The 57671-nt window shown below is 63.1% G+C and carries 46 protein-coding genes and 1 tRNA gene (1 of these 47 running past the window's edge); 26 read left to right on the top strand and 21 right to left on the bottom strand.

Annotated features, from left to right (window positions below; all coding sequences use genetic code 11):
* A protein-coding gene (gene mscL, locus ABWO90_RS18265) for a large conductance mechanosensitive channel protein MscL (RefSeq protein WP_353192651.1) crosses the window boundary here: on the bottom strand, window positions 1-267 show its 5' portion. Its footprint begins 180 nt before the window's first position; the window shows 267 of its 447 coding nt (coding positions 1-267); its start codon is at window positions 265-267; the stop codon falls past the left edge of the window.
* A 419-nt stretch (window positions 268-686) separates the two neighbouring features.
* Here mscL and petA point away from each other — a divergent pair, with 419 nt between their 5' ends.
* The 6 genes from petA (at window position 687) to ABWO90_RS18235 (ending at window position 4869) form a co-directional block, all read left to right on the top strand.
* On the top strand, window positions 687-1301 hold the full coding sequence (gene petA, locus ABWO90_RS18260; RefSeq protein WP_353192688.1) for a ubiquinol-cytochrome c reductase iron-sulfur subunit: 615 nt from the start codon (window positions 687-689) through the stop codon (window positions 1299-1301).
* 2 nt (window positions 1302-1303) lie between these two features.
* A complete protein-coding gene (locus ABWO90_RS18255; RefSeq protein WP_353192650.1) occupies window positions 1304-2689 on the top strand; it encodes a cytochrome b in 1386 nt (461 codons plus the stop codon).
* Between the two features lie 31 nt (window positions 2690-2720).
* Window positions 2721-3440 carry a cytochrome c1 gene (locus tag ABWO90_RS18250; RefSeq protein WP_353192649.1) on the top strand — a complete coding sequence of 240 codons (720 nt, stop codon included), beginning with the start codon at window positions 2721-2723 and terminating at the stop codon, window positions 3438-3440.
* 83 nt (window positions 3441-3523) lie between these two features.
* Window positions 3524-4135 carry a glutathione S-transferase N-terminal domain-containing protein gene (locus tag ABWO90_RS18245; RefSeq protein WP_353192648.1) on the top strand — a complete coding sequence of 204 codons (612 nt, stop codon included), beginning with the start codon at window positions 3524-3526 and terminating at the stop codon, window positions 4133-4135.
* Between the two features lie 76 nt (window positions 4136-4211).
* Complete coding sequence (locus tag ABWO90_RS18240; RefSeq protein WP_353192647.1) at window positions 4212-4670, top strand: ClpXP protease specificity-enhancing factor; 459 nt, start codon at window positions 4212-4214, stop codon at window positions 4668-4670.
* A 123-nt stretch (window positions 4671-4793) separates the two neighbouring features.
* Window positions 4794-4869: transfer RNA gene (locus ABWO90_RS18235), tRNA-Thr, on the top strand.
* A gap of 143 nt (window positions 4870-5012) precedes the next feature.
* Here the strand turns inward: ABWO90_RS18235 and ABWO90_RS18230 are convergent.
* The 7 genes from ABWO90_RS18230 to ABWO90_RS18200 all read right to left on the bottom strand — a co-directional run bounded on the left by ABWO90_RS18230 (window position 5013) and on the right by ABWO90_RS18200 (window position 12277).
* Entirely contained in the window at window positions 5013-5798 is a 786-nt protein-coding gene (locus tag ABWO90_RS18230; protein ID WP_353192646.1) for a hypothetical protein, read from the bottom strand.
* Window positions 5799-6015: 217 nt separating this feature from the next.
* Complete coding sequence (locus ABWO90_RS18225; RefSeq protein WP_353192645.1) at window positions 6016-6432, bottom strand: hypothetical protein; 417 nt, start codon at window positions 6430-6432, stop codon at window positions 6016-6018.
* Window positions 6433-6462: 30 nt separating this feature from the next.
* Window positions 6463-7182, bottom strand: coding sequence for a hypothetical protein (locus tag ABWO90_RS18220; protein WP_353192644.1), 720 nt, complete (start codon window positions 7180-7182; stop codon window positions 6463-6465).
* A 247-nt stretch (window positions 7183-7429) separates the two neighbouring features.
* Window positions 7430-8782, bottom strand: a complete 1353-nt coding sequence (locus ABWO90_RS18215) for an acetyl-CoA carboxylase biotin carboxylase subunit (RefSeq protein WP_353192643.1) — start codon at window positions 8780-8782, stop codon at window positions 7430-7432.
* 65 nt (window positions 8783-8847) lie between these two features.
* Window positions 8848-9765, bottom strand: coding sequence for an IclR family transcriptional regulator (locus ABWO90_RS18210; RefSeq protein WP_353192642.1), 918 nt, complete (start codon window positions 9763-9765; stop codon window positions 8848-8850).
* 139 nt (window positions 9766-9904) lie between these two features.
* Window positions 9905-10693 carry an enoyl-CoA hydratase/isomerase family protein gene (locus ABWO90_RS18205; RefSeq protein WP_353192641.1) on the bottom strand — a complete coding sequence of 263 codons (789 nt, stop codon included), beginning with the start codon at window positions 10691-10693 and terminating at the stop codon, window positions 9905-9907.
* Between the two features lie 45 nt (window positions 10694-10738).
* Complete coding sequence (locus tag ABWO90_RS18200) at window positions 10739-12277, bottom strand: acyl-CoA carboxylase subunit beta (RefSeq protein ID WP_353192640.1); 1539 nt, start codon at window positions 12275-12277, stop codon at window positions 10739-10741.
* 257 nt (window positions 12278-12534) lie between these two features.
* Between ABWO90_RS18200 and ABWO90_RS18195 the strand changes: the two genes are divergently transcribed.
* Window positions 12535-14133, top strand: a complete 1599-nt coding sequence (locus ABWO90_RS18195) for an ABC transporter substrate-binding protein (RefSeq protein ID WP_353192639.1) — start codon at window positions 12535-12537, stop codon at window positions 14131-14133.
* Between the two features lie 61 nt (window positions 14134-14194).
* On the opposite strand, the gene ABWO90_RS18190 is transcribed toward ABWO90_RS18195, so the two are convergent.
* Window positions 14195-14416, bottom strand: a complete 222-nt coding sequence (locus ABWO90_RS18190) for an acyl-CoA carboxylase biotin carboxyl carrier protein subunit (protein WP_353192638.1) — start codon at window positions 14414-14416, stop codon at window positions 14195-14197.
* Window positions 14417-14487: 71 nt separating this feature from the next.
* On the opposite strand from ABWO90_RS18190, the gene ABWO90_RS18185 reads away from it, so the two are divergent.
* From ABWO90_RS18185 to ABWO90_RS18120, 14 genes are all read left to right on the top strand, one after another.
* Entirely contained in the window at window positions 14488-16089 is a 1602-nt protein-coding gene (locus ABWO90_RS18185; protein ID WP_353192637.1) for an FAD-dependent oxidoreductase, read from the top strand.
* A 359-nt stretch (window positions 16090-16448) separates the two neighbouring features.
* The gene (locus ABWO90_RS18180; protein ID WP_353192636.1) at window positions 16449-17222 is read left to right on the top strand and encodes an SDR family NAD(P)-dependent oxidoreductase; all 774 of its coding nucleotides are present in this window, start codon (window positions 16449-16451) and stop codon (window positions 17220-17222) included.
* A gap of 33 nt (window positions 17223-17255) precedes the next feature.
* Entirely contained in the window at window positions 17256-18821 is a 1566-nt protein-coding gene (locus tag ABWO90_RS18175; protein WP_353192635.1) for an ABC transporter substrate-binding protein, read from the top strand.
* Window positions 18822-18859: 38 nt separating this feature from the next.
* On the top strand, window positions 18860-20617 hold the full coding sequence (locus tag ABWO90_RS18170; RefSeq protein ID WP_353192634.1) for an AMP-binding protein: 1758 nt from the start codon (window positions 18860-18862) through the stop codon (window positions 20615-20617).
* Window positions 20614-21531 (top strand): ABC transporter permease, encoded by a 918-nt coding sequence (locus ABWO90_RS18165; protein WP_353192633.1) that lies wholly within the window; start codon window positions 20614-20616, stop codon window positions 21529-21531. Before ABWO90_RS18170 ends, ABWO90_RS18165 begins: the two co-directional genes overlap by 4 nt.
* Window positions 21524-22423 (top strand): ABC transporter permease, encoded by a 900-nt coding sequence (locus ABWO90_RS18160; RefSeq protein WP_353192632.1) that lies wholly within the window; start codon window positions 21524-21526, stop codon window positions 22421-22423. Before ABWO90_RS18165 ends, ABWO90_RS18160 begins: the two co-directional genes overlap by 8 nt.
* Window positions 22423-23538 (top strand): ABC transporter ATP-binding protein, encoded by a 1116-nt coding sequence (locus tag ABWO90_RS18155; protein ID WP_353192631.1) that lies wholly within the window; start codon window positions 22423-22425, stop codon window positions 23536-23538. The genes ABWO90_RS18160 and ABWO90_RS18155 overlap by 1 nt, the downstream gene beginning before the upstream one ends.
* The gene (locus ABWO90_RS18150) at window positions 23538-24608 is read left to right on the top strand and encodes an ABC transporter ATP-binding protein (RefSeq protein ID WP_353192630.1); all 1071 of its coding nucleotides are present in this window, start codon (window positions 23538-23540) and stop codon (window positions 24606-24608) included. Before ABWO90_RS18155 ends, ABWO90_RS18150 begins: the two co-directional genes overlap by 1 nt.
* Window positions 24605-25783, top strand: coding sequence for an acyl-CoA dehydrogenase family protein (locus ABWO90_RS18145; protein ID WP_353192629.1), 1179 nt, complete (start codon window positions 24605-24607; stop codon window positions 25781-25783). Before ABWO90_RS18150 ends, ABWO90_RS18145 begins: the two co-directional genes overlap by 4 nt.
* Before the next feature lie 42 nt (window positions 25784-25825).
* Complete coding sequence (locus ABWO90_RS18140; protein ID WP_353192628.1) at window positions 25826-27013, top strand: acyl-CoA dehydrogenase family protein; 1188 nt, start codon at window positions 25826-25828, stop codon at window positions 27011-27013.
* On the top strand, window positions 27010-28176 hold the full coding sequence (locus ABWO90_RS18135; RefSeq protein ID WP_353192627.1) for a thiolase family protein: 1167 nt from the start codon (window positions 27010-27012) through the stop codon (window positions 28174-28176). The genes ABWO90_RS18140 and ABWO90_RS18135 overlap by 4 nt, the downstream gene beginning before the upstream one ends.
* A gap of 54 nt (window positions 28177-28230) precedes the next feature.
* Window positions 28231-28716, top strand: coding sequence for an FAS1-like dehydratase domain-containing protein (locus tag ABWO90_RS18130; RefSeq protein WP_353192626.1), 486 nt, complete (start codon window positions 28231-28233; stop codon window positions 28714-28716).
* Window positions 28713-29141: a MaoC/PaaZ C-terminal domain-containing protein gene (locus tag ABWO90_RS18125; RefSeq protein WP_353192625.1), complete on the top strand. Its 429-nt coding sequence runs from the start codon at window positions 28713-28715 to the stop codon at window positions 29139-29141. Before ABWO90_RS18130 ends, ABWO90_RS18125 begins: the two co-directional genes overlap by 4 nt.
* Window positions 29142-29234: 93 nt before the next feature.
* Window positions 29235-29738 (top strand): flavin reductase family protein, encoded by a 504-nt coding sequence (locus ABWO90_RS18120; RefSeq protein WP_353192624.1) that lies wholly within the window; start codon window positions 29235-29237, stop codon window positions 29736-29738.
* A gap of 16 nt (window positions 29739-29754) precedes the next feature.
* On the opposite strand, the gene ABWO90_RS18115 is transcribed toward ABWO90_RS18120, so the two are convergent.
* The 4 genes from ABWO90_RS18115 to ABWO90_RS18100 all read right to left on the bottom strand — a co-directional run bounded on the left by ABWO90_RS18115 (window position 29755) and on the right by ABWO90_RS18100 (window position 34669).
* Window positions 29755-30636 (bottom strand): IclR family transcriptional regulator, encoded by an 882-nt coding sequence (locus tag ABWO90_RS18115; protein ID WP_353192623.1) that lies wholly within the window; start codon window positions 30634-30636, stop codon window positions 29755-29757.
* Between the two features lie 216 nt (window positions 30637-30852).
* Window positions 30853-32361 carry a class I adenylate-forming enzyme family protein gene (locus tag ABWO90_RS18110; protein WP_353192622.1) on the bottom strand — a complete coding sequence of 503 codons (1509 nt, stop codon included), beginning with the start codon at window positions 32359-32361 and terminating at the stop codon, window positions 30853-30855.
* The gene (locus tag ABWO90_RS18105; protein WP_353192621.1) at window positions 32358-33755 is read right to left on the bottom strand and encodes an MFS transporter; all 1398 of its coding nucleotides are present in this window, start codon (window positions 33753-33755) and stop codon (window positions 32358-32360) included. The genes ABWO90_RS18110 and ABWO90_RS18105 overlap by 4 nt, the downstream gene beginning before the upstream one ends.
* Window positions 33756-33871: 116 nt before the next feature.
* On the bottom strand, window positions 33872-34669 hold the full coding sequence (locus ABWO90_RS18100) for a class II aldolase/adducin family protein (protein WP_353192620.1): 798 nt from the start codon (window positions 34667-34669) through the stop codon (window positions 33872-33874).
* Window positions 34670-34782: 113 nt separating this feature from the next.
* On the opposite strand from ABWO90_RS18100, the gene ABWO90_RS18095 reads away from it, so the two are divergent.
* Window positions 34783-35481 carry a TetR/AcrR family transcriptional regulator gene (locus tag ABWO90_RS18095; protein ID WP_353192619.1) on the top strand — a complete coding sequence of 233 codons (699 nt, stop codon included), beginning with the start codon at window positions 34783-34785 and terminating at the stop codon, window positions 35479-35481.
* 81 nt (window positions 35482-35562) lie between these two features.
* Window positions 35563-36396 carry an SDR family NAD(P)-dependent oxidoreductase gene (locus ABWO90_RS18090; protein ID WP_353192618.1) on the top strand — a complete coding sequence of 278 codons (834 nt, stop codon included), beginning with the start codon at window positions 35563-35565 and terminating at the stop codon, window positions 36394-36396.
* 126 nt (window positions 36397-36522) lie between these two features.
* Here ABWO90_RS18090 and ABWO90_RS18085 read toward each other — a convergent pair whose 3' ends face one another.
* A complete protein-coding gene (locus ABWO90_RS18085; protein ID WP_353192617.1) occupies window positions 36523-40236 on the bottom strand; it encodes an ATP-binding protein in 3714 nt (1237 codons plus the stop codon).
* Window positions 40237-40491: 255 nt separating this feature from the next.
* Here ABWO90_RS18085 and ABWO90_RS18080 point away from each other — a divergent pair, with 255 nt between their 5' ends.
* Entirely contained in the window at window positions 40492-41121 is a 630-nt protein-coding gene (locus tag ABWO90_RS18080; RefSeq protein WP_353192616.1) for a response regulator, read from the top strand.
* 64 nt (window positions 41122-41185) lie between these two features.
* On the top strand, window positions 41186-41533 hold the full coding sequence (locus ABWO90_RS18075) for an Hpt domain-containing protein (protein ID WP_353192615.1): 348 nt from the start codon (window positions 41186-41188) through the stop codon (window positions 41531-41533).
* Here the strand turns inward: ABWO90_RS18075 and ABWO90_RS18070 are convergent.
* The 5 genes from ABWO90_RS18070 to exaC all read right to left on the bottom strand — a co-directional run bounded on the left by ABWO90_RS18070 (window position 41521) and on the right by exaC (window position 52381).
* Complete coding sequence (locus ABWO90_RS18070) at window positions 41521-44925, bottom strand: autotransporter outer membrane beta-barrel domain-containing protein (protein WP_353192614.1); 3405 nt, start codon at window positions 44923-44925, stop codon at window positions 41521-41523. The genes ABWO90_RS18075 and ABWO90_RS18070 overlap by 13 nt on opposite strands.
* Before the next feature lie 93 nt (window positions 44926-45018).
* Window positions 45019-48438, bottom strand: coding sequence for an autotransporter outer membrane beta-barrel domain-containing protein (locus ABWO90_RS18065; RefSeq protein ID WP_353192613.1), 3420 nt, complete (start codon window positions 48436-48438; stop codon window positions 45019-45021).
* 245 nt (window positions 48439-48683) lie between these two features.
* On the bottom strand, window positions 48684-49130 hold the full coding sequence (locus tag ABWO90_RS25065; protein WP_502922654.1) for a hypothetical protein: 447 nt from the start codon (window positions 49128-49130) through the stop codon (window positions 48684-48686).
* Window positions 49131-49525: 395 nt separating this feature from the next.
* Entirely contained in the window at window positions 49526-50674 is a 1149-nt protein-coding gene (gene yiaY / locus ABWO90_RS18055) for an L-threonine dehydrogenase (RefSeq protein WP_353192612.1), read from the bottom strand.
* Between the two features lie 186 nt (window positions 50675-50860).
* Complete coding sequence (exaC, locus tag ABWO90_RS18050) at window positions 50861-52381, bottom strand: acetaldehyde dehydrogenase ExaC (RefSeq protein WP_353192611.1); 1521 nt, start codon at window positions 52379-52381, stop codon at window positions 50861-50863.
* A gap of 302 nt (window positions 52382-52683) precedes the next feature.
* Between exaC and ABWO90_RS18045 the strand changes: the two genes are divergently transcribed.
* A complete protein-coding gene (locus ABWO90_RS18045) occupies window positions 52684-54597 on the top strand; it encodes a sigma-54-dependent Fis family transcriptional regulator (RefSeq protein ID WP_353192610.1) in 1914 nt (637 codons plus the stop codon).
* 78 nt (window positions 54598-54675) lie between these two features.
* Here the strand turns inward: ABWO90_RS18045 and ABWO90_RS18040 are convergent, their stop codons facing one another.
* Window positions 54676-55140 (bottom strand): CreA family protein, encoded by a 465-nt coding sequence (locus ABWO90_RS18040; protein ID WP_353192609.1) that lies wholly within the window; start codon window positions 55138-55140, stop codon window positions 54676-54678.
* Between the two features lie 73 nt (window positions 55141-55213).
* Window positions 55214-57376, bottom strand: a complete 2163-nt coding sequence (locus ABWO90_RS18035) for a UvrD-helicase domain-containing protein (RefSeq protein WP_353192608.1) — start codon at window positions 57374-57376, stop codon at window positions 55214-55216.
* Window positions 57377-57671: the final 295 nt, after the last annotated feature.

Raw genomic sequence — 57671 nt, 5'->3', positions numbered from 1 at the left:
GCCGTAACCGAACACGGCGACACCGGCCTTCGTGAGGTCGGCATAGGACGTCGGGTTGCCCTGGAAACTGGGCGGAATGCTGCCGAGCACGATGAACTTGCTCGAGAAGTCGAGGCCGCCGAAGATGGCGCCGACGATCGGCATGATGAGGTCCCTGACGACCGAGTCGACGATCTTGCCGAACGCACCGCCGATGATCACACCGACCGCCAGATCGATCACGTTGCCTTTGACGGCAAATTCCTTGAATTCCGACATGAAGCTCATGCCATTCCTCCGCTGTTTTGATGAGTGGCCGGGGGGAAGCATTGCTGCGCCGACCCTCACGAATTGGCATTGATTGACCGGTAAAGTCCCGCGACCTGTACGGCGACGGCAGGGTTCGCGTCGGTCATTGTCACGCGAATGCCTCAGGTCGTGCGCCCCGATGTTATCAGGGCGCGACAATGAAAATGTTACTAAATGTCGTGCGCACGTCAACGAAAGCGGCGATCATAGCGGGTCTCGTGCAGCATCCCAGAAGCGAAACCCCGGGTGGTCGCAAATCACCCGCAGGGTACGTTAATCCTTTGAAAATACGCGAAAACCACTAGGAGACTGGGGCGTTTTGCCGTTGTTTCAGGCATTTACGCTCGCGTATGATTTAAGGTTGACGGAAATACAAATTCAACCGTGTGGGGCTTGTGATGAGTGACAATCAAGAAAAGGCCGTCGACAGTAATCGCCGGAATCTGCTGATTGCAACGTCCGTAGCTGGAGGCGTGGGCGGCGTTGTAACTCTCGTTCCTTTCGTCAGTTCCCTTCAACCATCGGAGCGCGCCAAGGCAGGCGGGGCGCCGGTCGAAGCGGATATCAGCGGCCTCAAGGCGGGCCAGATGATGACGGTTTCCTGGCGTGGGCTGCCTGTGTGGATCGTATATCGCACACCGGAGCAATTGGCTTCGCTGTCCAAAGTGACGTCGGAGCTGGCCGATCCGGACTCGAAAGAGACGTTTTCCTACCCGATGCCCGACTATGCCAAGAACGAGTTCCGTGCGCGCGAATCGCGCAAGGAAATGCTCGTCGTGGTCGGTATCTGTACGCACCTCGGTTGCATCCCGTCCGGGCCTTACGCGGCGGACACTCTGCCTGCGCTGGGCCATGATCCCGGCTTCCTCTGCCCGTGCCACGGCTCGACCTACGACATGTCGGGTCGCGTGTTCAAGAACAAGCCGGCACCGAAGAATCTCGACGTTCCTCGTTTCATGTTCGTGAACGACAACAAGATCGTGATCGGTAAAGACGAAAAAGGAGAAGCGTAAACATGGCCGCCGACAAACAGGTCGACACGACGGGCTTGCTGGGCTGGATCGATCGCCGGTTTCCGCTCACGCAGCTCTGGAAAGACCACGCTTCCGAGTATTACGCCCCAAAAAACTTCAACTTCTGGTATTTCTTCGGATCGCTGGCCATGCTGGTGCTGGTGATCCAGATCCTCACCGGCATTTTCCTGGTGATGAACTACAAGCCCGACGGCAACCTGGCGTTCGCGTCGGTCGAGTACATCATGCGCGAAGTGCCGTGGGGATGGCTCATCCGCTACATGCACTCGACGGGCGCCTCGATGTTCTTCGTCGTGGTGTATCTGCACATGTTCCGCGGACTGCTGTACGGCTCGTACCGTAAGCCGCGCGAGCTGGTGTGGGTGTTCGGCTGCCTGATCTTCCTGTGCCTGATGGCCGAGGCGTTCATGGGCTATCTGCTGCCCTGGGGCCAGATGTCGTACTGGGGCGCGCAGGTGATCGTGAACCTGTTCTCGGCGATTCCGTTCATCGGCCCGGATCTGTCGCTGTGGATTCGTGGCGATTACGTCGTCTCGGACGCCACGCTCAACCGCTTCTTCGCGTTCCACGTGATCGCGATTCCGCTGGTGCTCATCGGCCTGATCGTCGCGCACATCATCGCGCTGCATGAAGTGGGCTCGAACAACCCGGACGGCGTGGAGATCAAGGACAAGAAGGACGCCAATGGCCGCCCGCTCGACGGCATTCCGTTCCATCCGTACTACACGGTGCACGACATCATGGGCGTGGGCGTGTTCCTGATGGTGTTCTCGGCGATCGTGTTCTTCGCGCCGACGATGGGCGGATACTTCCTTGAGGCGAACAACTTCATCCCGTCCGACCCGCTCAAGACGCCGCCGCATATCGCTCCGGTCTGGTATTTCACGCCGTTCTACTCGATGCTGCGTGCCACGACCGACGATTTCAAGCACATCCTGATGGGGCTGGCGGTGCTCATTACGGCGGTCTGGTGGATCAAGGGCAAGGCGGCGGCGACCACCAAGGTTGCGGCGTCTGGCGGCGTAGTGTTGTTGCTGCTTGCGATGTACCTGACCGAAGCCAAGTTCTGGGGGGTGGTGGTGATGGGCGGTGCGGTGGTGACGCTCTTCTTCCTGCCGTGGCTGGACCACAGCCCGGTCAAGTCGATTCGCTATCGTCCGGGCTTCCACAAAGTGCTGCTGGGTATTCTCGTCGTTGTTTTCGCGGTGCTGGGGTATCTGGGGATCCAGGAACCCACGCCGGTGAAGACCGCCATTTCGCAGGTCGGCGCGCTGTATTACTTCGGATTTTTCTGGCTGATGCCGCTGTGGAGCAAGCGCGGCACCTTCAAGCCGGTGCCGGATCGCGTGACCTTCGCGGCGCATTGAGCGCAAGCCAACGACGACTAGGGATATCAAGATGAGAAAACTGTTGCTTATCCTGGCGCTCTTGAGTGGCTTTGCGGCGCCGGCCATGGCTGAAGAAGGGGCGGCGCTCGACACGGCGCCGAACCGGATCGACGATCTGGCTTCGCTCCAGCGCGGGGCGAAACTGTTCGTGAACTACTGTTTGAACTGTCACTCGGCGGCGTCGATGCGGTTCTCGCGCCTGAAGGATCTGGGCCTGTCGGACGTGGAGATCAAGAACAATCTGCTTTTCACGACGGACAGGATCGGCGACACGATGACGGTCGCCATGCGCGCGGCGGACGCCAAGTCGTGGTTTGGCGCTGCGCCGCCCGACCTGTCGGTGGAGGCGCGGGCCCGGGGGACGGACTGGCTGTACACCTATCTGCGTACGTTCTATCGAGATGACACCCGCCCGACGGGCTGGAACAACGTGGCGTACCCCAATGTGGCCATGCCGAACCCGTTCTGGCAGTTGCAGGGACAGCGGGGGGTGAAGCATGTCGAGGGGGCGGAGCACGGTCCGGTGCAGTTCGTGCAGATCACCCAGGGGACGATGAAACCTGTGGAATTTGATTCTGCCATGGCGGATTTGGTATCTTATCTGGATTGGATGTCGGAACCGGCTCAGCGGACACGCCGGCAGTTGGGTGTCTGGGTTCTGTTGTTCCTGGGACTCTTTACGGTACTGGCCTGGCGCCTGAATGCGGCCTATTGGAAGGACGTGAAGTAAAATAACGTCTGTACGACGGGGCCAGGGTATGGGGAGCGCCGATTTCCCGCCCCGGCCCCGTTGGTTTTTAAGGAAGACGCGCTATGATGGTTTTGTACTCGGGCACGACGTGCCCCTTCTCCCAGCGTTGCCGGCTGGTTTTGTTCGAAAAAGGCATGGATTTCGAAATCCGTGACGTTGACCTGTTCAACAAGCCGGAAGACATTGCGGTGATGAACCCGTACGGTCAGGTGCCGATTCTTGTCGAGCGTGATCTGATTCTGTACGAATCGAACATCATCAACGAGTACATCGACGAACGTTTCCCGCACCCGCAGCTGATGCCGGCCGATCCGGTGCAGCGTGCTCGCGCGCGATTGTTCCTGTTCAATTTCGAGAAAGAGCTGTTTGTGCATGTGAGCTCGCTCGAGAACGAGAAGGGCAAGGCGGCGGAGAAGACGCACGAGAAGGCCCGTGCATCGATTCGCGATCGTCTGACGCAGCTTGCGCCGATTTTCGTGAAGAACAAGTACATGTTGGGTGAAGAGTTCTCGATGCTGGACGTGGCGATTGCCCCGTTGCTGTGGCGTCTGGATCACTACGGCATTGAGTTGTCGAAGAATGCTGCCCCGTTGATGAAGTATGCCGAGCGGATTTTCAGCCGTCCGGCGTACATTGAAGCGCTGACGCCGTCCGAAAAGGTCATGCGTCGCTGATGCGTTGATTTGCCCGCTGCCGAGGCTGGCCTGTGGAAGATGACGGGCGGGTTTCGCGGCGGGACGAGTTGGTTATATGCCAGAAACGTCTACCAAGCCTTATCTTCTGCGCGCGCTGTACGAGTGGTGTACCGACAACGGGTACACGCCGTATTTGGCCGTGCATGTCGATGCCAAGACGCGAGTGCCGCGAGAGTTTGTGAAAGATGGCGAGATCGTGCTGAACATCAGCTTCGACGCCACGAGCGGATTGCAGATGGGCAACGACTGGATTGAATTCAGCGCCCGCTTCGGCGGCATCTCACAGAAGGTTGAAGTGCAGGTGCCGAACGTGCTGGCGATTTACGCTCGCGAGAACGGACAGGGGATGGCTTTCCCGGTCGACAAGCAGGCGTCTGCGGACGAGGGTACCGAGCTGGAAGCGGTGCCGTCGTCGCAGGAGCCGATTGACGACGATCCGGACCCGACGCGTCCCGGCGGTAACGGCGCGGCTGGCGGCAACGCCGGACGTGCACACCTGAAGGTGGTGAAGTAATTCGCGAAGAGGGACGTTTGGGAGGGCGGTAGCAAGTGCTTTCCCAGGCGTTCCGGATGGCGAAGGAAATTGCACCGACAGGTAGTCGCAGTGACCAGTGAATCGGTTACAATACACGACTTCGCCGGCTTAGCTCATCTGGTAGAGCAGTTGATTTGTAATCATCAGGTGGCGGGTTCGAGTCCTGCAGCCGGCACCAAATACAGCAAGGGGTTACGTGATCTTCACGTAACCCTTTTGCGTTTCCAACCCCGCATCGCGGAACATCGTGTGTCCCGTTCGATAATTGGGGGCAGTTTCCGACCCTCATCGGTCACTGAAGTCGGAAAGCAGACACCTCGATCAGTACCGGCACAACCCTTCGCAGCTTGGCTCCGCGAGCGCGTCTGCGATTTTCTCAATGTAGCCTTTCAGATTTTCCGGTGCTGTACTGATTGCCTCTTTTGCCGCCGACAAGAGTTTCTCTCGCTCGTCTGGATTCATGGCGGAAACAAACTGGGGCGCGGTTTCCGCAACTGCCATGAGCGTGTTCGTCCGGTAGCGATCTTTCAGCGAAAGGTCGCTTGCAGAGACCAACGTTCCAAGAACGGCAGAATCCATCCCCTTGCGCATCTTATCGAGTCCCGCGCGGCGCACGGATGTGATTTCCTCCGGCTTCATGCGGTCGAAAAGCGGCGAAATTGACGATACCAACCTTCCCATGCACCGCGTCGCAAACGGCTGCAGTTCTGCCAATTCGTTCTGGTAAGTGTGGGCGTTCTGCAGCATCCGTTTGATGATGACCTGCTGGGCAGCTTCAAGGGGCATGCTCTCGTCGAACTCTTTGTCCAGATCGAACATTAGGTAAACAATGCCTTTGCGGTTCGCCTTGTCGCACAGATCCAGCAGCGCGGGAAGCTGTGCTTCGTCGAATGTATTTCCGTCCAGAAAGCGCTGACTGTCAGAAAGCGTGGCAAGGAACGTGGCCGCCCGTTCGTCTGAAAGACGCGGCATGGCGCCGGTTTTCTCTATCCATGCATCGAACTGTCGACTCGCTTCAAAGTAGCCGTCCAACTGAGCTGCGAAGACGGTGCTGGTCGAACCGAAATACACGCAGGCAAACATAAACAAAAGCTTGAGACGGCGCACACTTTCCCCTCTTCTAAACATATCGGATATCCGTTCGACGCTTCGGAAGCGCCGAGCCTGACCAAGTACCGGACGGAGGCGGATAATCACAAAAGCGCTGCAATCATCCGGTCGTGGTGGAGTTACCCCTGTAGCTTCGCAGACGTTTGACGAGCTTCGAAAACCCCGAGAAAACGACAGTTTCCCGGGGTTTTTCTGTCTGGGATCCCCCAGCCAATCATTCAAAACTCAGTCGCGCGTCCTTCAGCACATCGACATCACCCCATTTGAACGAGCAGACCCGAGCCACTTCTATGCCGATCATTTTCCCGCCGAGGGGCTTCTTTTCGCTGACAGGCACGCAGCCGCCGGTGATGCGAACGACCGTCCCGGCAGCAAGGCTGGCCGAAGCCGGGAATTCAATGGCGGCGTCTTCCGGAACACGATGGGTCAGTACGATGTCTTCAACATAATCGTCGGGAAGGGTGAACAAAACGCTCTTGTCCACGACGAGCGTGTAGTAATCGTGTGAGAACTTACCCGAATTCACGCAGATATTGGTGCTATGACCGTTGAGGTTCTGCGTCTCGCACTTGACCGAGGCCATTGCGGGGACGGCGACACAGCACAGAAGCGTCAGCAAATGTTTATGCATTGAAAATCTCCGATAGATGAGGGATGGGGATCAGTGTTCGGCATCCGGCCCCGTCTTGACTGCCTCCACCACCTTGCTCGGGGTGCAATAGGGTGCGCGACTTGCTGCAACGGGAATGTCGTGGCCGCGTGCATCGATCTCACGGATTTCGATCCAGCATCTCCCGCCGCCGCCCTCTTCGAATGCCTCGTAGTCCTTACCGGGTTGCGGCGTGAACTGAGTGGGGGGCGGCGTGCACGTCTGGGCTTGCCTCGATCCGCCGTAATTGATGGCACGATTGCCGCTGAGCAACACGATGGTGGGCGCATCCGCAGGGACGACGTACTCCATGATGTATTCCTTGAACTTGAGCCCATCGGCGCGCATCCACTTTCGGGGGCTCTCCGGCATGCCGATCAGCACGCTCGTCGACGAATACTTGTACTGGGTAAAAAAGCCGCGGCCCTGCCCGAGAACCGTCTTTCCGTCGTCTTCGTACGCGGGCGGGTAGCAAGCTTGCCCGAAACGCAATGCTACTTGCCCCCCGGCATTGGAGCCTTGCACTCGCAGCCGCGCCGATGTGGCCGGATCATAGGTGGGGTTCTGCGTGAGGATATGGCGAGTCGGTTCAAGTGCCGAACATGCGCTAAGGATGCTCGCTGATGCTGACAACGTGACAATGCGTCTGATCGATTTATTCATGTCGCGTGGCGTGATGTAGTTGTCGGCTTTCGCGAAATTGGTACGCCGAAAGCCGAGATTCATACCCATAGAATGGCGAGGGTGCCCATTGATCTGAATGGCGGCGTACTTAAATATCGGCAGGCGATGGCGTTATCTTTAACGATTCGGGATACAAAATATCTACGGAAGTATTAGTACAGCGAAGGTGCCAGCGCGCAATGGCATAGCTGACGCAAAAAATAGGCCACGTGAGAATCACGTGGCCTATCGTCATTTCTACCGCCTGAACGCCTGAACGCCCGAACAACACGGCATCACGCCGTGCCGCATCCCCTCAATGCCGCGCCGCCGCCAGAATATCCGTCCCCAAGCCGGTATGAATGTGTCCGAGCTGAAACAGCTCATCATCGAGTACCTGAACCGCGAACGGGATGTTCGTCTTCACGCCGCGCACCTGCGTTGCAAGCAGCGCCTCTTTCATCTGCCGGATCGCCGCCGCACGATCCACCGCGTGAACGATAATCTTCGCGAGCATTGGATCGTAATACGGCGTGACGGTATTTCCCTGCATGTACCCGGTCTCCACGCGAATCCCTTCTCCTTGTGGCAGCTCGAAGGTCTCCAGCTTCCCCGGTGACGGAAAGAATCGCACCGGGTCCTCCGCATACACGCGCACTTCAATGGCGTGCCCATTCACACGCGGCGCATCGGGAATCACCGACGCCAGTCCTTCCCCCGCCGCAAGCCGAATCTGCGACGTCACCAGATCTACGCCGGTAATCGCTTCCGTCACCGCGTGCTCGACCTGCAATCGCGTATTCATTTCCAGGAAATTGCACGTCCCGTCGGCGCCGAAAAGCGTCTCCGCCGTGCCGATGACGTCGTAGCCCATGTCCTGCAGCAGCCCGGCGATCCGCTCTGCGGTCTTCTCCATGTCGCGACGCGGCAACAGCGGTGCCGGCGATTCCTCGATCACCTTCTGATGCCGACGCTGAACCGAGCAGTCCCGCTCGAACAGATGGCAGGCGTTCCCCGCCTTGTCCGCCAGAATCTGAAACTCGATATGACGCGGCCGCTCGATCAGCTTTTCCAGATAGAGGTCGCCATTGCCGAAGCTCTTCTGCGACACTGAACGCGCCTGCGCAATCGCGGCGAGCAGCGAGACTTCGTCGCGTGCCGGCACCATGCCGATACCACCACCGCCTGCAGCCGGTTTGATGAGCACCGGATAGCCGATAGCCCGCGCGGCGGCGCTGATCGATTCCGTGTGGTCGTCGAGCAGCCCCGAACTCGGCGACATCGGCATGCCGTGACGCGCCATCAACTCCCTGGCGCGTGTCTTGTGTCCCATGGCCTCGATCCAACGCGGCGACGGTCCGATGAATGCCGCACCCGCCTCGATCACACGCCGTGCGAAGGCGGCATTCTCCGAGAGAAACCCGTAACCCGGATGCACGGCGTCCGCCTTTGAGCGCGCCAGCACATCCAACAGGCGATCCTGATCGAGGTAGCTCGACATTGCAGGCGCCGGGCCAATGGCATAAACCTCGTCGGCTTGCGCGAGATACGGCAGCGTCGCGTCGGCCTCGGAACACACGGCGACGGAACGGATGTTCATCTGACGCAGCGCGCGAATGATGCGCGCCGCAACAGCGCCGCGATTCGCGACGAGGACCTTCGTAAACATGTCTCCTACCTCCTGCGTTGTCATGGTCGGGAACGCTCCCGAAACTGTGTCGATACCGTCACCCGCTAGCGGGAAGCGTCGTCGGTCATGCCGCCCCACTTCACGCGCGCGTCGTCGAGCAATAGACCCAGCGCGTCGGTCTCGTGCCTGAGCGCGTGCCGCGCTTCGTCGAGATGCGCACCCGTCATGCGCGAAGTGATCGACGCGATACTGATCGAAACGAATGCCGGGCCATCGCGGCGCGGCAGCGTCATGCCGATGGCGCTCACGTCCGCAATCACCGTCTGCAAATTGGTGGCGTAACCGTCCTGTCGTGTCTTCGCGACAAGCTCGCGCAACCGCTCGGGCGAGATGTCGCGATAGCGCGGCAAGTGCATGGCGTTCGCCGCGATGGCCGTTTCGACGTCATGGTCCGGCAGTGCGGCAAGCAGCGCCATCGCTCCGGCGCCCGCACCGAGCGCCCGGCGAGCGCCGATCTTCAGGCTGTGCGTGCGAATGGGGTAGCTGCCCTGCACGTGGTCGAAACACACGGCCTCGAAGCCGCTTCGTACCATCAGGAAGACCGAATCTCCGGTGGCGTCGGCCAGTCGCCGCAACGTCGGCTGGCATCGCTCCTTCAGGTCGAACGCTGGCGATGCACTCAGGCCGAGCAGATACGCCATGTGGCCGAGCGTGTAGCGTCGCGTCTGCGCGTCGAGTTGCAGCATGTTGCTGAACGCCAGTCCCTTGACGATCCGATGCGCCGTAATGCGCTCCAGCGCCAGGCCCTCGGCAATTTCATGCAGCCGCAACCCCTGTGGGCCGCGCATGGCAATGAGGCGCAGCACGGCGATGGCGCGCTGTATGCTCTGCGTCCCCTCGTTCGCGCGGCGCGGAGCAGACGCATGCGTCGCGTCGCCATTCGATGCACTGCCCGGTGGCGATGGCGGGGCGTCGACAAGGCCGTCGTCGAAGCCACTGGCGGATCGTGGAGGCAGGTTCATGGAAAACGGTCCGTAGTGCCGTATGGCGCCTGTGCTGCGCAGGCGCTTCGGCTTATCAATGATGGGAGTGCGAAGTATGCCGCAGGCATCGCCGCGTCATAAGATCAGACCCACGCGAATCCGGCTTTACCTCACCACTTCAACGTCCCCGATACACGGGTGGGCGCTTCTGTACGAATGCCTCCCGACCCTCCTTGCGATCTTCCGTGTCGCGCAGCAGTCCCCACATCTGACGCTCGTGTGCGAGACCTGCCTGCAACGACATTTCCAGGCCATCGCGCGCTGCGCGTTTGATGGCGCGTACCGCCAGCGGTGCTGCATCGGCAATCCGTCGGGCCATGCCGTTGGCAGTCTCGGCAAGCGCCTCCGGCGGCACCACATGACTCACCAACCCGATGCGTAGTGCAGTTTGAGCGTCGATCGAATCGCCGGTCAACAACATCCACATGGCGTTGGCGCTGCCGATCAGGCGAGGCAGCCGCTGCGTGCCGCCAGAACCCGGCATCGATCCAACCGTGACCTCAGGCAACCCGAAGCGCGCTGTGTCGGCGGCGATGCGAATGTCGCACGCCAGACCGATCTCCAGACCGCCACCGTAGGCGAGTCCATTGAAAGCGCAGATCACGGGCGTGTCGAAATCGAGGCCGACCGTCAGCGATCCCACTTCGGGCTCGGCGCCTGCCCCGCCAAACATCTGGGCGGCGAACGATGTAGCTGGCGGCGGCGTTCGCCGTAGGTCCGCGCCGCTGCTGAACGCGCGTTCCCCGGTGCCGGTGACGACCACGGCGCGAATCTCCGGCGTGCTGCCGATATGGCGCCACAGTTCCTGAAGGCGAGTGCGCATCGGATAGTCGATGGCATTGAGCGCCTCCGGACGGTTCAGGCGCACGGTGGCCACGCCTTCGTTCACGGAGAAATCGATGCTCATGGTGTCGAGGTCATTCGATGGGGGGACGACGTCCGGGCCGATGGCTCAAGGGTCGATGCGATGTTTGAATCCCGGGCGGCGAGCGTCTGCCGCCGCGCGCAACGCTTGCCGGATGGCGTTGCGGGTCTCGGCAGGGTCGATCACATCGTCGATCCAGCCTTGCGCCGCGGCCTCGAGCGCGCTCGATTGTTCGTCGAGTCGGGCCATGATCTCGGCCTTGCGTGCGGCGGGGTCCGGCGCTGCAGCGATTTCGCGTCCGTACACGAGTTCGACACCTGCTTCCGGTCCCATCACATCGAAGTGTGCGCCGGGCCACGCGGCCAGATAGTCGGGGCGCATGGCACGGCCGCACATCGCCAGATAGGCCAGCCCAATCGCCTTGCGCGCCACGATCGTGATCTTCGGCACCGACGCCGCACACACGGTATTGAGCAGGCGCGCAGCGAGCGACACCATCCGGTGCTTCTCGATGTCGGGCCCCACGAGAAAGCCGGGCGCGTCGCAGATGAAGACAAGCGGCACGTGGAACGCGTCGCAGATATCGACAAACTTGCGTGCCTTCTGCGCCGTCTTCTCATCCATCACGCCACCGCGCGCCATCGGATTCGAGGCGACGAAGCCGACCGGCTGCCCATCGATCCGCCCGAACGCGGTAATCAGGTTCGGCCCGAAGCGCGGCCGGTAATGAAACAGGTCGCCCGCGTCGACGAGCAGGCTGAGCACGCGCTTCATGTCGTATGCCTGACGGCCAATATCGGGGATCAAGGCGCGCAGCTTCTCGCGACCGTCTTCCGTGTCGACGGCAGCCGGTTTCGCTTCCGCCACCGGCGGCAGTTCGTCGCAATGACTCGGAAGGAAAGACAGAAACGTTCGCAGGCTGCGCAGCGTGTCCGCTTCGGTATCGCCGACATAGTCCGCCTGCCCGGTGACGGTCTCGCTGACGTCCGCACCGCCAATCGCGTCGGTCGTGACCGTTTCCCCCGTGCCGACCCTCACCACGAGCGGCCCCGACATGCCCATCACACCGGTGCCGCGCGCGAGGGCAGTGAAGTCGGATTGCGCGGCGGTGAACGAGGGGCCGCCAAAGGCCGGGCCGAGGATCGCGGCGAGTTGCGGAATCTGACCGGACATCCGGAAATGATCGGCGAAACGTGCGCCCATATTCGCGGCCATCGCGCCGAAGCTCTCCTGCACGCGCGCCGCGCCGGCTTCCATCAGCGCAATGAACGGTTTTCGATGGCGCAATGCAGCATCGCGCACGCGCGCGATCTTGATCTCGCCAACGCGCCCACGCGTGCCGCCCAGCACGGTCGCGTCGTCGGCGGCCACGTAGACGATGCGTCCGTCGATGGTGCCGTGCCCGGTCACGATGCCGTCGGCAGGGGTTCGCTCACGCAACGACGGGTGCGCACTGTGCGCATGAATGCCCATCTCGACGAAGCTTCCGTCGTCCAGCAACAACGCAATCCGCTCGCGTGCCGTGAGCTTCCCCTGGTCGCGAAGCTTTTCGATAGCTGTCGCCGACGTCGCGGTACGGATCGCTTCGCGGCGTGCGTGGAGTTCGTCGATCTTGCGTTTGTCCATGAGTTTCCTGGCGGTGCGATGTATCCGGAGCGTTCGGCTTTCCGGATTTCCATATATTGAAATAGATAACGATTATATGGTGCGCTGCGTGAGCGAGGATGTCGCGTCGGTATGATCGCTTATTGACATCGTGAACCATGTTTCCTAGCTTTTATAGCGGATATTTCAACAACGTGCCAGAAGAATTGGTACAAATCCGGGTGGGGTTTTCGATGCTTTTGTAATTCCAATATGTGAACATACATAATGAGGTCGAAATGAATCGAATCACGGGATGGCGCGCGATGGCGCGTGTGACGTCGGGGTTGCGGCTCGGGGCGATGACCGCGCTGACCGCTGGAGCGCTGGGTTTGCTCGGGGCGGCGGGTGTGTCCGCCGACGCGGCGGCGGCTGACAAGACGGGGCCGGCGGTGGACCGCAACACGCTGGTGATCGCGCTCGACAAGGAGATTCAGAGTCTCGACGCGCTGGTCACGGCGAGCGGCGATTCGCAGCGCTATGCGATGTCGATTTTCGATACGCTCTACGGCTTCGATGCCAAGGGCAACATCGTGCCGCGCATGGCCACGAGCTACACCATGTCGTCCGATGGGCTCGTCTACACCTTCAAGCTCCGGCCGAACATCAAGTTCCACAACGGCGATCCGTTCACTTCGGCGGATGTGAAGTACTCGATCGAGCGCGTGATCGATCCGGTGTCGAAGAGTACGCGTCGCCCCTATTTCGCGCCGGTCATCGATGGTGTCGACACGCCTGACCCGCTCACGGTTCGTGTTCGCCTGAAGCAGCCCGACGGCGTCTTCCTCAACAAGATCGCGGGCTTCCTGTTCATCGTGCCGCAGAAGTACACGTCGTCGCTGCCGAATGTGGAGGCGTTCGCTGCCGCGCCGATCGGCACGGGACCTTATCGCGTGAAAACCAACAAGGTCGGCCAATATCTCGAGCTCGAGCGCTTCGACGATTTTTATGGCGACAAGCCTGCCATCAAGACGCTCGTCTTCAAATACATCCCGGAGCCGTCGAGCCGGGTCAACGCGATTGTGTCGGGCGAGGTCGACATCGCGGCGATGATCCCGCTCGCCGAGGTGGCCCGTCTGCGTCAGGACGCCGCGCTCGACGTCATCACCAATCCGGTGTCGTCGCCGATGCACGTGCGCCTGTACTCGAATGTGCCGGACTCGCCGTTGTCCAAGCGTGACGTGCGCCTTGCGCTGAACTACGCCATCGACGCCAACGCCATCATCAAGGGCGTGTTCCACGGTGTCGGTGCGCCGATGGGTACGTTCATCTCGAAATACTTCCCCTATGGCGGCGATCCGAGCGTCGCACCGTATCCGTACGATCCCGTGAAGGCGCGCGCACTGCTCAAGCAGGCGGGGTATCCGAACGGTTTCTCGATCAAGCTCTACGACGCCGTGGGAACGCCGAAGGAGTTCGCGGAAGCGCTGGCGGCCTACTGGGGGCAGGTCGGCGTGAAGGTCGACATCAATCGCATCGACTATGCGGCGTGGAGTCGTCTGAACAACACGCACAAGACCGGCCCGATGACGACCACGCAATTCACGAACGCCATCTACGACCCGATCCATCCGGTCGCAGGGTCGTTCTCGAAAGACGGTGCCTGGTCCGATTACTCCAACCCCGAAGTCGAGGCGCTACTCAAGCAGCTCGATACGACGACGGGCGCAGAGGCGCGCGGTGCGCTGTTCCGCAAGATCGGCAAGATCCTCCATGACGACGCTTCGGCGGTGCTCGTGACGGAATTGTTCAACGTCTTCGCGAAGAAGAAGTCGCTGACGTGGGGGGTGCAGCAAGGCTCGGGCTTCCTCAACTTCCGCAAGGTCGCCTGGCACTAAGGGAATCGTCGCCGCGCGTCACGTGATGTGGCGTGCGGCGACGACGTCCCGTGGGTGGCGATCAGGTGTCGATGCTTACGGCGCCGTCACCTTCGCCGATCGGATCGCCCACGTTGAAGTGCACTTTCGTAACGCGTCCGGCGCGCGGTGCGATGACCGGAATTTCCATCTTCATCGACTCGACCATCAGCAGGGCCTGATCTTCCGACACGGTGTCGCCTTCGGCGACAAGTACCTGACAGACGGTGCCGGTGATTTCAGATTGGACGGTGTGGGTGGGCATCTCGGTTTCCTCCGGGTAATGGTGTGGGTTTAAGAATTGATGTGCAGTGGACAACTAGGAGTCGTCGACACATGGTTGCTTTCTTGGAGACTTCGGAACATCGGATCGCGCCCGGCGTGGCGGCGCAGTGGCAGGCGGAATATGACGTGATTGTCGTGGGCTACGGCGCGGCGGGTGCCGTGGCGGCCATCGAAAGTGCAGACGCCGGTGCGCGTGTGTTGTTGATCGAAAAAATGCCCGATCCGGGCGGCATTTCGATTCTGTCGGCCGGCGGTGTGCGCGTGTCCGACGATGCGCAGGCGGCGTTTCGCTACCTTCAGCGCACCTGCGGCGGACGCACGCCCGACGATGTGTTGGAGACCCTTGCCGTCGGTATGACGCAGGTGCCGGCGTATCTGCGCGAACTCGCGGAAGTCGACGGCGCTGTCGTGCGTGTGGAGCCGGCAACCGGCAACTACCCGTTCCCGGGATGCGATTCGCTCGCCTACGCGGACATCGAATCGATTCCCGGCTTCGGGGATCCTGCGGGGTATCTTGCGGCGAGGCCCTTCCGCCCGGGATGTCTGTTGTTCAAGTTGCTGCTGGACAACGTCGAGGCGCGCCGCGCGAAGGGACTGATCGACGTGTGGTTGTCGACGAGCGTCGAGCGGCTGGTGCAGGGCGCCACGCGCGAAGTGGTCGGCGTGCGGCTGCGCAGGCATGACGAATCGCTTCACGTGCGTGCGCGCAGTGGGGTGGTTCTCGCTTGCGGCGGCTTTGAGGCCGACGAGGAGATGAAGCGTCAGTTCTTCGTCTCGACCCCGGTGCTGCCGGGGAGCTTTCGCGGCAACACGGGTGACGGCATTCGCATGGCGCAAGCAGCGGGCGCTGCCCTCTGGCATATGTGGCACCACCACGGGCCGTACGGGATTCGCCATCCCGATCCGTCGTACCCGTTTGGCATTTACGCCAAGATTCTGCCGATGTGGACGCCCGAGCGCGCGTCGAAGCCGTTGCCGAAGATGGCGTGGATCGTCGTCGATCAACGCGGGCGTCGCTACGTCAACGAGTATCCGCCGTACATCTCGGACACCGGAGTGCGCCAGTTCGATCACTACGATCCGTCGGCCTATCGGCACGATCGCCTGCCGTCGTTCCTGATCTTCGATGAGGCCGGGCGCCGCATGTACCCGATGGGCCGCTCGATCACGAACGATCGCGATGCCTGGTACGAATGGAGTGCCGACAACCTGAAGGAAGTCGAGAACGGTTTGTTGCAAAAGGCCGACACGATCGAGGCGCTCGCGCAAAAGCTGGGCATCGATGCTCAAGGGCTGGTGCGCACGGTAGCGGAGTGGAATGCGGGGTGTGATGCCGGGCATGACGACGCCTTCGGACGTCGGCCGGAGACGATGACGCCGCTGCGCGAGGGGCCGTACTACGCGGCGTCGCTGTGGCCGGTTGTCATCAATACGCAGGGCGGTCCCGTGCATGATGCATCGCAGCGAGTGCTCGATCCGTTCGGTGAGCCGATTCCGGGGCTCTTCGCTGCGGGGGAGCTTGGCAGCGTATTCGGCCACATCTACATGGCGGGCGGCAACCTTGCCGAGTGCATCGTCGGCGGCCGTATTGCCGGGCGGAACGCCGCGCAAACCGGTGAAGTGGCGCAGAGCGTGGGCGCACGCCTTGCCTGACGCGCGAGGCGCGTCAGGCGACAAGGAGCGGGTGAGTGGCGCCGCGTTCTGCATGATGTTTCGGGGTCTGTCGCGTAAACGTTCAAATAGTGGAATAAATGATGCGCCAGTTTCAGCAGGTGATGCAAGTGGAATTGTCGTGATTAGCTAAGTAGTAATCCATATAAAGACTGGCTTTCGCTTGCGTTATAAAGATAACCGATGGTGTGTCGAATGAACTGAGAGTTATCCCTGATGAAATTTGTGCAAAGTTATTTGTTTCAAATATTGACCATATCGCAACGCGTGACTAGACTGGTTTGCATTACGACGACTGCCTGCATAGATCAGGCAGCGCCACAACCAGGAGACGCAAGCGCATGAGCAATCGCTTCCAGGGAAAGGTGGTCCTAGTGACGGGAGGCGCGCGTGGCATCGGCTACGCGACCGCCGAACGGTTCGCGCAGGAGGGTGCGCGTGTGGCGATCTGCGATATCTCGGCAGACGCTGCACAAACGGCCGCTGACGCATTACGTCGTGACGGCGGATTCGAGGCCGTAGGCTTCGGATGCGACGTGACCGACGAGGCGCAGGTCGAGACGCTGTTTGCGCAGGTGATCGCGCAACTCGGCGGACTCGACGTCCTCGTGAACAATGCAGGCGTCACCCGTGACAACCTGCTGTTCAAGATGTCGGTCGACGACTGGGATCGCGTCATGAACGTCCACTTGCGCGGCACTTTCCTGTGCACGCGCGCCGCGCAACGACATATGGTCGAGCAACGCAGCGGCAAGATCGTCAATCTCTCTTCCACATCGGCACTCGGCAATCGCGGGCAGGCGAACTACTCGTCGGCCAAGGCGGGTTTGCAAGCCTTCACGCGCACGGCCGCCATCGAACTCGGCCCCTTCAACATCAACGTCAACGCGGTGGCGCCGGGGTTCGTCGACACCGAAATGACGCGTCAGACCGCAGAGCGTCGCGGCATCGATCCCGAGGAATACAAACGGCAGCGTGCCAAGAGCATTCCGCTCGGCCGCGTCGGTGTGCCGCGGGACATCGCCAATGTCGTGGCATTCCTCTGCAGTGAAGACGCGTCGTTCGTTTCGGGGCAAATCATCTATGTCAAAGGCGGCCCGGAGACACTGCGGTAAGTCTTCGTCCGGCGTCTTTCTTCGGAGAATTCAATGCACACACGGGCATTGCAAGCGTGGCCGCGCAAGATGGCGTGGCTCGGATCGGGCATCGCATTGTGCGCGGCGCTCCTGTCGCCGACGGCGTCGATGGCCATCGGTGGCAAACCGGCGGTCGATCGCGATACCGTTGTCTTCGCCGTGGGCAAGGACATCAACAACCTCGACGGCCAGGTGGCCGCGACGGGCGACTCGCAGCGCTACGGCTGGCAGCTGTTCGACACGCTTTACGCGTTCGACATCGACGGCAACCTCAAGCCGAGCGTGGCCACCGGCGTGAAGATCGCCCCTGACGGCCTGCAGTACACCTTCACGCTGCGCAACGACGTCAAGTTTCACAACGGCGCGAAGCTTACGGCCAAGGACGTGAAGTACTCGCTGGAGCGGATCGTCGCGCCGGAGACAAAGAGCACCCGGCGGCCTTACTTCGCCAATCTGGTCGATCACGTCGATGCGCCGAACGACACGACTGTCGTGTTTCATCTGAAGCGTCAGGACGGCGCATTCCTCAACAAGATCGCCGGCTACCTCCTGCTGGTGCCCAAGGCCTATACCGAATCGCTGGCGTCGCCCGAGGCGTTCGCGCGGGCGCCGGTGGGTTCGGGCCCGTACAAGTTCGTCGAGCAGAAGATCGGGCAGTCGGTCACGCTCGATCGATTCGATGGGTACTGGGGCCCGAAGCCGGGCATCAAGCGTCTCGTCTTCAAGGTGATTCCCGAGGCGAGCAGCCGTATCAACGCGCTGCTCAACGGTGAAGTCGACGTCATCGACTACGTGCCGAGCGTGGACGTGGCGCGCCTGAAGTCGAACGCCGGTCTCACCGTGAAGTCGGTGCCCGTGGGCAGCCCGCTGGCCGTGCGGTTGTACTCGAACGTGCCCGGCACGCCGCTCTCGAAGCGAGAAGTGCGTCTGGCGCTGAACTATGCGCTCGATACCAAGGCGATCATCAATCAGGCACTGCATGGCGTGGGTGCGCAAATGTCGTCGTATGTGTCGTCGAGCTATCCCTATGGTGTCGATCGCACGATCAAGCCTTATCCGTACGATCCGGCGCAGGCCAAGAAGCTGCTGGCGCAGGGCGGTTATCCGAACGGCTTCACGACCGATCTGCTGTGTCCGACGGACAACCCGAAGGAGCTGTGCGAAGTGATCGCGGCGTACTGGTCGGCGGTGGGCGTGAAGACCAACGTCAAGGTCATCGACTACGCCGCATGGAGTCGCCTGAACAACACGCACAAGGGCGGTCCGATGACGATGATGCAGTTCTCCAACGCCATCTACGATCCGGTGCACCCGATCAGCGGTGCGGCGACGAAAGACGGTACGTGGTCCGATTACTACAACCCGGAAGTCGAAAAGCTGGTCGCAGAGGGCGACGCCGCCACCTCGCGCGAGCAACGCGACGAGATCTTCAAGAAGATCGGCCGGCTGCTGCATGACGACGGCCACGCCGTGCTGATTACCGAGCTTTATTACACCTTTGCGCAGGACGTGAAGCTGAACTGGGAGCCGCAGCACGGCAGCGGGTACTACAACCTGCGCAGCCTCAGCTGGAAGTGATCCGGCCCCCGAGCGAACGCGAACGGATGAATCAGACCATGAATCGAGACGACGATAGCGTACTGGCCCCGACAGCGACGCCGGCCCTGGCAGACGTTGGGGCGCCTTCGGGCGACGCGATCGACTGGACCCGCGAGACCTTCGCGAGTGCGCTGACGTGGATCGCGAACGCTCACGGCGATCGCGAGGCCGTCGTGCACGGCGAGACGCGCCTGACGTTCTCGCAGTTGGCGCAACGCATTCATGCGTTCGCTCGCGGCTTGATGTCGCTGGGCGTGGGGCCCGGCGAGAACGTGGCGCTGTGGATGTCCGACGGCACCGAATGGCTCATTGCCCGATGGGCCGTGCCGCTCATCGGCGCGGTGCTGGTGCCGGTGAACACCCGGTTCCGCGACAGCGATGTTGCCTACGTGCTGGGGCAATCCGAGGCGACCACGCTGATCGTGCAGGAGCGTGGCGGATCGGCCGAGCGTGGCGTGCGTTACTTCGACATCCTCGCGCAACTCGATCCCGAGTGGACGATGCAGCGCCGGGGCGCATGGCAATGTGAGCGCATGCCGGCGCTTCGCCGTGTCATCGGGTTGTCTTCCACGGATCGCACCCTGCCGTCCGGCATGGAGTGTTTCAACGCCATCGAAGCCCGTGGTCGTCGCTGCATGGACGACGGCGCATTGGCGCGACGCTTCGCGCAGGTCGCCCCGGACGACGTCGCGCAGATCCTGTACACGTCGGGCACGACGTCGTTCCCGAAGGGGGCGATGGTGCGCCACGGTGCGCTGCTCGCGAACAACCATTATGCGGCGCAGTGCCTGCGCCTCACAGCGCAGGACCGCTACCTCTCGTGCGTACCGCTCTTCACGGCGACGGGTACGTTCTACACGCTGGCGATGGCGCTGTCCGGCGCCGCCATGGTCATCGCCGATCAGTTCTCGCCCAGGCTCTTCTGTGAACTGGTGGAGCGCGAACACATCACGGTCAGCTTCTTCGTCGACACCATCGTTCAGGATCTCAAGGCGTTTGCCGACATCGGACAGTACGACCTGTCGAGCCTGCGCACCGGCACGGGCGCACCGCTCCCCACGGCGTCGTTCGAGTGGGTGAGCAGCACGCTCGACGTGCCGGAGCTGGTGAGTGCCTACGGCATGTCGGAGACTTCGAACGCGGTGGTGCGCACCCGCTGGGACGACCCGTACGAGAAGCGTTCCCGCACGAACGGGCGCCCGGTGCGAGGCGTGCAAGTGCGCATTACCGATATCGAGACCGGTCAGGCGCTGCCGGCCGGATCGATCGGCCAGATTTGCATTTCGGGCTACGTGGTCATGAAGGGCTATTACCGCATGCCCGAAGAAGATCGCAAAGCCATCGACGCGCAGGGCTGGCTGCTTACCGGCGATCTCGGCGAGCTCGACACCGAGGGTTACCTCACGTACCGCGGGCGCGTGAAGGAGATGATCAAGCCGGGCGGCTTCAATGTCGCGACGCAGGAGATCGAGGTCTTCCTGAAGACGTATCCGGGCGTGCGTCAGGCGGTCGTCGTCGGTGTGCCCGACCCACGCCTCGGCGAAGTGGGTTACGCGTACATCGAGTGCCAGGACGGGGCAGACATCTCGCCCTTCGCGCTGCAGCAGTACTGCCGCGAGCATATCGCGAGCTACAAGGTGCCCCGCTACGTCGAGTTCATCGACGCCTGGCCGCTGACCGGCAGCCAGAAGATTCGCAAGCTGGAGCTGCGCGATCGTGCCACACGCAATCTGATGGACAACGACGCCGCACAGGACGGGGAGACGCCCGCATGATTCGCTATCTCACGCGTCGAGTGGCGCAGTCGCTGATCACGGTGCTGCTCGTCACGCTGGTGATCTTCCTGATCGTACGGCTGATCGGCGATCCGACGCACCTGATGCTGCCCCCGGAAGCGACCGAAGCCGACCGCGCGCTGCTCCGTCACCAGATGGGCCTGGATCGCCCGGTGGCCGTGCAATACGTGAGCTACCTCTGGCATCTGCTGCAGGGCCAGCTCGGCATGTCGTATCGCTTCTCGCGGCCTGCGCTCGACGTGGTACTCGGCGCGCTGGGGCCCACGCTGCTGCTCACGACGTCGGCGCTCGGGCTGGGCATTCTGGTGGGCGTTCCGCTTGGTGCCATCGCGGCGGTGCGTCGCGGCGGTGCGGTGGATCAGTGCGCCAAGCTCTTCGCGGTGCTGGGGCAGGCGGCGCCGCCGTTCCTGTTCAGTCTGCTCTTCATCCGCCTCTTCTCGATCCAGTTGTCGTGGTTTCCGACCAACGGCTACGGCACGTTCTCGCATCTCGTGATGCCTGCCGTGGCGCTCGGTTGGTACTCGGCGGCCGGGATCATGCGGCTCACGCGCTCGAGCATGTCCGAAGTGCTCGATACGGAATACATCAAGTTCGCGCGCATCAAGGGCGTGCCGGAGCGCACGATCGTGTTCCGCCACGCCTTACGCAACGCGCTGCTGCCGATGATTACCTTCACGGCATTGCAGTTCGGCATTCTGATGGGCGGCGCTGTCTCGGTCGAGTTCATCTTCTCGTGGCCGGGCATCGGTCGCCTGATTCTCGATTCGATCTCGAATCTCGACTACACGGTCGTGCAGGCCGCAGTCACCGTGGGCGCGCTGATCTTCACCTTGCTCAACCTGGCCGTGGACGTGCTCTACGCCTACGTCGATCCGAGGATTCGCTATGCATGACGCTACTCCCCTCGATTTGCGACAGCGTCCGGCCGAAGCCAGTGTGCCGGTGCCGGAAGTTCGTGCGCGTCGCCGCCTCTGGCGCGACGTCCAGCTATGGGTCTGCATGGCCCTCGCGCTGGCGCTTGTCGTCGTGGCCCTCGCACCGCAGTGGCTCGCACCGTACGATCCGAATGCGATTTCGTTGAGCGACATCCTCAAACCGCCTTCGGCGGCGCACTGGTTCGGCACCGACCAACTCGGGCGCGACCTGCTGTCGCGTGTGATCTGGGGGTCGCAGATTTCGCTGTACGTCGCCTTTTGTGCGGTACTCATGGCGGGCGTGTTCGGCAGCCTGTTCGGCATTGCGGCGGGCTATCTCGGCGGATGGGTCGACGCGGTGGCGATGCGCATTGCCGACATCCAGCTGGCACTGCCGGCGGTGATTCTCGCGCTGGTGCTCGTGGGCGCCATCGGCTTCAGCGTGTTCAATCTGGTCATCGTATTGAGCCTGGCCAACTGGGCGCGCTTCGCCCGGGTCACGCGCTCGGAAGCGCTGTCGCTGCGCTCACGCGATTTCGTCTTGCTCGCGAAGCTCGCCGGTGCGTCGCGCGTGCGTGTCATGTTCGCGCACATCGTGCCGAACGTGATCAACACGTTCATCGTGCTCGCCACGCTCGACATCGGCACCATCATCATCCTGGAAGCCACGCTGTCGTTCCTGGGGCTCGGCGTGCAACCGCCGACGCCGTCGTGGGGCGCGATGATCGCCGACGGTCGGGGCTATCTCGAAACCGCATGGTGGATCTGCGGGATTCCGGGCATGGTCCTGATGGTCACCGTGCTGCTCGCCAATCAGCTCGGCGACGCATTGCGCGATCGCCTCAGTCCCACCATGTCGAGGGGGTGGTAATGACGACAGCCTTCCAACCCCTGCTCGAGGCACGCAACCTCACGACCATGCTGCGCGGCAAGCACGGCGTGGTCACGGCGGTCGACAACGTCAGCTTGCGCGTCGACGCCGGACGCTCGCTGGCGCTGGTCGGCGAGTCCGGCTCGGGCAAGAGCATGACGTGCAACACGCTGCTCGGCCTGCTGCCGTCGAATGGCCGCGTCGTGCAGGGCGAAGTGCATTACAAGGGCCGCGATCTGACGAAGCTCTCGGCGGCGGAGATGGCGAAGATCCGGGGTCGCGAGATCGGCATGATCCTGCAGGACGCCATGACGTCTCTCAATCCGCTGCTGACGATCGGCGATCAGGTCGCGGAGATCTTCCGCGTACACCAGGGCATTCGCGACAAGGCCGAATTGCGCCGATTGAGCGTCGATGTACTGGAGCGCGTGAAGATTCCGGCCGCGCTGGAACGTCTCGACAGCTACCCGTTCCAGTTCAGCGGCGGCATGCGTCAACGCGTGTCCATCGCCATCAATGTCGCACTCTCCCCGGAATTGCTGATCTGCGACGAGCCGACCACGGCGCTCGACGTCACCGTGCAGTTGCAGATTCTCAAGCTGCTCCGGGAGCTTCAACAGCAGCGCAACATGGCGCTGATCTTCGTGACGCACGATTTGCATCTCGCGTCACAGTTCTGCGACGACGTGGCCATCATGTACGGTGGACGCATCGTCGAGTCTGGCCCGATCGCCGACGTGTTTGCGCGTCCGGCGCATCCGTACACCGCAGGCCTGCTTCGCGCCGTGCCGTCGCTGGGGCGTTACGAGAAGCGGCTCGAAGCGATTCCGGGGCAACAGCCCGGGCTGACCGAATGGCCGCAGGGGTGCCGGTTTGCGCCGCGCTGCGCGCTCGCCACGCGGCAGTGTCGCGATCAGTATCCCGACTGGTTCGAGTGGCAGGACGGTGCACGCCGCAGTGCGTGCTGGCAGACCGTACAGATGTGGTCGGCCTCCGAAAAGGGCGCGGCGCAGGGCGTTGGCCGTCACGCAGCAACGGGCGGAACCGACGGCATCGGCGGCATCGGTGATGAGGCGCTGCGCGGTGCGCCGCACGTGCGCAAGGAGGTGGCGTGATGTCGCAACCGTATCTTTCCGTGCGAGACCTCAGAAAGACCTACGACGTGCGTCGTGGTCTGCTGGGACGTGCGCGCCCGCTCAATGCCGTTGCAGGGGTGACGTTCGATGTCGAGCCGGGAGCGACCTTCGGGCTGGTGGGCGAATCCGGTTCCGGCAAGAGCACCATCGCCAAGATGCTGATGCTGGCCGAGCCGGCCACGAGCGGCGAGGTGAAGGTCGACGGGCAGGACATTCAGCAATTGAATGGCGCGGCACGCGAGCACTTCCACCGTGTTCTGCAACCGGTGCTGCAAGACCCGTACAGCGCACTCAATCCCCGCATGCGCATCGGCCGGATCATCGACGAACCGCTGCGTATTCATCGCACGCTCGACGACGCAGGCCGTGCCCGTCGCGTGGACGAGTTGCTGCAACTCGTCGGCTTGCCGGGTGGCGCACGGCGGAAATTCCCGCACGAACTCTCCGGCGGCCAACGTCAGCGTGTGGCCATCGCCCGCGCGTTGAGCCTGAGCCCGCGCTGCATGATTCTCGACGAGCCCGTGTCGGCACTCGACGTATCGATTCAGGCCCAGATCCTGAATCTGCTCAAGGACCTGCAGGGCACGCTCGATCTCACGTATCTGCTGATCTCGCACGACCTCGCCGTCGTGGCCTACATGAGTCAGCGCATCGGCGTGCTGTACCTCGGCGAGTTCATGGAAGTGGCGGATACGGCGACGTTGATGCGCGGCGCGCGACATCCGTACACGCAGGCGTTGATCGCTTCGGTCGACGCACGCGGCGGCAGCGGCTCGCAGGCGGTCGCCGGCGAGATTCCGTCGCCCATGAATCCGCCCGCCGGATGCCCGTTTCATCCGCGTTGTCCGCATGCGGCAGCGCGTTGTCGTGAAGAAAAGCCAGTCGCGCGGGAGATCGCGCCGCGCCACTGGGTGACGTGTCATTTCGCGGAAACGATTCCCGTAGCGACAGCGAACACCGCTGCGCGCGCCATCGGCCCGAAGGCGATAGAAACCGCCAACATCTCCGCTCCGGAGGCTCAGGCGGTCCCCTTTCAGGAGGCAACATGAATTTTGCGGAAACCCCTTCGTTGTCCAGGCAGGGCAACCCCGATGTGCTCGCGGCGCTCGAAGACGTCGTGCAAAGCCGCTTTCCGGCTCGTGAGCGCGAATATCACGACGCGGCCGCCATGCCGTTCGAGAACCTGCAGGATCTGTTCGAGCTTGGTCTGCTGACGGCGACCGTGCGCAAGGAACACGGCGGCCTCGGCAGCAATGTGATGTCGGCCGATCCGGCGACGTTCCTGCAAGGGATGCGTCGCGTGGCGCGCGTGTCTCCGGGCACCGCCCACTGCATGCAGGTGCAGAACCACGTGGCATGGGCGATCGACGAGCTGGGTACCGACGCGCAGCGCGAACGTTTCGTGAAGCCGATGACGCAGAAGATGAGCGTGTCGTCGTTCGTGGGCAGCGAAGCAGGCCGCAAGCACATGTACGTGCTCAAGACGACCGCGAAGAAGGTCGACGGCGGCTACATCGTCAACGGCAACAAGAATTACGCGACCAATGGCTACGAGAACGGCGTTGCCATCGTGTTCGCGACCATCGAAGGCGAAACGGAATACTTCAAGTCGCACCTGATGGTCATCGTCGAGCCGGGTATGGAAGGGCTTACCGTCAATCATGACTGGTATCGCCCGACGGGTATGCGCGTGTGCCCCAGCCCGGAGATCTATCTGAACGACGTCTTCATCGACGAACTGCATGTGCTGGGCGAGCCGGGCGTGTATCCGCGCGGGCGCTGGCAGGGACGCTTCCACCTCGGCTTCACGGCGAACTATCTCGGCATGATCGAGGGCGCCTATGAGTGGGTGCGCAAGAGTCTCGTCGAACGTGGCCGCGGCAAGGACCCGTTCGTGCAACTGCGCATGGGTGAAGCCAAGACGCAATTGCACGGCGCACAGGTGGTGTTCGAGAACGCGATCGATGCGTGGCGCGCGGGCGATGTCCAGCGCGCCGAGCTGATCTCGATGCAGGCCAAGTCTATCTGCGCGCATGCGGCGCTCGAGATGTCGCACACGTTGATCATGCTGGCCGGTTCGACGGCGCTGTTCGACGAGTTTCCGCTGGCGCGCCTGATCCGGGATCTGAACACGCACATCCTGCACGTTGGCCACGACAAGACGGCGCAGATCGTGGGTGCGGCCGAACTGGGCGAATCGTTCGACTCGACGCTTCAGCGTTAAGTCGGGACGCCGCCTTCGTCAATCAAGACTTCGAGAGTTTCCATGGATTTTCAGCTCACCGGATCGCAGCGCGAACTGATCGACGCGACCGAGAAATTGTGCCGTCAGTTGCTGCCGCTGGCGAAGGAGGCCCATGAGGCCGAAACGCAGGGCGACTTCGCGCCGTTGCAACGCCTGCGCCGGCAAATGGCCGAAGCCGGATTGCTCGCGCTGAACATGCCGCAGGAGTACGGCGGCATGGGGTTGCCTTTGCTGGAGACGCTGCTGCTGATCCAGACCATCCAGCGTGTCGATTCGACGCTGGGCGGCCTGGCGCATCGCACGTCGACGGGGGCCATCGGCGCCGTGCTCGAACTGGGGACCGAGGCGCAGAAGTCGCGTTTCGTCGGCGGCGTCGCGCGCGGTGAGATCGGCGTGTCCATCGGCATCACGGAACCGGACGCCGGGTCGGCGGCCACCGCGATGAAGACCCGCGCCCGGATCGAGGGCGACGACGTCATCATCAACGGCCAGAAGATCTTCATCAGTGCGGCCAAGGGGCATCACTACACGATGCTGTACTGCCGTTTCGGCAACACCGGGCGGGCGAGCGACATCGGCGCGATCATGGTGCCGCACGACGCGCCGGGCTTCTCGTGCAGCAGTGGCACGGTGAACATGGCCGGCGAGCGTCAGTACGAGCTTTACTTCGACGATTGCCGGGTGCCGAAGGCGAACATCCTCGCGGAGAGCCGGGCGTTCGCCAAGCTCATCAGCGTGTACAACGTCGAGCGTCTGGGCAGCATCTCGCGCATGCTGGGCTCGGCGCAGGCGTCGTTCGATTTCGCACTGCAGTACGTGCAGGAGCGCCAGCAGTTCGGCCGCGAGCTGGCCGACTTTCAGGGGTTGCAGTGGATGCTGGCCGACATGAAGGTGAAGCTCGAAGCGGCGCAGTTGCTGACCTATCGCGCCGCGTGCAACACGGCCAGCGGCTTGCCGTCGCCGCTGGAGACATCGGTGGCCAAGGTCTACGTTGCGCAGGCCGCCAAGGAGATTTGCGACGACGCGATTCAACTGCTCGGCGGTTACGGCTACATGACGGAATACCCGGTGGAAGGCCGCTACCGCGAAGTGCGCGGCGGTTCGATCTACGGCGGTACGCTGCAGATTCACAAGAACATGATCGCGGGCCATCTGCTCGGGCGGAAGAACAGTCAGTGGGCGGCGAAGTCCGGGGAGTCGGGAGAATGAAAGCTTCCGCGCTTGCCGATCGGGACCCGGTCATCGTCGATGTCGTGCGAACGCCCGTCGGACGACGGGGCGGGGCGCTGCGTCAGTGGCACGCCGCCGCGCTGCTGTCGCAGGTGCTGGGTGCGGTACTCGCGCGCACCGGCGTGCCTGCCGACGCGGTCGACGATGTGGTGGCCGGATGCGCCACGCAGGTGGGCGAGCAGGCCGGCAACATCGCACGCACTGCGCTGCTCATGGCCGACTTTCCGTTCACCGTGCCGGGCACGACCGTGCAGCGTGCCTGCGGCTCCTCGCAGCAGGCGATTCACTTCGCCGACAACCTGATCCGCAGCGGCACCTGCGACGTGGTGATCGCCGGTGGCGTCGAGTTGATGTCCACCACGCAGGGCGGTAACGACGACACCAAATACGGGCGTCGGTATCCGGAGTCGTTGGTCGAGCGCTTCTCCATGCCGTCGATGGGCATCGCCGCCGAGCGCATCGCCGCGCACTGGAAGCTGGACCGCTCCTATCTCGACGAGCTGGCGTTGCGCAGCCATGCATTGAGTGCTGCCGCGCACGACGCCGGTCGCTTCGCACGGCAACTGCTGCCGGTCGTTGGGGCCGACGGCGAGATGCTGACGCGCGACGAAGGCGTGCGTCGTGACACGTCGCTCGAGAAGCTGGGCTCGCTCAAGGCCTCGTTTCGCGAAGACGGCCGTGTGACGGCGGGAAATGCGAGTCAGGTGTCGGACGGCGCCGCTGCCGTGCTGATGATGACGGCGGCAAAAGCCCGCGAATACGGACTGCGCCCGCGTGCCGTGTTGCGCGCGCAACTGGTGGTGGGCGTCGATCCGGCCATGATGCTGACCGGCCCGATTCCGGCGACACAGCAGATTCTCGCGCGTAGCGGACTGGCGCTCGAAGACATCGACCTGTTCGAGATCAACGAGGCGTTCGCTTCGGTGCTGGGCGCATGGCTCGCGGAGATCCGGCCCGAGCTGTCGCGCGTGAACGTGAACGGCGGATCGATCGCCGTGGGGCATCCGCTCGGTTCGACCGGTGCCCGCCTGATGGCCGGGCTTGTCGACGAGCTGGAATTACGCGACGCGCGCTACGGCTTGCAGTCGATGTGCTGCGGCGGCGGACTCGGCACGGCGACCATCGTGGAGCGTGTCGAATGACCACCGGTGTCGGGCGGCCATGGCGCCATAGCGCGACGAACGAGGAGCGTGACGATGACTGAAATCGACCGTTCATTGATTGGCACGAGCGCGCCACCGTTTCTGGTGGAGGTCGAGCGCGGCGCGATCCGCAAGTTCGCCGACGCCATCGGCGACGACAATTTGCTCTATCGCGACGAAGCCTTTGCCCGTCGTCACGGATACGAGAGCATTGTCGCGCCGCCAACGTTTCCCACCTGCTTTCGCGCGCCGCAGGATCCGCCGTGGATGGCAACGCTCGACAGGCGTCGCGTTGTGGCGGGCGAGATGGGGTTTCACTATCACCGGCCGATCGTCGCGGGCATGCGCTTCGAATGCCGGTTGCAACTGGTCGGCATCGACGACAAGGACGGCGCACGCGGTGCGATGTCGTTGCTGCGTCAGGTGATGTCCGGCTATCTGGTGGAGCAAGACGGCGTGGCGCACGAATGTGTGTTCGCGGTGCGGCGCACCACGGTCTATCGATCGGCGCAACAAGTGGCGTCGAGGAGTCTGGCATGAACGGGGCACATCTTCTGCACGCGCGCGTCGGCGACACCTTCGCGCTCTCGCTGCCTGCGGTGACGACCACGCAACTCGTGCGTTACGCGGGAGCGTCGGACGACTACAACCGCATTCACTACGACCAGAGCTACGCGCAAGACGCAGGACTCGGCGGCGTCATTGCGCACGGCATGCTCACGATGGGATTCATGGGGCGTGCGGTCTCCGACTGGGCCGGCCCTGCGGCGGCCATCGTCGATATCGAAGCGCGCTTCAACGCACCGGTGCGCCCGGGCGATGTCGTGATGGTGGTGGGCACGGTCGCCGATTGCTCGCCGGGCAGCGATGGCCGGCGGCGCCTGCGTTGCGACATCGTGGCGCGCGTTGGGGAAAAAACCGTCGCGAGCGGCGCTGCCGTGGTCGCCGCACCCCGCGCGCACTGAATACGGTACTCAGTCATCGCCGGGCCGCATGACGGTCATCGACGTGCGATGCAACGAAGCGAAATTGTCATGGCGTTTCTTGAGGAGGCTCCCGTGAACACGACATTCGATGCCAGTCATTTTCGTCACGCGCTGGGACGCTTTGCGACCGGGGTGACGATTGTCACGACCACCATGCCTGACGGCACACCGGTCGGTCTGACGGCCAATTCGTTCAATTCGGTGTCACTCTCTCCGCCACTGGTGCTGTGGAGCATCAACAAGCGCTCGCGCAGCCTGGAGGTGTTCGAGTCATCGGGGAAGTTCGCGATCAACGTGCTGTGCGCCGATCAGATGCCGCTGGCTTCGCGCTTTGCTTCGCCGGTGCCGGATCGTTTCGACGGCGTGGAGTGGCGCAGCGGAAGAGGGGGGATGCCGCTCTTCGACGGCTGCGTCGCCTGGTTCGAATGCGACCTGGCGTTCAAATACGAAGGCGGCGATCACTACATTTTTGTCGGTGAAGTGATGGATCTCCATCATTGCGACCGCGTGCCGTTGCTGTACGCCGGTGGGGCCTACGGCGTACCGACGCCCCACCCGGATCTCGCGCTGGGGTGATGCCCCCGGCGGGGTGTCACTCCCAGTGCAGCGATTCGGCTTCCAGCCGCTTCTCGAGCGCGCGAACTTCCTTTTGCAGCAGCTTGGCCATTTCGATGCGACGCGCCCCCGAGAGGCGCGACTCGATGGCGGCGATACTGATCGCCGCGTAAGGGGTGCCCTGGCGCGGACGGATCGACAGGCCAATGGCCGAGACGCCCGGTAGCACGTCTTCCTCGTTGATGGCGTAACCGGCTTCGGTCGACACGGCGATGGCGTTGTCGAGCCGCGCCTGCGTGAAATTCCCGAACGTCGTGAGACGGCCTGCGTTGGTCGCCATGACGCGCGCACGTTCGTCCGGCGGCAGCGAAATGAGCAATGCGAGGCTACCGGCACCGACGCCGAGCGGACGGCGTCCACCGATCTCCAGCGTGCGCGTCTGAATCGGATACCCCCCTTCGAGCAGATCGATGCATACCGCGTCGAGTCCGCTGCGCACCATCAGGAAAACGGAGTCGCCCGACTTGTCCGCCAGCGTCTGCAGCGTGGGCTGGCATAGCTCGCGCAGGCTGAAATGCGGCGAGGCCGCGAGGCCGAGTTCATACACGACATGGCCGAGATGATAGTGCCGGGTTTCGCGGTTCTGCATCAGCATGCCCTGCGCCACGAGACCTTTGACGATGCGGTGCGCGGTGGGGCGTTCGAGCGACAGTGCGTCGGCGATGTCGGAGAGGCGCAGGCCTTTCAGGCCGTGCGCGGCGACTTCGCGCAGCACGGTCACCGCGCGGTGGATGCTCTGCGTGCCGAGTGGCGGGGAATTTCCTGCGCTGGCGACGGATTTTTCGGGGGAATTGGCTGGGCTCGCGATAGCTTTCGGTTTGCGAGCCTTGGGCGCAGTGTCTACGCTTTTTGTGGGCACGGTGGAAAGGGGAGCAGGAGAGTGAGCGCTATTGGGGCCGAAACAATGGTCTGACGGGCAGCGGCGTGACCGACGCCGAGTCCGAATATCGAGATCGTACTATATCCACCCGTCCCCGGACCGACGCGGGGCGGTGGCGACGTGGTTCACGCCCCAAAGAAAAAGACCACGCGGAAGTCGCGTGGTCTTTTTGCAATGCCGGTACGGACGCCGCACTCAGGGCGTTCGCAACGCCGTCTTCAACACCTTTCCATAATGGTTCTTCGGCAGCGCATCCACGGCGACATAGCGCTTCGGGCGCTTGAACCGCGCGATGTGGTCGAGGCAATACGCATCGAGCGTGGCCGTATCGAGCGTCACGCCGGGCACGCAGACGACATACGCCACGACCACCTCACCCCACTCGGCGTCGACTTCACCGATCACGGCGACCTCCGCCACGCCCTCTGCACGGAGCAGCACCTCTTCGACTTCGCGCGGATAGATGTTCGTGCCGCCGGAGATGATGACATCCTTCGAGCGATCCTTGAGCGTGAGAAAGCCGTCGTCATCCAGCACGCCGATGTCGCCCGTCCACAGCCAGCCGTCGCGTAACGTCTTCGCTGTCGCTTCCGGATTGCGCCAGTAGCCTTGCATCACGACGTCGCCACGCACCACGACTTCGCCCGGTACACCGGCCGCGACCGGTACGCCGTCGTCATCGACCACCGCCACTTCCACCATGGCGTGCGCATGGCCTACCGATGCCAGTCGTTGCGACCACCGCGGATGTGCCGTCGCTGCGATTTCATCGCGCGGCAACACCGTGATCGTCATCGGCGACTCACCCTGACCGTAGATCTGCACGAACCGCGAGCCCATCACCGCCAACGCGCGCTCGATGTCGGCCGAGTACATCGGGCCGCCGCCATAGACGAGGGTCTTGAATCCGGCCGACGAAGCACCGGAGGCCTGCGCGTGCCGCACCAGACGGTTGATCATTGTCGGCGCGGCGAAGCAGGAGACATTGCCGAGCGTCTCGGCCAGCGCGAACATTTCCTCCGCATCGAAGCCACCCGACGCGGGGAAGATGTGCCCCGCCGCCTGCATCATGAACACGACGCTGTAGAGCCCGGCGCCGTGCGACATGGGGGCGGCATAGAGCGTGCGGTCGTCGCGCCCGACGGCGTCGACATCCGTCATGTAGCAGGCCGCCATCGACCAGAGATTGCGATGCGAGAGCATGACCCCCTTCGGACGGCCCGTCGTCCCCGACGTATAGAAGATCCACGCCAGATCGGTATTCTCGCGGGACGCCACCGCGACGGTCGCATCGCCTGCCATCCAATGGGCAATCTGCGCGTCTTCCGGCGCGAAGCCCGTCACCTTGCCGTCAATATGGTCTCGAATCGCCTCCAGGTCTTCCGCCTCTGCAAGCAGCACCGCAGCCTCGGCGTCGTTGACGATGAAGGCGGCCTCGCGCGGATGCAATTTCGCGTTGATGGGCACGGCCACCAGCCCGGCCCACCAGATCGCATAGAGCCATTCGAGATACTCCGGGCGGTTTCGCATCCAGAGCGCGACGCGCGCGCCGTCAGGCAAGCCCATCGAGCGCAATCCGGCGGCGATGGCGGCACACCGTCGGGCGAGTGTCGCGTAGTCGGACTGCGGCGCGTCGCCCACATAGGTGGCAACGTGCCCGGGGTGTCGCTGTGCCGCGCGGGCGAGCGTACCGGCAATATTCATGAAGACCTCGCAATACCCGTGGCGGCGCCACCGACGCCATCGACGCCACCTGCGCGTCGCGCACTCACGGTAAGGAAAACGAACAGCAACACACCGTAGAGCAGCACCATCGCGCCCAGCGTGGTCATGCTCGCGCCGTATCCACCGAACGTGTCCTTGGCCCAACCTGTCAGATACGGACCGACGAAGCCGCCGAGGTTGCCCACGGAGTTCACCAACCCGATTCCGGCGGCGGCTGCCGCGCCCGTCAGGAACATTGGCACCATCGGCCAGAACAGAATGTTCGACGCCAGAATCCCGGCCGCCGCAATGCACAACCCGAGAATCCCGACGTAGGGCGACGCGGCATTTCCCGCCATCACCAACCCGATGGCGCCGATGGCTGCCGGCAGCAGAATGTGCCAGCGGCGCTCACCCGTCTTGTCCGAGTGCCGCGCGTTCACGACCATCGCTACGCCCGCACACACGTATGGCACCGCGCTCAGCAGTCCGGCCCGCGTGTTGTCCAGCCCGCCGATGCCCTTGATGATCTGCGGCATCCACAGCGTGATACCGAACAGCGCCGTGATATTGCAGAAGATGGCGAAGGCCAACAGCAGCACCTTGCCCGAGAGCAGCGTTTCCATGACGCCATACTGACGGGCGCGTTCTTTCGCCGCCTTCTCCTGCGCCAGTGTGCGAACGAGCCATTCGCGCTGCGTCTCGTCGAGCCACGTCACCTTGTCCGGGGCATTGCCCAGCACGAAGTAAGCCACGACGCCCACCACCACCGCGAGCCCGCCTTCGAGCAGGAACATCCATTGCCAGCCGCGCAATCCGGCGAATTCGTGGAACGAGGTGAGGATCCACGTCGAGAGCGGGGCGCCGATCAGCACCGCCAGCGGCAACCCGAGAATGAAGATCGCCGTGGCGCGCGCCATCGCGCGCCCGGGGAACCACAGGCTCAGATACAGCACGATGCCGGGAAAGAAACCCGCTTCGGCAACGCCCAGCAGGAACCGCATGACATAGAAGGACGTTTCGCCCGAGACGAACGCGAAGCCCGCCGAGACGATGCCCCACGTCACCATGATCCGCGCAATCCAGATGCGCGCGCCCACGCGGTGGAGGATCAGGTTGCTCGGCACCTCGAAGACGAAGTAGCCAATGGAGAAGATGCCCGCGCCGAAGCCGTAGACGGTGGCGGTGAACCCGAGGTCGCCGTTCATGTGCAGCGCCGCAAAACCGACGTTCACACGATCGAGGAAGGCCACGATATAGCAGAGGATCAGGAAGGGCAGGATGCGGCGAAATAGCTGGCCGATGGTTTCCTGCGCGATGCGCGAGTCCAGTGCGGCAGCGTTATCGCTGCCCGCCACGGGTTGACTCGCCTGTGATGCGATGGTCGGGTTCAAGGGGTGTCTCCGTCATGGTTCTGTTTTTGGGTGCTGATGACTACCAACTGCCTGATACGTACTACCTGACGCCACTTCGCAAAGCTATCCTGCCGCCAGCTGGCCAGGCTGGGAGATTACTGTTTGTAATCGTGTCCGTCGCGGGCCAGCTGCCGCAACAGCGACGGCCATTCTCGATCTCCCGAGCCGCGCATGTCCGTCACCCACTGCTGCGCCGTCAACAGCGCGACGTGATGCGGCGGAATGCGCAGGCGCGCGCCGGTGCTCTGCGCCAGCAATTGCGCACGCGCAGCCTTCTCCAGATAGAACATCTCGACGAAGGCATGTCCCACCGAGCGCCCGACCGTCAACGTGCCGTGATTGCGCAGAATCAGGGCGGCATGATTGCCGAGGTCGGCGAGCAGGCGGTCGCGTTCCTCGATGGTGAGCGCGATGCCTTCGTAGTCGTGGTATCCGAGCCGTCCGACGAAGCGCATGGCGTGTTGAGTGATCGGCAGCAGTCCGTCTTCGAGCGCGGACAACGCCATGCCCGCTTCGGTGTGCAGGTGCATCACGCAGGCGGCGTCTTCGCGCGCCGCATGAATGCACCCGTGAATCACGAAGCCCGCCGCATTGGGGCGGTATGGCGAGTGCCCCACGACGCGCCCGTCCAGATCGATCTTCACCAGGTTCGACGCGGTGATCTCCTGAAACGACAGGCCAAGCGGGTTGACGAGAAAGTGATGCGACGGGCCGGGCACCCGCGCTGACAAGTGCGTGTAGATGAGGTCGTCCCAGCCGTTAAGCGCGCACAGCCGGTACGCCGCGGCCAGATCCTCGCGTACGCGTTGCTCCTCCGGCGTGATGCCGGTGTCGGCAATCGTCTCGCCGACAGGCAGGTCAAAGGAAGAAAAAACTGTGTCAGACTTCAGCATTCCGTTCTCCGAGCCGACGCACCGTTGGCAGGGTTGTCTGCCAGATGTGTTTCAATACGGTGTCGTTATTTATGAACTAAACGTTTAGTTTAGTATTTGTCCGGACACAACGAATGTCAAGTCAGTCGAATCCCGAATCTCCCACGCCAGGCCGACGCGGTCGCAAGCGCAGTGTCGAGGCCGAGCGTGCCGTGCTCGACGCCGCCTATCGTCTCCTGCTCGAACAGGGGCTGCACGCCACGACGATGGAAGCCATTGCCACGGCGGCGGGGGTGAGCAAGGCCACGATCTACAAGTGGTGGCCGAACCGTGCGTCCGTCATCATGACGGCGTTCCTGCGCGAAGCCGGGCAGGCACTGCCGTATCCGGAAGAGTTGCAGCTCGACAGCATCTTCTCGCGTCTGCTCAAGATGGCCGAGGAATTCTGCGGACCGATGGGCACGATGATCAGCGCGCTGATCGCAGAGGGGCAGTCCGACCCCGAGATTGCGCAGGCGTTTCGCGACGGCTACGTCTCCGCGCGACGCGAGCAGGGCGTCGAGATCGTGCGCGATGCCATCGCTCGGGGGCTCATCAAGCCGGGCGATCCCGACGTCGTTCTCGACATTCTCTACGCGCCGCTTTACTACCGGTTGCTCGTCGGACACAAGCCGCTGACCCGGGCGTTCGTGCGTGAGCACGTCGACCTTGTCATGCAAGGTCTGCTCGGCCCCAATGGCACGGTGCCCGCGCTGACGAGGTCGCGCTCGGGCAGCGCGACATCCGGTGCGAACAAAACGACACGCGCGAGGGCGTTGGCAAAAAAAGCTTGACGCCGCCGTCGGGGTTGTGGATAAACTAAACGAATTGTTTAGAAATAAAAACGACAACACAATCCGACGGAGACGTCCTGTATGAACTCATCCCCTCACCGCGCGAAGCGCCCCTCGTTGAACGCGTTGCGCGATGCCGGCAAGGTTGTCGTGGTCACTGGCGCGAGCGGTGGCATCGGATTGGCGGTGGCCAATCGTCTCCATGACGACGGCTGGCATGTCGTGGCCACGGACCTGGATCTGGCGCGACTGCAGAGCGTTTTCGGTGCGCGTGCGGACGACGCGCGAATGCAACTGGCGGCGCTCGACGTGACCGATCACGCAGGGGTGGATGCGTTGGCGGCATCGCTGCGCGAGGCAGGCGTCGCCGGGCTCGTGAACGTGGCGGGTGTGTTGCAGGATGTGATGCCGATGCTCGACATGACTGACGAGATGCAGCGTCGCGTATGGGAAGTGAACTACTTTGGCGCGCAGCACTGCCTGCGCACTTTCACACCGCTCATGACCGAGGCCGGCGCCGGTGCGGTCGTGAACATTACGTCGATCAACGAGTTGCGCCCATTGCCGCTGCACGCCTATTCACCGGCGAAAGTGGCGTTGGGCGCGCTCACCCAACTCGCCGCCGGTGAACTCGGCGCGTCGGGTATCCGTGTGAATTCGGTCGCCCCCGGCTTTACGCTCACGCCGATCTTCGAGGACAAACTTGCCACCGGAAAGCGCAGCGCGACGGCCATCGAAGCGCACTCGGCGCTCGGGCGTCTGGTCGGTACAGACGAAATCGCGGCGGCCGTGAGCTTCCTGATGAGCGACGAATCGAGCGCGATCACCGGGGTGAGCCTGCCGGTCGATGCGGGCTGGCTCGTCAGTTCCCACTGGATGAACTTCCGCGAACTCGCGCATGCCAGCGTCGCCTGAGTGGCGATCGCCGCGGGGCGGTTGTTGGATGGGGGCGGTCAGCAACGAGAATGGCCCCGTGGACTCGCGAGGCCATTTTTTTCTTGACCTGAAGATTCGCGATACCAGGCGGTGACGGTAGGCGCCCTAGCTGTCCGTGACGGCCTGTGCCTCTGCGGCGTCTTGCGACGAGGGTGCCGCCGGTTGAGCGTCACCTGCCGTGCACGTAGCTGACTTCGCTCCAGCCGGCAGATAGCGCGCGACACAGTCACGCAGCGCCTGCAACTGCACTGGCTTGAACAGCGTAACGTCCACACCGGCGTCCTTGCATCGCTCCACTTCCTCGATGCCGGAGTTGGCTGTGATCGCGATGATGGGCAGGTGCGCCAACGTCTCGTCGCGCTCGCGCGTGCGGATGCGTCGCGCAAGGTCGTAGCCATTGATGCCCGGCATGTGGCAATCCGAGATCAGCAATGCGTACGGCGTGTTGCGTATCGCCGCCCAGGCTTGCTCGCCATCGTTGACGGTGTCGCTCGCGTAGCCCAACTGACTCAATTGCCGTTGCAGGAGCAGGCGGTTTGTCGGATGGTCTTCGGCCACGAGGATCAATTCCCCACGTTTCAGCGCTTCTTCCCGCTTCGTCAGCGACTTCGCGGGCAGTGTTACTGGCGCTGCCGTCAACGCATGTGATTCGCTACCTCGCGATTGGCTTCGACTACAAGCCGCCAGCGCGGCCTGCGTGGCGCCGTGCCATGTCAACGGATTCACGCTCAGACGTGCGCCCTCGGTCGTCAATCGGTATCCCGACGACTTGGCCTTCAACGTGGTGCGCAAGATCGCGCAGGGAATGTCTGCGGGGAGCGACGCGTCGTCATCGACAACGAGCAAGTCGTCTTCGATGTCCGCCGCGTGAGCGATGCCGTCCGGAAGACGGTCCACCCGGACCTCGGCCCCCGCCGCTGTTAGCAGGCATTGCAGCGATCGCGCCATGTCAGCATCCTTCAGGCAAATCCTGGCTCGGATGCCGTTCAACGCGGGCGTCGCATAGTGCAGTGCCTTCACGGGCATCGGTACGCTTACCTTGAACTGCGCGCCGTGACCCGGGGTGCTCGACACCGTGATCGACCCGCCCATCATCCGGACGATCTTCTGGCAGATCGTCAGGCCGAGACCGGTCCCGCCAAACCGGCGCGTGGTGGAGGCGTCGGCCTGGAAGAACGGATCGAACAGTTTCTCCTGAAGCGCTTGCGCGATGCCGATGCCCGTGTCGGCGACACACCACTCGATGGTTTGCACGCCTGCGTCTTGCGCCGCGACCCTGACCGACAGCGAGATCGAGCCGTGCTCCGTGAACTTGATCGCATTGCTCAACAGATTGATGAGGATGCGCCGCAAGCGCAGCCCATCGCCGATGACCTCGGCGGCAACATCCTCGCCGACGTCGAGCCGCAGACGCAGACCTTTCTCATGCGCGGAGACCGCGAGCAGGCCCAGCGCCATGTCGCAGAGTTCGCGAATATCGACCGGCAACGCTTCGAGCTCGACCTTGTCGGCTTCGATCTTCGAGTACTCGAGGATGTCGTTGAGAATCTGCATGAGCGTAGTGGCCGACCCTTCGATCATGCCGATCATGGCGGTCTGTTCCTGATTCAGCGTCGTATGGTTGAGCAGTTCGGCCAGCCCGAGAATGCCGCTCATCGGCGTCCGGATTTCGTGACTCATGAGCGCGAGGAACCGGTCCTTCGCCCGCAGGGCGGCTTCCGCCTTGTCGCGCGCTTGCGATAGCGCCTCCAGATGTTCGCGCTCTGCGGTGACCTCGTGGGAAACACAGATCACCGCGGCGTGCGTGTTGCCTGTTTGACCGAAGGGCTGAACCTGGTTGAGAAAATGACGAACCTTCCCGTCTTCGCCCGTACGTGAGACGGCATAGGCGTGGGGTTCGCCCGTGCGCAACACGGCCTCGCACGCTGCGTCGATCCGCTGCACATCTTCGTCGGCCCAGAAGCCGATTTCGCGCAAGGTCTTGCCAAGCAGCGCCGACCGTGGGCACCCGACCAGCCGTTCCGTCGCATGGTTGGCGACGGTAAAACGTCCGTCTGCGTCGCGGACCACCATCGGCACCGGAATCGTGTCGAGCAGGATTCTCTGAAAGGCCAGTTGCGACGACAACTCGCTCTCGGCGTTGCGCCGCCGACGAATCTCCCTGCGGAACAGGGCGAGAAGCGCCGACATCACCACGATGACGAGCAACAGTCCCGCGACGGGCAGCGCAAATTTCAGCAACAGGGTTCGCAGCGACGGCCCGAGCACGTAGTTCGCCACCACGTAGTGATGCTGGATATCGAGCCGATTCTTCTCGGGCAGCGCGGAAATCGCACGGTCGATGATCGGCCCAAGCCTCTGCGCCAGTTCCGGTCGCAGCGCGAATCCGACATGCAGATGGAGGTTCGTGGGGCCGATGACACGCAACGTGCCGATGAAACGATGCCGCAAGGCCATGTCGGCTGCAGGAAATCCGCCGATGAACACGTCGGCCTGGTTCGTGTTGACCCTCTCGAGTGCTTCTTCGACGCTCTCCACTTCTTCCCATTTCGCGCCAGGAATTCTGGTCTGCAAGGACGCGGCGAGACCGGTCAATCTCGCCGTCACGATCCTTCGACCGGCGAGCTGATGCAATCCGTCCACGGAGGGTGCCTCCACGCGGCCGACGATGACGACGGGGAACGTTGCGTAAGGTTCCGAGACACGCAGGCCCTGCCACAACGCGTTGCCTTGCGTCGCCACGGACGCCATATCCACCGTGCCTGCACGTAATGCGTCTGCCGTCGCCGCCAGACTGCCGGTCGGCACGCGCTGGAATTGCACACCGAGTACGCCACCAAGCCAGGTGAGGTACTCGGCGGCGATGCCGCTGGGTTGCCCACTTTTGTCGAGGTAGGCGTAAGGGGGACGGTTCGAGTCGAACGCGACGCGCAAGGGGGGAAGCGTCGCCAGATAGGCGCGTTCCTCGTCGGTCAGGAAGAAGGGCATCGCCACGGCGCCCGGCGATCCGAAAGCCGGTTGAACCCACGTGCCGAGAATCGACTTGCGCTGTGCGTCGGAGAGCGATCGGAGGCCGTCGTTCACGACGGGCAGCAAGTGCACCGCGTGAGGGCCCAGGCCAAAACGAATGGCGCCACTGGGTTCGCGGTGCGACGAGACCTCCGTGATGCCGGGCATCGGCGTCTTGGCCAGCACGTACTCCGCAACGGGACGCAACGCCGGGAAGAAGTCGGCGCGTCCGTCGACAACCGCTTGCAGGCCGTCCTGTACGTCGTTGATGTAGACCAGCCGGGCCTTCGGATAGCGCGCGCGCAATATCGGCTCGAGCAACAGCCCGCGCCTCACTGCGAACCGCGCCCCCGGGGTGTCGCGGGCGATCGACGCCCCCGTACGACCGAAGGTGACCGCGTCACCGTCGAAATAGGGCAATGAGAACGAAAGACAGCGGCTGCGATCAGGTGACTCGGCCAAATCGAGCACGATATCGATTTCTTGTGCGCAGGCCGCCGAGATCATCGCTGGCACATTGGGGTAGAGGCGAGGCTCTAGTCGAAGATCGGGGTTGCCCAGCGCAGCACGCAGCGTGTCCGCACCAATGCCGGCCACTCCCCCGTTTTGCTGCAAGGAAAATGGCGGCAACCCGTTTGGCAGGATACCTACCCGCAGGGTGGTAGGCGAGGGCGGCGCCTTGGCGGCGCCCGGCACGGCAACAAGCGCCGCTACCAGCCCCGCCAGCGCGAGACACCCATTCAGCCATTGACGGTACGTTGGCCGGTGAGTCGACACACCGATCGCGCAGAGGAGGGACGAAAGACACATGACGCAACTTGCTCAGAACCACAGAATTTCCCCTGCATTATCAGCGATTTACGCCAATGCTGCGTAATATTCAGAATATTCTGATTGCCCCACCGGAAAGGTCTGATTTTCGGCGTTGAAACGTCGGAACGACATCTCTTGTCAAATGCGCGCGTACTATCTCAGCGCTCACGACATTGCGGAGCATCGTGTCGGGAGGCGCCGGGTCCGGCGGACCTTTCGGAGCGCGGTTTTTTTCAGTGCGAAGGCAATACCATGAAGACGGTTCTGATCGTCGATGATCATCCGGTGATGCGTCTGGTGCTCAGGACGCAACTCGCGAGCGTGTTGGGGATCGGCACGATTCTGGAAGCCGGCAATGGGCCGGCCGCCGTCGAGCTGACAAAGACGGCTGCCCCCGATCTGGTCGTTCTAGATCTCGACCTTCCAGGGACGGGAGGCATGGAGTTGATTCCGCGACTCAAGTCGATTCATCCCACCATTCGGATTCTCGTCTTCTCCGGACAGAATCCCGCCGTCTATGGGCCCCGGGTCATGGCGCTCGCCGCCGACGGCTACGTCAGCAAGACCGAAGACATTTCGGAAATACTTCGCGCGGTGGAGATGGTGCTGGCGGGGTATCGCGTCTTCCCCGAAGCCGTCACGTCGTCGGCGTCCAACGTGGACGGCAAGGGCGACGAAGCACGGCTGCGTGAGCTCAGCAACAAGGAAATCCTCGTGCTGGGTTTGCTCGTCAAAGGGCATTCGAATCAGGCCATCGCCGAGATGCTGCACATCAGCAACAAGACAGTGAGCAGCCACAAGATCAATCTGATGAAGAAGCTCCGGACCTCCAGCGTGGTGGAGTTGGCCGACCTCGCCAAGCGGTTTCACATCGCGCCATAGCGGCACATGAGCGGGAGGTGTCAGGATGCATGAGGTACGAGGATTCGCGTCAGGCGAAAGTGTCGTGACCGACGCAGAGCTCGATGGTTTGCGCGATCGGCTGGCCGCGTTGGCGGGCGAGGACGCCGCGATCGTCGAAGAACTTGTCGACAGTCTCGTGGCGACGAATGCCGAAGACCTGCAGGCCCTGCGCATGGCGCTGGCGGCAGGCGATTTCGAGGCGGTCGCGGCTTGTGCCCACCGCCTGAAAAGCTCGGCGAAGATGCTGGCATGTTCCGGTCTGGCCGGCGTCTGCGAGTCGCTCGAGCATTTCGGGCCGGACGGGGACTCGCGTACGGCCCACGCCCTGCTAACCCTGCTAGCCGACGCACTGGCGCGGCTGAACGCCCGACTCGTGGCTTACCACAGGTAACGGAAAGCGATCTGGCCGTAGAACCCTTGGCTGTAATCGCCGCCGAGGCTGTGCCGATAACCGGCATGTGCGTACAGTTGCCCGTGCTTGCTGGTGGTGGCCGTGAAGCCCGCACCCGCCTCATACCAAGTCCGCGTGAGCGCCGGTGTGAACGGCGTGCCTCCGACCACGGTCTGGCCCGGCGTGAGGAAGTCGTGCAGCACGTTGAACGTGACGTACGGCTTTGCCCAGGTCAGCACGCTGCTGTCGTCCGAGTTGGACAACGCGGCGCTGAAGATGCGGAAGCCCGCACGCCCGCGCAGCGCATTCGTATGCGTGCCCGATACCGGCGAGATCGCATCGCTGAAATCACCCAGCGACAGGTACTGATACAACAGTTGCGCTTGCGGTTCGATCGCGATCGGCGTCGAGCCGATCTGGAACGGCTTGCCCACTTCCTGTGAGAGCGTGAAGCCCACGCCGCTCTGCGATGCGTTGCCGTCCTGACCGCCGTAGCGGTTGTGGTAGTACGTCACCTGTCCGACGCTGTCGAAATAGGTGCCGTCGCTCAGGTAGCGTGTCCAGTAGCCCCCGACACTCCCCGCCTGCGTGGAGACGGTGCCGGTCTCGGTATCGAGGCCGGCGATGGCACGCGAGTCATCGTGAAACCGGCCCGAGATGTTGCCGATGGTGGCCGTCGCACCCGCGTGGGTGCTGCCGCCGCCTTCCGGCTGGGCCAGCGTCCAGTCCTTGCCGAATTGCGCGAAGAAGGTGGTTGAGTTCGCGCGGAAGCGATTGAGCGTATCGGCGTCGAACGAGCTGATATTGGCGCGGCCCCAGATCCCGTTGGCGGCCGTGTTTTGCTGCGGCTTGATCGCGCCGGGTACGTCGCCCACGCGCTGGTGCAGCGTGCCGAGCGTGGTGAATCCGTAGTCCAGGTTCAGCAACGGGGTCATGATGTAGCCCGCCACGCCCGGACGCCACGCGACCGGCCCCGGATCAGGCTCACCCGGCGGTTCGGGTTCGCCCGGCTGCTCTTCCAGATAAGAGCGCAGATACCAGTTGCCGTTTGACTCGTTGGCGCCGAGGCCCCCGTGATACAGCAGGTACTGGTAGGCACCGGCTTCGACCGGCTTGCCCAGCGTGAACGCGTTGGCCGACGAGCCGTTGACGGTGCGCACCAGTTCGATACCGTCGCCCTGAGTGACTTGCCCGACGCCGCCCGTATTGTTGACGACGATGCTGGCGGTACCCGACGTGGCGCTGCCGTTCAGATTGAGGACGAGGACGTCGCTGAGTTGTGTGCTTGCATCGTTCAGATACGTGTTGAACAGCACCTGGCTGCCCGGTCCGAATGCCACGTTGTTACCGACAACGTTGAAAACGCTGTAGCCCCCCGAGGCGGTTCCCGGTGTGGCAGTCCCTGCAACATTCAGCGTGCCGCCAAGCGTTACGTTGTCTGCGCGCACGGTGCCTGTGCCGCCACCGGCCAGCGTTGCGCCGGATGCGAGCGTAAAGCTCGTGGGCGTGGTCTGGGCGACATCGGCGGCAAGCGTGCCGTAGACAGCGTTATTCCGGACGACGAAGGTGCCGCCCTGGACTGTCGTGTTGCCGTATACCTGTGACCACTGACTTGCGGCGTCGGTGTATTGCGAGCCATCGAATATCACGGTGCCGGGGCCCGTGGCCACGACCGTCAGTTGGCCGGTCGCCGGAGCGTTCGCAATCGGATCGTAAAACGTGATCGTCCGGCCCGCAGCGGCATTGAGCGTTGCCGTTGCATTGCCTGTCCTGTTGGCGAACCAGATCGCGTTCGCCACGGGGTCTTGCATCAGATTGCCCTGGAAGGTGATGTTGCCCCCCGTGGCATTGAGCGTTGCGTTGCCGATGGTCCAGATGGCGCCGCCGAGACCGCTTGCCGAATTGTTCGTCAGGTTGATGTCGCCGCCCGTCGCGCTGAGGGTCACGTTGCCGGACGTGTAGATGGCGCCGCCCGCGCCCGACGTTGCGGTGTTGCCCGAGAGGGTCACGGGGGCGCCCGCGTTGATCGTCACGTCGCCGGCCGCATAGATGGCGCCGCCGTTCGTCGACGCCTTGTTGTTGCCGAGGCTGACGGCGCCATTCGCGTCGATCGTCACGGCGCCTGACGCATAGATGGCGCCGCCGTTCGTTGACGCCTTGTTGTTGCTGAGGCTGACGGCGCCAGTCGACGTGGTGAGCGCTACGGCACCCCGCGAGTAAATCGCGCCGCCCGGACCGTTGGTCACGGCATTGCCATCGATGGTGGTGGGCCCGTTGAGATTGATCGTTGCATCCCCTGAGGAATACACGGCGCCGCCACCGGAGGTAGCCGTATTGTTCGACAGGGTCGTGGTGCCGGCCATCGCAAGGGTGCTGCCAGCCGAGGTGCTCATGTAAAACGCACCGCCCCAATTTGCGCTATTGCCGGTGATCGTGTTGGTACCGCTGGCATTGCCGACGGTGATGCCGCCGCCGCTGCCGACCGCACCGCCGCCACCGTTGGTGCCGCTGGTGGTGCCGGCCTTGTTGTTCGTCAAGGTCACGTCGCCGGTCGTCGCGGCGAGGCTCACGGGGCCGGTGGCCTGGATTGCGCCGCCGTTGTTGCCTGCCTGATTGCCGTCGGCACTGATGGCATCGGTCGTCACGCCGCCGAGCATCGAATAGATCGCACCGCCGCTGCCGGAATTGCCCGCTGTGTTGCCGTTCGCGGTCAGGCTGCCGGTGCTCGTGACATTGTTGTACGAGAACAGCCCCCCACCGGTGCCGACCGCGCTGTTGTTCGACAGGATCGTGTTGCCGATAAACGTCGTCGTGCCGAAGACAATGAGTGCGCCCCCCGAGTTGGCGGCGGTGTTGTTGGCGATGGTGACGGTGCTGCCGGCACCACCGAGCGTGAGGTTGCCGCTGTTGATCTCGATGGCACCGCCGTCGATCGTCGAGTTATTGCCCGTGAACGCGACATTGCCGGTCGTGTTGATTGTCACGCCGCCCGTCTGGATGAAGATGGCGCCGCCATTGCTATTGAGGCCGCCGGTCAGGGTGACGTTCGACAGGTTAATGGTGCTCGTCGGCACTGACGTGCTGGTGATGAACCGTCCGTAGTTGCCGCTCCCGTCGTTCAGCGTCAGCGTATTGCCGTTGCCATCGATCGTCACCGTGCCACTGCCGGGCAACGTGACGGTCGACGAAAGGAAGATTCCCGAACCGGTCAGATTCCACGTCGTGCCGTCGGCGGGCGTCGCCCCGGTGTTCGTGATGAGACTCGTACCGGGATCCACATTGACGGTCTGCGCGAGCGCAAGCGGCATGCCTGCGATCGGCAACCCGACGAGTTGGACCAATGCCCATGACTTGACCGGCGACCAACCGGCGCTTCGATAGTTTTTCTTCATAACAAGCTGCCCAAGGAAAAAACCTGACGAGGGCGTTCGGACTCGCCTCGTGACGTTGTTCGCAGTGCATGCGGGCGAAGTCGCCGGCATGCATTACCACGTGTATTTCATGCCGACGCGCAACGCATATTGATGAAAGCTTTGCGCTCCCCATGCACCGGAAACATTGGCCCAGCCGGTCCAGCGCTTGCGCAGGTCGGCATTCACGCCGAGCTTCACCTCGTAACGGTTGGACGGATAAAGGTTGCTTTCGGGGAAGCCGTCGAACGAGATGGTGTTGGAGGCCGTGCTGTGCCACCAGTTGAGCGTCAGGTAGGGCTGCCATTTGCGGTCGTCGTCGCGTACGAAGGTGCGATGCAGGCGCACGCCCAGGCGGCTGATCCATCCGTGTGAATTGGCGCCGGTCACCTGCGTGGAGTTCGGCTCAGTGACGTCGTCCTGGTTGTAGCCCAGATAGATCAGCTGGGCCTGCGGCTCGATCACCCAATCGTTGCGGATCGGCACTGCGTAGCCCGTTTCGCCGGAGATGGCGAAGCCCCGGCTGTTGTACTTCACCACCGGCAGCAAGTCGCCTTCCACCCGGTTGTTGAACCAGCCGTACTGGAACCACAGGTCGACGTAGGCGCCGAGCTTGTGTTCGTCGTTCTGGTACCACGTGCCGTAGGCGCCGACACTCCAGCCTTCCACCTTGCCCTTGGCACTGTACGGGTTGGCTTCGGCGTGGGCGTCGGTGCTGGCGTAGCCATAGCTGGCCATCAGCCCAAGGTGCGCGCGGTCGGCGTCGTTGAACACCTTCCACTTGGCCACCTCGAAGCCGCCGTGAATCAGGACGGAGTCGGTGTCTGCCGTAAAGATGTCGTCCTTGCTGTGCGAGCCCGTCCACTTGCCGACAATGCGCAGCCATCCGGAACGGGGCTTGTCGTCATCGGGATTGAAACCCTGGCCTTCGATGTATTGGGGTTCCCCCAGACGGTCGTGCAGGCTGTGCACGAACCATTCGCTGGCGATGCGCTGATTCGCCAGATAGGCGGGGACTTCCGGTCGAAACAACGGCCTGGGCGGCGTTGTGATGCCGGGCGGTTCGGGTTCGGTGGTTGGTTCATGCGAACGCAAGTACCAGTTGCCGTCTGCAGTATTGCCGCCGGTGGCCGCCTCGCCGCCCTGAAAGAGCAGATATTCGTAGGGGCCCGCGACGGCGCGGCCGCTAAGCTTGAAGGCGCCCGCTGCCGACGCGCTCTTGTCCAGCACCTCGACCACGGGAATTCCGTCAGCGACAGTCGAAGCGCCCGCGCCGCCGATGTTGTTGATCTTGATGCCGGTAGCGCCACCTGCGCCGACCTGCGTGGCGTCGACCACGAGCACGTCGGACCTGGCGTTGGCGCCGCCCTCGTTGAGCACTGAGTTGAGCACGAGCGTCCCACCATTGGAGACATAGACGCCGCCGCCCGAAGTCCCGGGCGCGTGCCCGCCGGTGATGACCAACGTGTTGCCCACGGCGGGGTTGCCACCGAGGTCGATGACGCCGCTATTGGTAAAGGTTTGTACGCCGAGGATTTGCCCTTGCGCGGGACCGTTGGTCGAGGGCGTATTCGTAGTATTGCCGAACGGCAGGTAAGCGCCGGTGGCATTGACGTTCGCATTGGCGACGTTCGCAAGCACCAGCGAGCCGGTGTTGTTGATGCTGTTGGTGCCCGAATTGCCGAAATCGGATACCGCCACGGAAAGCGTGTTCGTTCCGGTGTTGTAGTTCCGCAGGTTCCACAAACCGGCGTTCGTCATGGTGTTCGGGCCTGCGCCGAGCGTCATGAAGCCGTTGATCGTGCCGCCGCTTTCGTTATTGATCGTCAGCGGTCCGGTGAGGGTTCGCGAGTCGATCGCGAAGTCCACCGGCGACCCGATGGTGCCGGCGTTATTGATCTGCGACGAGGCAAACGTGCCGTCCAGCACCACCCCTTCGGCGCCAGTAATGCTGCCACCGGCAGCATTGGTTACTGTGAGACTTGAGCCGCCAGTTGCGGACGCAAAGACGCCTGCCGTCTGTTGTGACGTGACCGCGCCGCTATTGGTGATGGCGACCGGGCCGCCGCTGGCGCCGGTCGAGATGGCGGCGATGCCGTAGGCACTCGCGCCCGACGCGCTCAACGTCGCCGCGTTGCTCACGGCAATGCCACCGGCTGCGCCGGTGGAGGTATTCGTCGATGTCGCGAGAATGGCGTCGCTGAAATCTGCCGACGTCGTGATATTGCCGCCGGCATTGTTGGCAACGGTGATGTTGCCCGCCGCGCCTGTGCCGACCGACTGCGTCCACGCGTAAATGCCGTGACTGGCCGTGGTGGCGCTGCCACCACCCGTTGTGATGATTGCGCCACTATTGGTGACGCTGACATCGCCGGTAGGTGCGGTGGTGTCGACGGCCGGAAGCGTGCCCACCGTGATGATCGTCGAACCGTAGCCGGTATTGACCGTGGTGGCCTCGATACCGTGACTGGAAGTGCCGCTGGTGGTGATGTTGCCGGCGTTGTTTACAGACACCGCGCCGCGTTGGGAGATCGCATGGATGCCGTCGGCCAGTGGTCCCAGTGTGTTGATCGTGGCGCTCGTCCCCTGGATCGTCACCGTGCCCGTGCCGAACGACAGCGCCAACAGACCTGCGTTGGCGATCGGCGATGCGGCGTTCCCGAAAATCGTATTGTTCTCGGTAACGGTGAGCGCGTTGCTGATGCCCGTCACGATGACGGTGCCGCCATTCTGGTTCGGTGTCGATGGCAGCGAATCGACCAGCAGGGCGTTGCCGCCGGTGACGATGACCGTCGAGGGACCGGTGAGCCCCGCCAGGTTCAGCGTGGCGACGCCGCCGCGAACCGTCGTTTCCATCCCGTCGTCCTGGCTGGGATCGAAGCTGGTTGTGCCCGCATAGACGCTGATGTTCAACGTCCCGATGCCCACCGTCGTTGCGTTACCCATACCGCGCGCGTTGACGATGGTTCCGCCGCCTGCACCAGTCGGTTGCCCGGTGGAGGGATCGAGTTGACCGACCTGAATGTTGTTCGTGCCCGAGAGGTTCAGGCTGCCATTGCCGGTGGTCGTACTGTTGGCCGCACCGACCGCGACATTGATGCCAAGCGACGGCCCTGTCGTCTTCAGATTGGTGACGTTGGTGTCGGTGACGGAAACGGTTGCGCTGCCCGAGCCCGTGGCAGTCGCACCGATGCCGTCTTTGGGTGCACTGCCTGCGGGCTGGGAGATCGTGGCGCCCGTGACCGAAACGTTCGCACTGTCAGCGCCCGTCGCCGGGCCGGGATTCAGCGCAGATGCTGTTTGATTCGTTACGGTCGAGCAGCCAACCTCGGTGTTGCTGGGGATCGTGGTGGCCGACGTAATGGTCACATTGCAGTCAGCCGCGCGTGCGCTGCCGATGCCAATCATCGGAAGGGTGCCGACGACCACGGCGGCGCTCGCCCACGAATAACGTCGACGTTTTGCGTGGCACTGCCAATTGGGCGTGATGATCATCGGGTACCTCGCCTGTTCTTTTGCGCGGACACTGCAAAGCCTCGCCGGAGGAGGCGACGGACTTTCACTTCAAGCTGCGAACGTTGGAAAACTGAATGTCGGACGCCAATGAACGAAAGCGCCGATGAGGGGCGACGATCGATGAGGGCTTCGACTGCATACTGTTTGTGCGCAGGATCGGGGTCCGCTGGAACTCGTCCCCGATTCGACAGGGCCTGGGTCAGGGAGCCATTGGCTGGCGACGACTAACGACTGGCAACAGGCCGGCGTAAAGGTGCAATTGGAGCAGTCGGAGCAGTCGGAGCAGTCGCTCGAATTTCTGCTCGAGAAATTGCGCGCCGTGGGAAAACTTGATCTTTCGCGTGCTGTCGTTGATTCGTCGTCTGCGCTTTCGCTTCGATCAGCGCCACGACATTCATACAGCGTTGCTTAAACTCGGCGGCGTGGTTGCCTGCCGGAGCATTCTCAAGCCTGCCGATTTGCAGTTTTGGACTGGCCGCTAAGCGCCAGATGCAACTGGACGTCTCGCGAATTGGGGTGTCAGCTGTTCTGTTGTTATAGGTGACGATGAACATGTCGGCAAGGTCAATCGGACCCCGAAAAAAGCTATCGCGACAACGCTTCTTGCGGAAAAGCCTATCGCCGTAAAATCCGATCCGCCTTGCCGAGACAAGGCACATTGATTGACCCATCTCACCACACCCATTCATTCGCACTGCGCTTGAAACTCGCAAGCCACAGAAATAAAAAATCGACGGCTTTTCATGTCGTCCTGTTGGAAATTCAGGACAACAGATTCGCGCCGGCGCTTCGTCCCTATCGAATCGGGACGGTTGAATTCTGCGGATTCAAGGTGATTCTGAGGATCAGAATTTTCTGATTCCTAATCTGGTTCGTCCGAATTTGCCGGGATGCGAAATCACATCAATACCGTACGCCGGTCTCTAAACAAAAATGGCCCCGTCGACTTTGAAGTCGACGGGGCCATTCGTTAGAGAGTGCTACGGCGGGAAGCTTGGGCGAGTGATTTCGACGAAATTATCGAAACACCGACCTTCGCGTCGTCGGCAACCTCCCGATACTTCCCTTAAAAGGCGCGACGGAAAATCTCCTCGATCTCCGCCTGCTCGGCACGCCGCGGGTTCGTGAATCCGCAAGCGTCCTGCATCGCGTTGGCAGCGAGTGTCGGAATGTCCTCCACCTTTGCGCCAAGCTCGGTTAGCCCGGCCGGGATGCCGATATCTTTCGACAATCGGCGAATCGCGGCGATCGCCACCTTTGCACCTTCCTCGTCGCTCAGGCCCTCGACTTTCTCGCCCATCCCCTGCGCGATGTCTTTCAGACGCGCAGCGCTCACGCTTGCGTTGAACTCTTCCACATGCGGAAGCAGCACCGCGTTACACACCCCGTGCGGCAAGTCGTAGAACCCGCCAAGCTGGTGCGCCATCGCATGCACATAGCCGAGCGATGCGTTGTTGAACGCCATCCCTGCCAGGAACTGCGCGTAGGCCATGTTCTCGCGGGCTGTCATGTCGTCGCCGTGCGAAACGGCGCGACGCAGGTTCTGCGAGATCAGCGTCACCGCCTTTAGCGCACATGCGTCGGTAATCGGCGTCGCGGCCGTCGAGACGTAAGCTTCAGTCGCGTGTGTCAGCGCGTCCATGCCCGTGGCGGCCGTCAGTCCCTTGGGCATCGCGGCCATCAGGGCCGGATCGTTTACCGAGAGCAACGGGGTCACGTTGCGGTCGACGATGGCCATCTTCACGTGACGCTTCTCGTCCGTGATGATGCAAAAACGCGTCATTTCGCTCGCGGTGCCCGCCGTCGTATTGATCGCGACGAGCGGCAACTGCGGCTTCTTCGACTGATCCACGCCTTCGTAGTCGGCAATGTGCCCGCCGTTGGTGGCGCACAGCGCAATGCCCTTCGCGCAGTCATGCGGCGAGCCGCCGCCGAGCGAGATCACGAAGTCGCATTGATGTTTCTGCAACTTAGCGAGCCCCGCCTCCACGTTACCGACCGTCGGGTTCGGCTTGGCGCCGTCGAAGATCACCGACTGGATGTCCTGCGCGGCCAACAACTTTGACACCTTGTCAGCCACGCCGGCCTTGGCGAGCCCGGCGTCGGTCACGATCAGTGCGCGGCGGAAATGGTATTGACGCAAGGCGCTCATGGCCTCGTCGAGACTGCCCACGCCCATCATGTTGACGGCGGGGATGAAGAAGGTTGTGCTCATGGTCATGCTCCTTTCTCTGTTCTGTGAGGGGCACACCGCGCTCGAGGCGTCCGGCATTGTCAATGTCGGACACCCACACCAGGGCGGTGTCCAGATCAACTTTCGCAAGCACTGAAGACAGCATCGCACCTGCGGCGCGATGCGTCTTTGATCTGCTGCAAACTCGGGAACGAATAGAGGAACCGCTCAGAAGAAGCCAAGCGGGTGGACGTCGTAACTCACCAGCAGATTCTTCGTTTGCTGGTAGTGATCGAGCATCATCTTGTGCGTCTCGCGTCCGATGCCGGACTTCTTGTAGCCGCCGAATGCCGCATGCGCCGGGTAGAGGTGATAGCAGTTCGTCCACACGCGTCCCGCTTGTATCGCGCGGCCCACGCGATAGGCGCGATTGATGTCGCGGGTCCACAAGCCCGCGCCGAGGCCGAATTCGGTGTCGTTCGCGATGGCGAGCGCTTCGGCTTCGTCCTTGAACGTCGTCACGCCGACCACCGGCCCGAAAATTTCCTCCTGGAACACGCGCATGCGGTTCTCGCCCTTGAGCAGCGTCGGCTGAATGTAGAAGCCGCCCGCCAGCGGTCCGTCGAGCATCTCGATGCCGCCACCGGTCAACACTGTCGCGCCTTCCTTGCGGGCAAGATCGAGGTACGTGAGGATCTTGTCGAACTGCTGTTGCGACGCCTGCGCGCCGACGGCTGTCTCCGTGTCGAGCGGGTCGCCGCGCTTGATGCGCGCCACGCGTGCCATCACCACTTCCATGAACGGTTCGTAGATCGACTCCTGTACGAGCGCTCGCGACGGACACGTACAGACCTCGCCCTGATTCAGGAAGCCGAGCACGAGACCTTCCGCCGCCTTCTCGATGAATTCCGGCTCGCCGCGCATCACGTCGTCGAAGAAGATGTTCGGCGACTTGCCGCCCAACTCGACGGTGCTCGGGATCAGATTCGCTGCGGCGCGCGCGAGGATCTGCGCGCCGACCGGCGTCGATCCCGTGAACGCGATCTTGGCGATGCGACGGCTCGTGGCAAGCGCCTCACCGGCTTCCTTGCCGAAGCCCTGCACGATATTGAGCACGCCGGGCGGCAGCAGATCGCCCACAAGCTCGGCGAACAGCGTAATGGACAGCGGCGTCTGCTCCGCCGGCTTGAGGACCACGCAGTTGCCCGCCGCCAGCGCCGGGGCGAGTTTCCACGCAGCCATCAGCAACGGGAAGTTCCACGGAATGATCTGGCCCACGACGCCGAGCGGCTCGTGAAAGTGATACGCCGCCGTATGCTCGTCGATTTCGGCAGCGGTGCCTTCCTGCGCGCGAATGCAGCCCGCGAAATAGCGGAAATGGTCGATGGCGAGCGGCAGGTCGGCAGCCAGTGTCTCGCGCACGGGCTTGCCGTTGTCCCATGTCTCCGCTACGGCGAAGCGCTCCAGTTGCGCTTCGAGGCGATCGGCGATCTGCAACAAGATGCGCGAGCGCGCCTGTACGGACGTCTTTCCCCACTTGGGCGCCGCCGCGTGCGCGGCGTCCAGCGCCAGCTCGATATCGGCGCCGTTCGAGCGCGGAAACTCGCCGATCACGCCGCCAGTGACGGGCGACGTGTTGGTGAAATAGCGCCCGTCCACAGGCGGGACGAACTCGCCGCCGATGTAGTTCTCGTAACGCGGTTGCAGGGACAGCAGGGCACCGGGCGTGCCGGGTGGGGCGTATCGCATGTTGTGTCTCCGGGTATTGTCGTGTCGGTGGCGCAATGGCCACGTCATCGCCATAAGCAAGTCGCGGGCCACCCGTCGCGCGACACCACGCTACGGGCCTTGCCGACGCGAGAGCGGCGGCCCGATGTGCCGATTTCGTGACACGTCTGTGCCGCGGCGTGACACCCGGTGTATCGCCGACGTGACAGGCAATCGGCCCGGGCCTCCCGATTGACATAGCGCATTGCAAAGGCTGCCGGCATGGGTGATGCTTCGGGAACGACTACGAGATCATCAGATCACCCGGCAGGGGGAGACGACCAATGCCAGCCAATACCGATTCCGCACACGCGCGTCGTGTGCTGAACGTCGTACAGGGAAGTCCGACGGCCGCCGCAGCCGAGACCGATCCGAACATCGCCAGTTCATGGCGCCGCTGTCTGGATACCCACGCGCTCGATCCGGGCGCGCGCATGGCACCGCGCGTGCTGACGTCGTCGCAGCTGCGCGATCGGCGCAGCACGCTGGAGCGTTTGCGCAATGTGTCGACACCCGTGCTCGAGCGTCTGCAACGTCAATTGATGAATCCGCATCAGGCGGTGCTGCTCACGGCGCCGGACGGCGTCATCGTCGATTCGCGCCTGCACGACGGCACGCGCGACGACTTTCTTCGCGCCGGGCTGTGGCCCGGGGCCGACTGGAGCGAGTCGTGCGAAGGCACCAACGGCATTGGTACCTGCGTGGTGGAGCGCGCGCCGGTCATCATCTGCCAGCAGGATCATTTCCGCGCGCTGCATACGCCACTGACCTGCACGGCGAGCCCGGTCTTTGCGCCGCAGGGCGATCTGCTGGCGGTGATCGACGTGTCGTCGACCCGTGCCGACGTTACGCGCCAAAGCCAGTTTCATACGCTCGCGCTCGTGAATCTGTCGGCGAAGGTCGTGGAGAACGCGTATTTCTTCCAGCACTATCGCGACGAATGGCTGCTGCAACTGCAGGAGCAGGCCGACCACCTCGGCGGCTTCGCACAGGCGTTGCTGGCGTTCGACGATACGGGCCGCGTACTCGCCGCCAATCCGAGCGCGCTCAATCGGCTCGGTGTGATGCGCGACGAGATCGTCGGCACGCAGGTGGATCGATGGTTCTCGCAGCCGCTCGATGCGATGTTCGCGCAGGCGCACCCATCGCCGAGTACCTGCTGGCCGATTCGCACACACAACGGGGAGTCGCTGCTGGCGATGGTGCGCGCACCGTCACGCGCGCTACGGGCAGTGCGCCAGCCGACGGCGCTGGCCGATGCCACCGTTTCACCCTTTGCCGATACGACACTGGCGCGCGAGTTTTCCCGCGCATGCCGTGTCTTTGCGCACGACGTGCCGGTGCTCATTCGTGGTGAAACCGGCAGCGGCAAGGAGGTCTTCGCGCGCGCCGTCCACGCGGCGAGCACGCGCGCAGGCGGCCCGTTCGTCGCCCTGAATTGCGCGGCCATTCCTGAGTCGCTGATCGAGAGCGAGTTGTTCGGGTACGTTGGTGGGAGCTTCACCGGTGCGCGCAAGGAGGGAATGAACGGCAAGCTGTGGCAAGCCAATGGCGGCACCCTGTTCCTCGACGAAATCGGCGATATGCCCTACGCGATGCAGACGCGATTGCTGCGTGTGCTCGAAGAGCGCATGGTGTCGCCGCTGGGCGGTGGCGAACCCGTGCCGCTCGACATCCGCGTGTTGAGTGCCACGCACCGCGATCTGTCCGAGCGGATTGCCGAGCGGCAATTCCGCGAAGACCTCTTTTCTCGTCTGAATGGCCTCGAAGTCATCGTGCCGCCACTTCGAGCGCGCGACGACAAGCCGGAACTGATTTCGCGATTGCTGGCGCAAGTCGCGTCGGCTCGCCGGATCACGTTGACGGAAGCGGCGCTGGCGCGGCTGTGTGACTTCGCCTGGCCCGGGAACGTGCGCCAGCTTCGAAGCGTGATTCGCACGCTCGTCGCACTCGCTGACCAGGGGGTCATTACCCCCGACGATCTCCCGGCCGAGCTGCGCGACACACAGTGCGCGATGTCGACGGCATCACCGCACGACAGGCCAATGGAAGCACCGCTCGAAGCGGCGGAGCGTCAGGCGCTGCGGGCCGCGCTCGACGCCTGCCAGGGACAGGTCAGCGCGGCCGCGCGAAAGCTCGGGGTGAGCCGCAACACGCTTTACCGAAAGCTTCGCCGCTTCGGTCTGCTGCGTGGATGAGCCATTCGCAAATTGCACGTCCGGCTCGGCGATCCGGACGCTGCCTCGACCGCGCGGCGCCGCGATTGTCCGCAGGCGTCACTTCAACGGGATGGACGTCGCCCGGTCCACGGGGACGGCGGTGACGCTGTTCTGCGGCGAGCCGTCGATGAGTTTGTCCGAGTACGTCAGATAGACGAGCGTGTTACGCGCCTTGTCGACCATGCGCACGATGCGCAGCTTCTTGAAGAGCGGCGACAGGCCTTCCGAGAACACCTCTTCTTCTTTCGGCAACGGCTTGACGAAAGAAATCGGTCCCACGGGTCGGCAGGCAATCGACGCCTCCGCCTTGTCTTCGGCCAGTCCGACCATGCCCTTCAGCCCACCGGTCTTGGCGCGCGACACGTAACAGGTCACGCCTTGCACCTTCGGATCGTCGAACGCATCCACGACGATCTTGTGATCCGGTCCGACCAACTTGAATGCGGTGCTGACATCGCCGATGCGCTCGGCATGCGCCCAACTGGCGACGACCATCAACGTCAGTGCGACTGCTGTCTTCATGAGAATGTCCCGTCGAGTGCAGCGGAGACAGGCGACCGTCGCCTGCCAACCCCGTGCATACGCGTGGCGGATTCTACTCGCGTCCCGTGGCCGAGGTGCGAAGCCACGGCGAGAAGGGCGCCGCGTCCATGTCCGACATGATGTACAGCTGTCGTCGCGCGGCATCGTACTGCGCGCCGAGTGCGGCAAGTTCATCCTTCGCGCGGTACGTATCCCCGCTCAGGTATCGGCGAACCGGTGCTGTGTCGACGGGCATCGCCATGTTGCGCGCGAGGGCGTCGTCGGCTTGCGGCGTGGTGCGCGGCAAGTCGAGCAGTCCGAGGAAGCCGCTCTGGCGCGTGGCGTCTTCCGGCGTGACGAGCGACACCGAATCCCGCGCGCGGGTCAATGCGACATAAAACAGGTTCCGCTCACTTTCCAGCGGCGCGAACGGATTCGGAAACTCGTTGCGTTCGAGGAACGGAATGACGACATGGTCGTACTCCTTGCCCTTGATGTTCGCGACGGTGTCGACGCTCACGCGCGCATCGGCGCGCGCACGCCGTGTCGCGGACAGCCGCGTCATCATCGACGCGAAGTAGTCGCCCAGCGGTGTTTCGTCCCGTGGGAGCGTCGCGGCGAACGCGCGCAGCGAGCGCTCGACCAGATCGACATCGTACGGGCGCGCATAGAGTCGCGTCGCGACCGCCTGAAAATCGATTCGACGGCGAATGAGACCGAAGGCGTCGGCAGCCGACATGACGGACGCGTTCGCCCGCAATTCACGAATCAGACGTCCGACGTTCGCTGCCGGCGTTTCGGCGGGAGCTCCCAGCAGATACGACGTGTAGATCTGCTCGAGCAATTCCGGGTTTTTCGCCGTGAGCTGGTATTGGTCGCGCGTCAGGCGAATGTTCGCGAAGATGCCGAGGACCGCAGCCACCGACATGCGCTCGCGCTCGTCGATGGATTCGACGGCGCGCAGCGCCAGCGCGAACACGGCGCGCACGAAGCGAATCTCCTCGCGGAACTGGAACCCCTCCTTGTTCGGCGATTCGAACGGAATCTCTGCGCGCCACAGCGCTTCTTCGATGACCGCACCCTGGTGCCAGTCGCGCAGCAGCACGGCGCAGGTCGCACGCTTGTCGCTGTCGCCGAGCCATGCCTGTATGTCGGCGAGCACGGCCTGCGCGGTGGTGGCGGGGTCGTTGCCAGTGGGAATGACATCGATGGGCGTATGACGTCGAATGAACGACTCGATGCGCTTGCGCTTGAATGCCGCGGTCGGATAAGCGAGGTGCGGGCCGTGACGAAACGTGCGCGTGAGCGGGTAGGTGAGGGTGCCCGTAAAGTCGGTGCGAAAGCGCTCGCCCATGTAGGCGTCGCTCGCACCCATCGCGCCATGAATGACCTGATCGCGATCCCCCACGCCGACGAACCGGCAGTTCAGGGTGCGCAGCAGATGACGCAGCACGCGATACGACGCTTCATTGAAGTCGTGCTGCTCGTCGCACACGATCAGGCGGCAAGGCGCGAAATAGTGCGGTGCCACGCCGTCGCCGTCGATCATTCGCGCCAGATCGTAGGTGGCATCGAAGCGGTCGCGGAACAACGGCTCGTCGAGCGCGCCGAGTCGATCGCGCTCGTAGGCTTGCGTGATCGCGTACTGGGCGCGCTCGACGTCGAGCCGTTCGAGAAGCTCGCCGAGCTGTTCGTCGTCGATGTCGTCGAACAGCGCGCCGCTGGCCTTGAGCTTGCGCATGGCGTCGAGACACTGCGCAACGTTGATGTGGTTGTCGTCGAAGGCGCCGCTCGGGTACCGATGTTCGAGCTCGTCGCGCAGGGTCTGCATGGCGTCGACGAGATAGCCAGTGAGAAAGCTGTCGCGCTGCACGCGCCGCGCGCGTTCGTTGGCGGCGGGCAGGGCGTCGAGCACGTCGTGGCTGTAGTCGTCGAAGGTAAAGACGCGCACGCGCTTGTGCAGTTCGGCATGGATGCCGGAGCGTTGCAGACGCGCGCGCAGCACCTCGGCGGCCGTCGTCGTGAAGGTCAGTGCGAGGATCTGTTCCGGTGGCGTGCCACCCGCAATGGCCTCGCCGATGCGTGCCACCAGTGTGGTGGTCTTGCCGGTGCCGGCGTTCGCCAGCGCGATGCAGATGCGCTCGTTGGCGAGCTGTATCGCAACTTGCTCGGCCGTCAGGGCCGGGCCGTTAGGCACGAATCGCGGTGCGCGAGCGGGGGAATTCGTTTCGCTCATGACTTCAACCTTGCTTGCTGAGGGCGCGGGAAAGGCGTGCTGCATTCGCCATCAGCGCCTTTCCGTCGGGTTTTGCGATGGCCACGTGGATCGTATGCCATGCGAGACGTGGATTTTACCTTTGCGGTGCGATTCCCACGCGGCGAGACGATTTCTCGCGTTGCCGCCGAGGCTGGCCGCGATACCCCATGGCGGTGGTTGCCCGCATACGCAATATGCGATATAGTTTCGCCTCTTCGCGCGGGGGTATAGCTCAGCTGGGAGAGCGCTTGCATGGCATGCAAGAGGTCAGCGG

The sequence above is a fragment of the Pandoraea pnomenusa genome (genome assembly GCF_040391475.1).
In the GTDB taxonomy this organism is placed as follows: domain Bacteria; phylum Pseudomonadota; class Gammaproteobacteria; order Burkholderiales; family Burkholderiaceae; genus Pandoraea; species Pandoraea pnomenusa_C.
The sequence above is the reverse complement of the archived record's forward strand: the minus strand, read 5'-3'. Positions and strand labels throughout refer to the sequence as shown.

Coding starts and splice junctions, on each gene's coding strand:
- ABWO90_RS18160 (WP_353192632.1), top strand. CDS start 21,524: ATGCATGACGCTACTCCCCTCGATTTGCGACAGCGTCCGGCCGAAGCC.
- exaC (WP_353192611.1), bottom strand. CDS start 52,381: ATGCGATACGCCCCACCCGGCACGCCCGGTGCCCTGCTGTCCCTGCAA.
- ABWO90_RS18240 (WP_353192647.1), top strand. CDS start 4,212: ATGCCAGAAACGTCTACCAAGCCTTATCTTCTGCGCGCGCTGTACGAG.
- ABWO90_RS18200 (WP_353192640.1), bottom strand. CDS start 12,277: ATGGACAAACGCAAGATCGACGAACTCCACGCACGCCGCGAAGCGATC.
- ABWO90_RS18155 (WP_353192631.1), top strand. CDS start 22,423: ATGACGACAGCCTTCCAACCCCTGCTCGAGGCACGCAACCTCACGACC.
- ABWO90_RS18035 (WP_353192608.1), bottom strand. CDS start 57,376: ATGAGCGAAACGAATTCCCCCGCTCGCGCACCGCGATTCGTGCCTAAC.
- ABWO90_RS18110 (WP_353192622.1), bottom strand. CDS start 32,361: ATGAATATTGCCGGTACGCTCGCCCGCGCGGCACAGCGACACCCCGGG.
- ABWO90_RS18180 (WP_353192636.1), top strand. CDS start 16,449: ATGAGCAATCGCTTCCAGGGAAAGGTGGTCCTAGTGACGGGAGGCGCG.
- ABWO90_RS18090 (WP_353192618.1), top strand. CDS start 35,563: ATGAACTCATCCCCTCACCGCGCGAAGCGCCCCTCGTTGAACGCGTTG.
- petA (WP_353192688.1), top strand. CDS start 687: ATGAGTGACAATCAAGAAAAGGCCGTCGACAGTAATCGCCGGAATCTG.
- ABWO90_RS18190 (WP_353192638.1), bottom strand. CDS start 14,416: ATGCCCACCCACACCGTCCAATCTGAAATCACCGGCACCGTCTGTCAG.
- ABWO90_RS18205 (WP_353192641.1), bottom strand. CDS start 10,693: ATGAGCATCGATTTCTCCGTGAACGAAGGCGTGGCCACCGTGCGCCTG.
- ABWO90_RS18045 (WP_353192610.1), top strand. CDS start 52,684: ATGCCAGCCAATACCGATTCCGCACACGCGCGTCGTGTGCTGAACGTC.
- ABWO90_RS18165 (WP_353192633.1), top strand. CDS start 20,614: ATGATTCGCTATCTCACGCGTCGAGTGGCGCAGTCGCTGATCACGGTG.
- ABWO90_RS18215 (WP_353192643.1), bottom strand. CDS start 8,782: ATGTTTACGAAGGTCCTCGTCGCGAATCGCGGCGCTGTTGCGGCGCGC.
- ABWO90_RS18150 (WP_353192630.1), top strand. CDS start 23,538: ATGTCGCAACCGTATCTTTCCGTGCGAGACCTCAGAAAGACCTACGAC.
- ABWO90_RS18175 (WP_353192635.1), top strand. CDS start 17,256: ATGCACACACGGGCATTGCAAGCGTGGCCGCGCAAGATGGCGTGGCTC.
- ABWO90_RS18125 (WP_353192625.1), top strand. CDS start 28,713: ATGAACGGGGCACATCTTCTGCACGCGCGCGTCGGCGACACCTTCGCG.
- ABWO90_RS18220 (WP_353192644.1), bottom strand. CDS start 7,182: ATGGGTATGAATCTCGGCTTTCGGCGTACCAATTTCGCGAAAGCCGAC.
- ABWO90_RS18225 (WP_353192645.1), bottom strand. CDS start 6,432: ATGCATAAACATTTGCTGACGCTTCTGTGCTGTGTCGCCGTCCCCGCA.
- ABWO90_RS18095 (WP_353192619.1), top strand. CDS start 34,783: ATGTCAAGTCAGTCGAATCCCGAATCTCCCACGCCAGGCCGACGCGGT.
- ABWO90_RS18080 (WP_353192616.1), top strand. CDS start 40,492: ATGAAGACGGTTCTGATCGTCGATGATCATCCGGTGATGCGTCTGGTG.
- ABWO90_RS18065 (WP_353192613.1), bottom strand. CDS start 48,438: ATGATCATCACGCCCAATTGGCAGTGCCACGCAAAACGTCGACGTTAT.
- ABWO90_RS18250 (WP_353192649.1), top strand. CDS start 2,721: ATGAGAAAACTGTTGCTTATCCTGGCGCTCTTGAGTGGCTTTGCGGCG.
- ABWO90_RS18245 (WP_353192648.1), top strand. CDS start 3,524: ATGATGGTTTTGTACTCGGGCACGACGTGCCCCTTCTCCCAGCGTTGC.
- ABWO90_RS18255 (WP_353192650.1), top strand. CDS start 1,304: ATGGCCGCCGACAAACAGGTCGACACGACGGGCTTGCTGGGCTGGATC.
- ABWO90_RS18210 (WP_353192642.1), bottom strand. CDS start 9,765: ATGAACCTGCCTCCACGATCCGCCAGTGGCTTCGACGACGGCCTTGTC.
- ABWO90_RS18085 (WP_353192617.1), bottom strand. CDS start 40,236: ATGTGTCTTTCGTCCCTCCTCTGCGCGATCGGTGTGTCGACTCACCGG.
- ABWO90_RS18170 (WP_353192634.1), top strand. CDS start 18,860: ATGAATCGAGACGACGATAGCGTACTGGCCCCGACAGCGACGCCGGCC.
- ABWO90_RS18100 (WP_353192620.1), bottom strand. CDS start 34,669: ATGCTGAAGTCTGACACAGTTTTTTCTTCCTTTGACCTGCCTGTCGGC.
- ABWO90_RS25065 (WP_502922654.1), bottom strand. CDS start 49,130: ATGGGTCAATCAATGTGCCTTGTCTCGGCAAGGCGGATCGGATTTTAC.
- ABWO90_RS18135 (WP_353192627.1), top strand. CDS start 27,010: ATGAAAGCTTCCGCGCTTGCCGATCGGGACCCGGTCATCGTCGATGTC.
- ABWO90_RS18195 (WP_353192639.1), top strand. CDS start 12,535: ATGAATCGAATCACGGGATGGCGCGCGATGGCGCGTGTGACGTCGGGG.
- ABWO90_RS18130 (WP_353192626.1), top strand. CDS start 28,231: ATGACTGAAATCGACCGTTCATTGATTGGCACGAGCGCGCCACCGTTT.
- yiaY (WP_353192612.1), bottom strand. CDS start 50,674: ATGAGCACAACCTTCTTCATCCCCGCCGTCAACATGATGGGCGTGGGC.
- ABWO90_RS18040 (WP_353192609.1), bottom strand. CDS start 55,140: ATGAAGACAGCAGTCGCACTGACGTTGATGGTCGTCGCCAGTTGGGCG.
- ABWO90_RS18070 (WP_353192614.1), bottom strand. CDS start 44,925: ATGAAGAAAAACTATCGAAGCGCCGGTTGGTCGCCGGTCAAGTCATGG.
- ABWO90_RS18185 (WP_353192637.1), top strand. CDS start 14,488: ATGGTTGCTTTCTTGGAGACTTCGGAACATCGGATCGCGCCCGGCGTG.
- ABWO90_RS18145 (WP_353192629.1), top strand. CDS start 24,605: ATGAATTTTGCGGAAACCCCTTCGTTGTCCAGGCAGGGCAACCCCGAT.
- ABWO90_RS18140 (WP_353192628.1), top strand. CDS start 25,826: ATGGATTTTCAGCTCACCGGATCGCAGCGCGAACTGATCGACGCGACC.